General features: G+C 70.4%; 25 protein-coding genes and 1 tRNA gene (1 of these 26 running past the window's edge). 9 read left to right on the forward strand and 17 right to left on the reverse strand.

The annotated features are described in order from the left end of the window. On the reverse strand, nt 1-2,166 hold the 5' portion of the coding sequence (locus ACTZWW_RS04935) for a PD-(D/E)XK nuclease family protein (RefSeq protein ID WP_444779829.1). The gene continues 480 nt to the left of window position 1, outside the view; 2,166 of the gene's 2,646 nt are visible here — the first part of the coding sequence; its start codon is at nt 2,164-2,166; its stop codon lies off the left edge, out of view. A gap of 150 nt (nt 2,167-2,316) precedes the next feature. Then, a complete protein-coding gene (locus ACTZWW_RS04940) occupies nt 2,317-2,931 on the reverse strand; it encodes a recombinase family protein (RefSeq protein WP_444779830.1) in 615 nt (204 codons plus the stop codon). A 236-nt stretch (nt 2,932-3,167) separates the two neighbouring features. Between ACTZWW_RS04940 and ACTZWW_RS04945 the strand changes: the two genes are divergently transcribed. The 8 genes from ACTZWW_RS04945 to ACTZWW_RS04980 all read left to right on the forward strand — a co-directional run bounded on the left by ACTZWW_RS04945 (nt 3,168) and on the right by ACTZWW_RS04980 (nt 23,903). Further along, entirely contained in the window at nt 3,168-5,099 is a 1,932-nt protein-coding gene (locus ACTZWW_RS04945; protein WP_444779831.1) for an ADP-ribosylglycohydrolase family protein, read from the forward strand. 208 nt (nt 5,100-5,307) lie between these two features. Beyond that, nucleotides 5,308-12,849 (forward strand): sacsin N-terminal ATP-binding-like domain-containing protein, encoded by a 7,542-nt coding sequence (locus tag ACTZWW_RS04950; protein WP_444779832.1) that lies wholly within the window; start codon nt 5,308-5,310, stop codon nt 12,847-12,849. Beyond that, a complete protein-coding gene (locus ACTZWW_RS04955; protein WP_444779833.1) occupies nt 12,846-15,521 on the forward strand; it encodes a DEAD/DEAH box helicase in 2,676 nt (891 codons plus the stop codon). Before ACTZWW_RS04950 ends, ACTZWW_RS04955 begins: the two co-directional genes overlap by 4 nt. A gap of 82 nt (nt 15,522-15,603) precedes the next feature. Next, on the forward strand, nt 15,604-17,730 hold the full coding sequence (gene zorA / locus ACTZWW_RS04960; RefSeq protein ID WP_444779834.1) for an anti-phage ZorAB system protein ZorA: 2,127 nt from the start codon (nt 15,604-15,606) through the stop codon (nt 17,728-17,730). 12 nt (nt 17,731-17,742) lie between these two features. Beyond that, nucleotides 17,743-18,606 (forward strand): OmpA/MotB family protein, encoded by an 864-nt coding sequence (locus tag ACTZWW_RS04965; protein WP_444779835.1) that lies wholly within the window; start codon nt 17,743-17,745, stop codon nt 18,604-18,606. Continuing rightward, nucleotides 18,603-19,985 carry an EH signature domain-containing protein gene (locus ACTZWW_RS04970; protein ID WP_444779836.1) on the forward strand — a complete coding sequence of 461 codons (1,383 nt, stop codon included), beginning with the start codon at nt 18,603-18,605 and terminating at the stop codon, nt 19,983-19,985. Before ACTZWW_RS04965 ends, ACTZWW_RS04970 begins: the two co-directional genes overlap by 4 nt. A gap of 4 nt (nt 19,986-19,989) precedes the next feature. Further along, nucleotides 19,990-22,950, forward strand: a complete 2,961-nt coding sequence (locus ACTZWW_RS04975) for a DEAD/DEAH box helicase (RefSeq protein WP_444779837.1) — start codon at nt 19,990-19,992, stop codon at nt 22,948-22,950. 35 nt (nt 22,951-22,985) lie between these two features. Then, complete coding sequence (locus ACTZWW_RS04980; RefSeq protein WP_444779838.1) at nt 22,986-23,903, forward strand: hypothetical protein; 918 nt, start codon at nt 22,986-22,988, stop codon at nt 23,901-23,903. An 18-nt stretch (nt 23,904-23,921) separates the two neighbouring features. On the opposite strand, the gene ACTZWW_RS04985 is transcribed toward ACTZWW_RS04980, so the two are convergent. The 13 genes from ACTZWW_RS04985 to ACTZWW_RS05045 form a co-directional block, all read right to left on the reverse strand. Further along, nucleotides 23,922-26,039, reverse strand: coding sequence for a UvrD-helicase domain-containing protein (locus tag ACTZWW_RS04985; RefSeq protein WP_444779839.1), 2,118 nt, complete (start codon nt 26,037-26,039; stop codon nt 23,922-23,924). A gap of 36 nt (nt 26,040-26,075) precedes the next feature. Continuing rightward, nucleotides 26,076-28,175 carry a UvrD-helicase domain-containing protein gene (locus ACTZWW_RS04990; protein ID WP_444779840.1) on the reverse strand — a complete coding sequence of 700 codons (2,100 nt, stop codon included), beginning with the start codon at nt 28,173-28,175 and terminating at the stop codon, nt 26,076-26,078. 1 nt (nt 28,176) lies between these two features. Beyond that, nucleotides 28,177-29,040: a phospholipase D family protein gene (locus ACTZWW_RS04995; RefSeq protein WP_444779841.1), complete on the reverse strand. Its 864-nt coding sequence runs from the start codon at nt 29,038-29,040 to the stop codon at nt 28,177-28,179. A gap of 10 nt (nt 29,041-29,050) precedes the next feature. Continuing rightward, a complete protein-coding gene (locus ACTZWW_RS05000; RefSeq protein ID WP_444779842.1) occupies nt 29,051-32,035 on the reverse strand; it encodes a site-specific DNA-methyltransferase in 2,985 nt (994 codons plus the stop codon). Between the two features lie 5 nt (nt 32,036-32,040). Continuing rightward, nucleotides 32,041-32,916 (reverse strand): hypothetical protein, encoded by an 876-nt coding sequence (locus ACTZWW_RS05005; RefSeq protein ID WP_444779843.1) that lies wholly within the window; start codon nt 32,914-32,916, stop codon nt 32,041-32,043. A 35-nt stretch (nt 32,917-32,951) separates the two neighbouring features. Next, a complete protein-coding gene (locus ACTZWW_RS05010) occupies nt 32,952-35,996 on the reverse strand; it encodes a BPTD_3080 family restriction endonuclease (RefSeq protein WP_444779844.1) in 3,045 nt (1,014 codons plus the stop codon). A 504-nt stretch (nt 35,997-36,500) separates the two neighbouring features. Then, on the reverse strand, nt 36,501-36,962 hold the full coding sequence (locus ACTZWW_RS05015; protein WP_444779845.1) for a hypothetical protein: 462 nt from the start codon (nt 36,960-36,962) through the stop codon (nt 36,501-36,503). A gap of 401 nt (nt 36,963-37,363) precedes the next feature. Continuing rightward, nucleotides 37,364-39,283 (reverse strand): M50 family metallopeptidase, encoded by a 1,920-nt coding sequence (locus ACTZWW_RS05020; RefSeq protein WP_444779846.1) that lies wholly within the window; start codon nt 39,281-39,283, stop codon nt 37,364-37,366. 13 nt (nt 39,284-39,296) lie between these two features. Beyond that, nucleotides 39,297-40,121: a hypothetical protein gene (locus ACTZWW_RS05025; RefSeq protein WP_444779847.1), complete on the reverse strand. Its 825-nt coding sequence runs from the start codon at nt 40,119-40,121 to the stop codon at nt 39,297-39,299. Between the two features lie 189 nt (nt 40,122-40,310). Further along, nucleotides 40,311-40,637, reverse strand: coding sequence for a hypothetical protein (locus ACTZWW_RS05030; RefSeq protein ID WP_444779848.1), 327 nt, complete (start codon nt 40,635-40,637; stop codon nt 40,311-40,313). A gap of 342 nt (nt 40,638-40,979) precedes the next feature. Then, complete coding sequence (locus ACTZWW_RS05035) at nt 40,980-41,948, reverse strand: hypothetical protein (protein WP_444779849.1); 969 nt, start codon at nt 41,946-41,948, stop codon at nt 40,980-40,982. A gap of 372 nt (nt 41,949-42,320) precedes the next feature. Beyond that, nucleotides 42,321-44,507, reverse strand: coding sequence for a hypothetical protein (locus ACTZWW_RS05040; protein WP_444779850.1), 2,187 nt, complete (start codon nt 44,505-44,507; stop codon nt 42,321-42,323). A 124-nt stretch (nt 44,508-44,631) separates the two neighbouring features. Further along, a tRNA-Met gene (locus tag ACTZWW_RS05045) sits at nt 44,632-44,708 on the reverse strand. A gap of 276 nt (nt 44,709-44,984) precedes the next feature. Here ACTZWW_RS05045 and ACTZWW_RS05050 point away from each other — a divergent pair. Continuing rightward, nucleotides 44,985-46,679: a methyl-accepting chemotaxis protein gene (locus tag ACTZWW_RS05050; RefSeq protein ID WP_444779851.1), complete on the forward strand. Its 1,695-nt coding sequence runs from the start codon at nt 44,985-44,987 to the stop codon at nt 46,677-46,679. 9 nt (nt 46,680-46,688) lie between these two features. Here the strand turns inward: ACTZWW_RS05050 and ACTZWW_RS05055 are convergent, their stop codons facing one another. After that, nucleotides 46,689-47,327, reverse strand: a complete 639-nt coding sequence (locus tag ACTZWW_RS05055) for a class I SAM-dependent methyltransferase (protein WP_444779852.1) — start codon at nt 47,325-47,327, stop codon at nt 46,689-46,691. Between the two features lie 35 nt (nt 47,328-47,362). Next, nucleotides 47,363-48,568 carry a tRNA 2-thiouridine(34) synthase MnmA gene (gene mnmA / locus ACTZWW_RS05060; RefSeq protein ID WP_444779853.1) on the reverse strand — a complete coding sequence of 402 codons (1,206 nt, stop codon included), beginning with the start codon at nt 48,566-48,568 and terminating at the stop codon, nt 47,363-47,365. Nucleotides 48,569-49,626 lie beyond the last annotated feature (1,058 nt).

The following is a 49,626-nucleotide window of genomic DNA, read 5'->3' on the forward strand; positions in this document are numbered from 1 at the left end:
GGTGGCGACGACGCTCAGGTCGTTGTCGGCGAGGAGCGTCGCCAGCGTCGCCATGGCCTCCGGCAGGCGGCGGCGGGCGAAGGCGAGGTCGATCGCCGCCGCGGGATGGCGCAGCGGCGCGGCGAACACGTCGATCAGCGCGTCGAGCCGCGACCGCGTCGCCGCCGCGGCGGCGTCCGGCGCCGGGGGCGGGCCGGGCCGGAAGATCTCGACCGAGAGGGCATGGGCCAGATTGCCGATCAGCCGCTCCTCGTCGCCGATCGCCCGCGCCCGGCCGGGATAGAGCCCCGCCACGTGGCGCAGCGCCCAGGCGAGCGGGCAGGCCGCGAGCGTCTCGAAGGACGTGGCGGATTGCTTGCGCCCGGCGAGCCGGGCGGCGAAGTCGGCCGGCGTCGGCCAGAGCGCCCGTCCCGCTGGCGGCGCACTCGCCGGCGCGGGCATGCGGACGATCTCGCGGCCGCACAGATTCGTCGCGGGGGCGGCGAGCGCCTCCTCCAGCCGGGCGCGTGTGCCGAGCACCTTCAGCGCCGGCGCGATCCGGTGGGCGAGGGGATGCAGTGCGTCCTCGTCGTGCGCTTCGAGTCCGGGCGCGACGAGGAGGAGGCGCTCGCGGGCGCACAGAACGGCCCGCTCCCAGGCCGCGGCCGCCGCGGCGGCGGCGCGGGCGGGCGTGTCCGGGACGATCCCGACGGCTGCCAGCGCCTCGCGCTCGGCCTTCGTCCACGGGCTCGCCGCGGCGGCGTCTCCCGGCGCGAAGAAGTTCCACCAGACCACCGTATCGACCGGCCCCCAGACCGCGCCCGGATGCGCAACGCAGCGCCAGGGCGCCGCCTCGGCGACGGCCGCGGGATCGGGCTCGCCCGTGTCGAGCGCCTCGTCGACGATCCGCTCGATCAGGGTGCGCGGGTAGTGCGCGCGCCCGAGCGCGACGAGGGCGCGACGAACGTCGTCGGCCAGGCGCGCGGTGGCGAGGAAGAGCGGATCGTGCGTCGTGGCGTAGCGGGCGACGGCCCAGGAGGCCCCCCGGTCGCAGATCGCAAGCGCCTGCGCGATCGGCATGCCGGCGATCGGATCCGCGCAGTCCGGATCGGCCCAGGCGCGCCAGCGCTCGAGGCGGCGCGCCGCCCGGGCGGCGTCCCCCTCGGCGTCGGCGAGGGCGTCGGCCTCGATCTCCGCCCAGGCTTCCGCCCACTCGCGCCCCCCGCGGCCCGGCGCCTCCTCCAGCGCGCCGGCCAGACGCCTGGCGGCCCGGAGGCCGATCGGGCCGTCGGGGAAGGCGAGGAGCTGCATCAGCGCATGGGGGTCGAACGGCGCCCACGCCACGGCGAAACCGAGCTGGAGCACCTGGAGCGTCCCGCGGCGCGGCGAGCGCAGGCTCCGCCCTGCCCGCGGCTGGCCCGCAGCGGCGAGCCCGTGGTCGAGCAGCCGGCTGTCGCCGCCCTCGGCGACGAGGGTGGCGGTCGCCCCCGCGGGCGCGGTCTCGACCCATTGCCCGACGAGCTCGGCGGCGAGCGGCGCGCTGGCGCAGGCGGCCAGCGTGACGCTTCCGTCCGGCGCGCCGGCAGGAGTTTCACCGTCGCCGAGCCAGCGCTGGAGCCGCCCGAGCGCGGTCTCGGCGGGCGCGGCCGGGGCGAAGGCCGTCTCCTCGACGGCGACGCCCAGCGCCTCCAGCCGATCGACGAGCCGGCGCAGGCCCGGAGGCAGGTGGGCGCGACGATCGACCAGCCGCAGCCGGCCGAGGCGCGCGACGCAGTGCCTGTCGAGTTCGTCGAGCAGCCGCGCCATCCGGTCCGGCAGCCCCGGCGGGAGCCCTTCCGCCGCCCGCTCGGCGGCGGCAAGATCGGCGAGGCGCGGCGCGTCGAGGTCGTGCTCCGCCGCCCAGCCGGCCTCGACGAGCCCGTCGCGCCAGCGCAGCAGCACCCGCGCCGTCGCCCATGCGTCCGCCTCGAGCGAGCGCGACCAGAACCGCCCCGGCCCCGCCGCCTCCAGCGCCCGCTGCCACGCGGCGATACGGGTCACGGCGCTCGCCACGGGTGTCGAGAGGCCGCAGAACGTCTCCAGGCTGTCGACGAGCCCCAGCGGCCCGACGACCGGTGCGCCAAGCGCCCCCGCCGCCCCGCCGCAGCCGTCCGGCGCGCCGCCAGCGTCGAGGGAGAGGCCGACCATTATGTCCAGGCTTGGAATGGGCATGAGGCAAAAACCTGTTCCATAAGCCGCGTCGGAGGCGGGCGAATCGGGACGTTGCGCGGTGACCTGGGCGGAAGCCTACGAATGAGGTCGGCATGCCGCAACGTCGGGTGTGGCATCCCTCACAGGCTAGAACACGGATTCGAGGCCGAACCGGACCGCGACAGCCTTCGCATGCTCCCGGATGCGCGCGTCGTCGGAGGCCGCCCAGCAGGCGAGAAGGTCCGCGTAGGAGCCCGTCTGCTGCAACATCTTGCGGACCGTCTCCCCGGTCCAGGACCTCCCGGTCTTCGACCGCACGCCTTCGCGATTGAGAAGGTCGGCGATGGCCGCGTAGCGCCCGCGGGTCTGCACGATGCGCTCCGCGGCCTCGATCAGCTTCGCCTCGGCCCTCTTCGCGAACTCGGCGCGCTGCGCGGCGTCGAGCTCGCGCCAGTCCTCGAAGTGGCGGATCGGATCGAAGAGCGTTCCGTCGACGGCGACCGGCGTCGGCTCGATCGGGATGGGCTTGTAACCGAGCTCGCGCGCGATGCGATCGAGCTGCGGATGCCGGCGCCAATGGCTGGTGCCGTAATCGAACCGCACGTAGACGAGCAGCGGCTCCCGCGCGTTGCAGCGCGCCCGCGCCTTGGCCAGCGTCTCGCCGCAGGCGTCGGTGACGCAATCCGTGCGCAGATCGATGAACGGCACCTCGTCCACCAGCGCGACCGCATTCTCCCGCGCCCATGCGCGGACGCGCTCCATCTGTACCGAATCGTGCGGCTCGCCTTCGCCGCCTCCTCCGCATCGCGCGGGAGGCGCGTGAAGCCCGCCCAGTTCACCGGCCGCGTCCAGTAGAAGCCCACCGCCGCGTCCCGGCCTCTAGACTCCCGCCCATCCACGTCCCGCATCGCCCCCTCCGATTCCGGAAAAGTCCGGCGGCTTCTGCCGCCTCGCTTAGAGGAACGATAAACCGGGGCATGTCAGACGGAGGTATGGATATGACGGACAACCGAAACGACACGCTCCGCATCGCAGAGATCGCCTGGCCCGGCGCTCCGGGGTCTCCCTGCTCCGGCATGATCGGCGTGACCTTCGCCCCCGGCAAGACCCAATCTGGCGCGCGCTCCGGCTCCCACGCCCGCGACCTCGCGACGGATCTCGACGTGATCGCCGCCTGGAACGCCGCGGCCGTGGTGACGCTGGTCGAGCCCTTCGAGCTCGAGGCGCTGCGCATCCCGACCCTCGGCGAGGAGGTGCGCCGCCGCTTCATGGAATGGCATCACCACCCGATCGTCGACGGCGACGTCCCGGACGCCGCCTTCGAGGCGGGCTGGCCCGACCTGTCCGCGCGCCTGCGGCGCCTCCTCGATTGCGGCGGGCGCGTCCTCGTCCATTGCAAGGGCGGGCTCGGCCGCGCCGGATCCGTCGCCGCGCGGCTCCTGGTCGAAGCGGGCGTCGTGCCCGACCTGGCGATCGAGACGGTCCGCTCGGCGCGGCCCGGAGCCATCGAGACCCTTCCTCAGGAGCGTTGGGTTGCACGGCCCGTCGCGCCGGTCGCCGAGACGGCGAACGCGGACGAGCGCCGACGCGACCGGGCGATCGGCGCGCTCCTCGGTCTCGCGGTAGGCGACGCCGTGGGCGCGGCGATCGAGTTCTCGTCCCGGCCCGAGGTCGCCGTCCTCTCCGACATGGTCGGCGGCGGCCCGTTCGGCCTCGAGCCCGGGCAGTGGACCGACGACACGGCTATGGCGCTGACCCTTGCCGACAGCCTCCTCGCCAATCCCGACCTCGACCCCACCGACCTGATGACGCGCTTCGTCTCTTGGTGGCGCGAGGGGACCTATTCCTGCACGGGCGACTGCTTCGACATCGGCATCGCCACGCGCCGGGCGCTCGGCGCGTTCGAGCGTAGCGGCGACCCGATCGCCGGATCGACGCGCCCGGAGCACTCGGGCAACGGCGCGCTGATGCGGCTCTCGCCCGTCGCGATCCGCCATTGGCCCAACCCCGCGCGGCTCGCGCGAGTCGCGGCGCTCCAGACCCGCACCACCCACGGCTCTCCCGACACGATCGCCGCATCGGAAATCTACGCCGAGCTGATCGCCCGCGCCATCGCCGGCGCGCCGGCGCAGCAGGTGCTGACGACACCCGCGGCGAGCCGCGTCCAGGGCGGCTTCCTCGGCCTGCCGCGCGAGAAGGTTCGCGGGTCCGGCTGGGTGGTCCATTCCCTCCAGGCGGCGCTCTGGGCGGCGGCCCGCACGACGACCTTCCGCGACGCCGTGCTGCTCGCCGCCAATCTCGGCGAGGATGCCGACACCACCGCCGCCATCGCCGGCCAGCTCGCAGGTGCGCTCTACGGCGCCTCCGGCATCCCCGGCGCGTGGCTCGAGCGGCTCGCCTGGCGCGCGCGCATCGAGGAGACGGCCGCGGCGCTCTACGCGGATAGCCTCGGCGGACCCGCGACCCGGATCGACGACGACGAGGAGGAAAGCCTCGCGCATGCCCCGGTGAGCCCGATCGTCCTGACCTCCAACGAGCTGGAGGCCGCCAACCGTGCGGAAGCCACCGCGCTCCTCATCCGCGCCGGCTATCGGGTCTATCGGCCCGAGGCGGACTGCTACGGGGAGGATCTCGTGGTGCGCGCCCCGGACGGGGCGCTAAGACCGGTGCAGCTGAAGGGTCGCCCGACCGTGGACAAGAAGCGCTACGGCGGAGACGGCGGCATCTGGATGCTCTTCCCCGATCCCAACGGCGACGCCGGCAACGGACGGGAGTGGTACTTCGTGCCCCACGAGACGCTCTACGCCTGGATCGAGGCGCGGCACGGGCATGCGGCGGGCTGGAAGGTAGCCTGGGGCTATCCGCACATGTCGAAGGCGTTGCGAGAGTTCCTCGCGCCCTACGCCAGCGCGCGTTGGGCGGCGGGCTGAGGGCGCGGCGGCTCGGGTAGCCCCCGGATCACGTCGGCGCCGTCCTGCCACCCGGCAAAAGCTACCAGATTCCAACATCTCATAAGACAACATCCGAATCGGGATCAGCACCGATTTACTGACGCGTCCTTCTGAACAAGACTTGGTCCTCCATGCGACTCGATGCGCTTCGTCCGGCATCCGGCGCAGCTGCGAAAGCGACGATATCATGCCGGCTTACGAGCTCGATCACAGCGCCGCCATCAACGCGATCCGCAACGATCTGAAGGATCGCTACCGTACGCGTTTTACGATCTTAAAGGAGCTGATCCAGAATGCGGACGACGCGCAAGCCGGGAGGTTCACCCTGCATCTGCTCGCGCGCCTGGACGCCGAGGCCGAGAATGCTCTGCTGCGGGGGCCGGGGCTGCTCGTCGTCAACGACGGCGTCTTCGAGTCGAAGCACGCAAAAGGGATCAAGCACCTCTCAGCGAGCAGCAAAACGCAGGACGCCCGCAGCGCCGGGAAGTTCGGCCTGGGGCAGAAGGCGGTGTTCCACCTCTGCGACGCGTTCGTGGTCGCGCCGTTCGGGCATGCGGGAGACTCCGCCCCGTTCGTGGTAAATCCGTTCCTCGGCATCGAGGCGGCGGCGGCGACCACCGAAGCCTGGGACGACGTCGCGTCGGATCTGGCTCGGATAGAGCGCGCGACGCGGGCCCTCGGCTTTCCGGAGCGCGCCCTCGCACTGTGGCTGCCCCTGCGGCGCCGCGACCTGCGGCCCGGCGAGCGGCTGACCTTCGCCGAGCCGTGCTTCGACGCGCAGGAGGACCGGCAGCGCCTGATGGAGGATTTCCTCCGCGACCCGGGCGAGCTCGCGCTCATCCTCGCGGCGTCGCGCCATCTGGAGCGTCTCGAGATCGGCTGCGACGGCGCCCTGGCCCTGGCGCTCGACCGCGCCGGGGGGCGCCAGGCGGCGCTGGCAGAGGCGGACGGGCCCGATCTGAGCGCCCGCGAGAAGAGCCCAGATGTCCGCCGCGCGTTCTCGGGCGCGATCACGCGGACGTGGCGCGGCGCCGCCGTGGGCCTGCCCTTCGCCGGCCTGGAGCGTCTCGCCTACGCCGAGCCGAAATTGCGCGCCATCAAGTCGGGCGAGAGCTGGCCGAGCCGGCTGACCGCGGACGCAATGCCCGTACCCGAGAAGGCCGAGCCTCACGCCGCGACGATCCTCGTGCGCACGCCAGCGGATCGGCCGACGCTCGCGATCTCCTGGGGCGTCTTCCTGCCGATCGGCGAGACGGACGCGATCCCGCTCCCCGTCGAGGGGCCGGAGGCGAACACGGCCTATCGCCTGCTTCTGCACGGCTACTTCTTCGTCGACGCGGGACGTCGGGGCATCGACGGGTTCGAGGCGTCCGACGATGCGCCCGCGACCGTGCCGGTCATGTGGAACCGCGCCCTGCGGGATCGCCTCCTGCTCCCGCTCTTGCCGCGCGTCCTCCACGACGCGCTCGAGCAAGGGCTCGTTGGGCCGGCGGACCTGGCGCGGATCGTCGAGGCGCTCGTCTCGCACGCATGGGCCGAACGCCACGGGCGGGCCGTCTGCGCCGACGCCGTGCTGGCGGAGGTCTGGCGCGAGCCCGGCGGGCTCGCCTGGGACGTCCTCGCGCCCGACGCCCGCCTGCGTCCGCTGCCCGCGTCCCTGCTCGCCGGTCCCGATCTCGCGGCGCTGCTACCCGGCCTGGGAGCTTTCGTCGCCGACCGCGACATCGCTATCTGCGCCGCCGATCTACGGGGGCGAGCGCGGGCCCTCCTGCTTCCCGCGCCGGAATGGTCACCCGAGGAGCTGGCGGACCTCCTCGCGCTCGTGCCCCCCTCCGCGCTCAAGACGCCGCGGCTCGCCGGGGCGCTCGTGTCGCTGCTCGAGCTCGCGGGCGTCGCATCCGGAACGGACCCGGTCGGAGCGCGCCTGCGCGCGCTCGTGCGCCGCGCGATGGGCGAGGAGGGATCCTTCGCGCCTGCGGACGCGATGCGCATGATCGTTCGCCGCATTCCGTCCGGCTCCGTCGCCTACATCCCGGACCGGGCCGCGCATCGCGACATCCTCGCCGCCCTCGCGGCCGCCGCCGTCGACATCCTTGTGGCGCGTGAGGAGTGGCGCGCCGACGGCGCCGTGTCGCGCCTGGAGGACCGGGGTGCCCTCCTGCCGCTCCTGCAGGCCCTTGAGTCGTTCGTCGTCGACGAGCGCGACGCCGCCCGCGGGACGGACGCCATCGTCGCCGCCGGCCGACTGATCGAGGCGAGCGGACGCACGCTCGGCGCGCTCGCCAAAGATCCGGCATTTCGGGAGGTGCGCCTCGTTCCTGTGACGCGCCACGCCGACCAGCAGCGCGTCTCGTTGTCCCTCGCCGAACTCGACCGCGCTGCAGAGGTCGACTCAATCTACCTCGGCGTGCCTCCGACACAGACGAATGCGAAGCTGCTTCTCCCGGCGCTCCCGGGGCTCGAGCTCTACGTCGCCGCCGGCGCGCACGCCGACCTCCTGGCGACGCTGAGGAACCGCGATTGGCGCCTGACCACGGACGCGATGGTCGCCTGCGTCGACAGGGCCCGGCGGTTCGGCGAGCCGCCGGCGCGACGCGCGCTCCTGAAGGCGATCGCCACGGACGGCGCGCTCGGCCCGGACCGCTGGGGCGCCGTGCGGCGGCTCGCCGCCGGCATTGCCGAGGCCGGCGACCCTCATGCACGCGTCCACGTCGTCGAACCCGCGCTCGCCCCGCTGCTCGAGCGGGTGATCGTGTCCTCGCAGAACGTGTTCGCCGCGCCCCGCGACGTGGTCGGCGCCATCGACGAGCAAGATCGCCCGGCAATCGGACTCGCGCCGATCGATCCCGAGACGCTGGAGCGCATTCTCCTCGAGGCGCTGGAGGCTGGGCGGCTCGCTCTCTCTCCCGAAGACGCGACGGCGCTGCTGGAGGCGCCGCTCTCGGACACCGTCCTCACCGTCCTTCCCCTACACGAGACGGAAGCGGGCCGCTTCGTCGCGCTCGACGAGACGGTCTGCCGCGCCACGTCGCGCCGCGTGCCCGATGCGCTGAGACCCGTTCTCAAGCGCGTGCGGCCCGCGGCGAGTGCGCGCGCCCGCGCTCAGCAAGAGCGTGTCGTGCCGCCGCACGATGCGCGGGCGGAGCTGCGCGCGGCCCTCGTCGGCATCTCGAAAGGTCTCCTCGATGCCGACGCCTTGCGCGGCGTCGTCCTTGACGCGCTCTGTGATCTCGACGAGCCGCTCGACGGCCGACTGCGCGAGCCTCTGCGTCGGCTCGCCTGGTTGCGGCTGGGCGAGCGGCTCGTGCCGCCGCAGGACGTGCTGCACCTACCTCCGGCGGTCGACGAGGCCTGCCGCCGCCTGCTCGGCCGGGACGACGAGGCGAGCTTCCACGCGGCTGCGAGCTTGCCGGCGCACATGCGTGAGCATCCCGGCTTCGCCCGGCTCCAGCGCGACGTGCTTCCGAGCGAGGCAGCTTCGGTCGGCGCGCTGGCGCTCCAGATCGAGGCGCTCGGCGTGATCGGCCTCCCCGTGGCGTGGGAGGCCACCACCGCGCGCGACCTCGGCACGCTCGCCGCGCACGGCGTCGACCTGCACCTGCCCGGCTGGCCGTTGGCGCGCGCGCTCATGGACGGGCCGGAGGCGGTCGTCGACGGCCGAGCGGCGGTTCTGCAGAGCCTGCTTGCCGTCGAGACCTTTGAGGACCTCGACGCGGCCGCCGAGACCATGGCGGTGCTGACGCGCGCGGCGGCGCAGACGGGGCAGGCGGCCGAGGCGGCGCGGCGCTGTTATCGGCGTCTGTTCGACGCACTCGCCGGCCTGCCTGACGGGCAGCAACGGAGACTCTTCACGCACATCGATGTCCCGACCCGCGACGGATCCTGGCGCAGCGGCCGCGTCGTCGCCGCCAGAGGCCACGGGCTCGCGCCGTCCTGCATTCTGGACGAGGGCTTCGCCGGCGCGCTGGCCACGGCATCGGACGCGGCGGACCGGCCCGAGAGCGGCACCGACCGTGACCAGCCTGGGGTCGTCGATGCCCACGTCCACGGCAGCCTCGATCGGCGCTCGGCCGAGAGCTTCGCCAACTTTCTCGAGCGGCTGCGCGGACGCCTGCCACCGGAACTCGCGCTCACGCTCCTCGCGCTCGCCGGACGCTCCGAGCCGATGCGCGAGGCGATGCGGGCCTGGACCGGGCAGTCGATCTCCGGCGTCGACGATCATGTCGGCCGCATCGACACCGCCCTCGCGCCGGCGCTGTCGGGCTTTCGCCTCGATGAGGAGATCGCCGCGCGACGGATCGTGCTCGAGCCGGCGCTGGAGGCCGTCTCGCGCCAGATCGCGCTGTCCGGCGAGCTGTTCGACGCACCCATCGGGGACGACACGGCGCTCGTCGTCGGCGCCGGCCACGAGAAGGGCGCGCCCGTACGCGGTCCGGACGGCACCTGCCTGCGGCTGCACGTCGTGCAGGTTCAGGCGCGCGCGCTCGAAGGCCGCTCGGCGAAGGAGGTGATCGAGGCGGTGCGCGGGCTCGTGCGCGTCGTCGCCGACGAGTGCCTGGCGCTGCACATGGACGTGCAGCGCGCTGTGGTCGACAGGCTGCCCGGCATGCAGGGCGGCCCGTCGCAGGACCTCGTCGAGCATACGCAGGCGGCGCTGCGGGAGGCGTTGCCGACCCTGCTCCAGCAGATCAAGCCGAAGGCGGACGCGGTGATCGGCCCGCTCGTCGCGCGCTACGAGGCGGCGAAGAGGCGCCGGCTCCTGGCGTCGGGCAAGCCCGATCCGGGCGCTCGAAGCCGCAGCGAGCGTGAGCTCTGGGACGCGCTCGTCCAGCTGCCGGAGGCGCAGGCGAGCCTCCTCGCCCTCGTCCGCCACCGGCTCCAGGAATTCGGCTACGATCCGAGCCGCGCGGTCTTCGAGCTGTTCCAGAACGCCGACGACGCAACCCGCCAGCGCGACGGCGACGAGGCGCCCCGCACCTTTCGTCTGGAGGCGTCGGCGAGCGGATTCGAGGCCGTGCATTGGGGGCGGCCGATCAACGAGCGCGGCCGAGATCGAGAAGCCGGCGAGCGGCTGGGCCATCACCGCGACCTCGAGAACATGCTGATGCTCCACGGCTCCGACAAGCCCGGTGAGCGCAGCACGACCGGCAAGTACGGCCTCGGCTTCAAGGTCGTGCACGCGCTGGCGAGCGAGGTGCGGCTCGCCTCGGCCCTCGTCGGCGTCCGCATCGTGGGCGGCATGCTGCCGCTGCAATGGCCGGAGGGCGCGGCGGCCGCGGCGCGCCACAGGCGCGAAGACGCCGAGGCGACCCTCGTGCGGCTCGACTTCGACGCCGACGCGGTCGCGAACGGTCGGGAGGCGGTCGCCGACTTCGCGGGCGCGGCGCCTTGGCTGCCGCTCTTCGCAAAGGCGGTCCGGCGTGTCGAGATCGTGGAGGAGGAGCGGTCCGTGTCCTTCGAAAGGGCGGATGTCGAGCGGCCGCTCGCGGGCGTTCCCGGTGCGTGCGTCGTCTCGGTTACGGGGGATCGGGCCTACGACGCTTTGATGCTCGACCTGGAGGACGGCTTCCGCATGGCGGTGTCGCTCGGGGAGAGCGGGCCGGTTCGCTTTCCCGATGGTCCGCGCCTGTGGTGGACGGCGCCGCTGGAGCATGCGGTCGCGAGCGGCTGGATGATCGACGGCCCGTTCCGCCTCAGCCCGAACCGCACGGCTTTAGCCGACGATCCGGAGGATCGCGAGGAGGCGTTCGGACGGATGGGCCGGGCGCTCGGACGCCGGCTGACGGATCTCGTGCGCGCGACGTCGGACTGGACGAGCTTCTGCGCGCAGATCGGCCGCGACCCCGGCGAAACGACGCGAACGCGCTTCCTCGAGCGGCTGTGGGGCCTGTTCCGTGTCGATCTCGACGATCCGCTCGCGGAGTATCTGCACCGTGACGGACGCGGCCTCGCAGCCTTGGCGGCGGAGTTTCCCATCGCACCCACCGGCGTGCCGGCGCCGTTCGCGCAACACGTGCGCCTCGGCGACACGATGGTCGAGGCGGTCGGCGCCCTCGCCGACGGGGGCCTTCTGCGCACGCTCGCCGGGCTCGAGATCGCGGCCGGGCTGCCGCCGCTCGTCTCGCGCGCCGCCGCGCACGACCTGCGCGGGCTCGGCGCCGCGCTGCAGCCGCTCGGCATGGCGGGCCTGATCAATCGCGTGCTCGGCGCCGAGGCGCGGGTCTCCCCGGCCGTCGCCGCCGAGCTCGGCGCGCTGGTCGACCCGAGCGCTCTGATGAAGCCGCCGCTCCAGGTCGAGTACTCGGAAGTCCTCGCGGCCGCGCGCCGCGCTCATCTCCGCGACCGATCCGGCGGCTGGCGCCGCGCCGCAGACCTCGTCGCGCCGCGCTCGGGAGACGATGCGGAAAACCTGCGCGCGCGCTTCGCCCCGCCCGACCGCGTGCTGGACGACAGCTACGACCGGGACGCGCTCGGCTTCGTCCTGATCGCCCGTGCAGGCTACGGCCCGAACGGCGACACGCTACGCGGCTGGGCGAGCGCGGCGCAGAGCGCCGATGCGCGAGAGGCGGTGCTTGCCTATGCCGTCGACCACGACGACAGGGACGACTTCAAGAACGCCCTGCTCCGCGATCCGCCGCATTGGATGCGTCCGCTCGACGCGCTCGCGGATACGTCCCTCACGTCCCTATGGATGCGCGAGCGCCGCGACAAGCTGCGCGCCAAGCTGACGGACTATTCCCGAGCGCCCGCGGCCGCGCAGTTCGACGAGTTGATCGGCCCGTTCGAGAACGCCCCGGCCGCGTCGGCGGAGGAGTGTCTCGGCGCGATCTGGGACTGGTGGGAGGAGAACCGGGCGGCGCTCGTGCGGCGCTACGAGGAGCGCACCTATCCCCACGATCTCGCCCCCGCATCGCTTCCCCGCGTCGCCGGGCCGGCGAGCCTCGCCGAGCGGGAGCGCTGGTTCTCCTTCCTCGCGCTCGCCTGCTTCCAGGGCTTCGGCGGCGCGCAGGACGGTCAGCACGGTTCCTTTCTCCGGCTCGCCGCCCGCGAGGGCTGGTGGAGCGAAATCGGACACGCCGATGCGCCGGAGGACCCGACCGTGTGGCACCGCCGCCTGCGCGCGTGGTCGGGCACGGAGGAGGTCGATTTGTCTCACTGGCGCTGGCGCCGCACGCTAATCGACCTCTACAAGATCGGCCGCTGGCTGCCGACCTACGCCTGGATCGCCACCGTCTTCCCGCGTGCGGTCCGGTCGACGGGGCCCGTGAGCCTGTCGAACGTGCTGACGCCTTCCTACTCGCCGATTTTCCGCGAAGCCGGCATCGAGGCCGCGCCGCTGGTGCGGACTTTGGGGCTCGGCGCGAACTGGATGTTCCGCGAGCTCGGGCGGACCGGGTTCTGGAGCGCCGAGGAGCGCGCGGCCGCGGCGCCCTACGGCTGGGCCGGCACGGCGCGGGTGCGCAAGCTCCTGAATCGGCTCGGCGCCCTGCTGGAGGATAAGGCGGACATGGATATGAGCCCCGCGATCTGGCAATTCGTGTCGCAGCGCCTCGGCGACCGTGCGGACGTCCTGCTCCGTGACGGAGACTTGCCCCTGCAGACCATCACCCGCAAGGAGTTCGAAGGCGACCTCGCAGGCTGCCTCCGAGGCGATCCCGACGACGAGCCGTGGGATTTCGTGATCGAGGACGACGAGGGCGAAGGCGTGGCCGAGGAGAGCCTGGCATGACCCCGACCTTCGACCCGGGCGCCGCCGTCCGTCACGATCGCCACGGCGAGGGCGTCGTCGTCGTCCAGACGGGCGATCTCGTCGTCGTCGAGTTCGAGAGCGCGATCCAGCGCGTCCCGGCGGGGGAGCTGAGGCCCGCCGCGAGCCTCGCCACGGCGCTGGCGGGCGGGGCGCCCGGCGATCCGGTCGAGGCGGTTCTGCGCGCGCAGGCGCTCGCGATCGGGTCGGTGAACGATCAATGGGGCGTGTTCTCGCGCTCGCGCGTGCAGATCCTGCCCCATCAGCTCTGGGTCTGCCGCAAGGTGACGAGCGCCTGGCCGTTCCGCTGGCTGGTCGCCGACGACGTCGGGCTCGGCAAGACGATCGAGGCCGGGCTCGTGCTGATGCCGCTCATCGCTTCGGGCCGGGTGCGCCGCCTGCTCGTGCTCGCGCCGGCGAAGCTCGTTCCGCAATGGCGATCGCGCCTGAAAACCATGTTCGACATCCGGCTCCAGCAATACGTCTCCGCCTCCGACAGCGCGCGCAGCAATTTCTGGGACACGGCGACCATGGCGGTCGCCTCCTTCCACACGTTGCGCTCCGACGGGCGCGGCGCGCGCGGTCGCCTGCTCGACGCCGAGGCGTGGGATCTCGTCATCGTGGACGAGGCGCACCACCTCAATCTCGACGAGCGCAGCGGCGATACGCTGGCCTACGGCCTGCTTCGCGAGCTGTGCGACCGCGGCAAGATCGAGAGCCTGATCCTGTTCACCGGGACGCCGCACCGCGGCAAGGACTGGGGCTTCTTCGGCCTCATGAACCTGCTGCGGCCGGACCTGTTCGATCCGCAGGCCGACCGCGCAGAGCAGCTTGCGCGCCTGTCGCAGGCGATGATCCGCAACAACAAGGCGACCGTGACGGACCTGCGCGGGCGTCGCCTGTTCGAGCCGGTGCGCACGCAGAGCCGCGACTACGGCTACTCGCCGCAGGAGCGCGAGTTCTACGATACGCTCAGCGCCTTCATCCTCGATGGCCGCGCCTATGCGACGAGCCTCGGCGGACGCGCGCAGACCGCGCGCATGCTCGTGCTCGTCACGCTCCAGAAGCTCGCCGCAAGCTCCGTCGCCGCGATCCTAAGGGCGCTCGGCAAAAGGCGGGCTAAGCTCGCGGCGATGCTCGCCGGCGCCCGCGCTGGCGGGCCGTCGCAGGCGGGAGGCCCCGAGGAGACCGACGACGAAGACGCCGCCGGCGACTTCGGGGAGCTCCTGCTCGCCGACGAGATCTCGCGCCTCGACGAGCTGCTGGCGTTCGGGCGCGCCATTCCGCGCGAGACCAAGATCGAGCGCATGCTCGGGCTTCTCGAGAACGAGATCGCGGCGGGCGAGCAGGTCCTGTTCTTCACGGAATACAAGGCGACGCAAGCCCTCGTCGTCAACGCCCTGCAGGAGCGTTTCGGCTTCGGCAGCGCCAGCTTCATCAACGGCGACGAACGTCTCGACGGCGTCGCGACCCCGCTCGGTCCGCGCACGCTCTCAGTCGGGCGCGAGGCCGCAGCCGACGACTTCAACGGCGGGGCGGTGCGCTTCCTCGTCTCGACGGAGGCGGGCGGGGAGGGGATCGACCTCCAGGAGCGCTGCTCGACCCTTGTGCACGTCGACATGCCCTGGAACCCGATGCGGCTGCACCAGCGTGTCGGCCGGCTCTCCCGCTTCGGGCAGACGAAGACGGTCGACGTGTTCCTGATGCGAAACCCCGACACCGTCGAGGCACGCATCTGGGACCTTCTGACGGAGAAGCTGCAACGCATCCAGGACGCGCTCTCGAACGCGATGGAGGAGCGCGAGGACATCACGCAGCTCGTCATCGGGATCGCTGGCGACGGCTTCTTCGATGAGCTCTATGCGGGTGCACAGGGCCGGTCTGGGGAGAGCCTCGCCGCCTGGTTCGACGGCGCCGCGAGCACCTTCGGCGGGCGCGACGTGATCGACACGGCGCGCGACCTGTTCGGCAACGTCGCTCGGTTCGATTTCCAGGCGGTCGGTCGCGACGTGCCGCAGGTCGATCTTCCGGCGCTCGAGCCCTTCTTCACCGGGATGCTTGCCCATCACGGGCGACGCGTCGCGCGTGCGGAGGACGGTTCCCTCGCCTTCAAGACGCCCGACGCGTGGCGCAGCCGCTCGTGGAGCGTCGACGAGCGCTACGAGGGGCTCGTCTTCGACCGGACGCTGAAGGGCGAGGGTGCCGCGACCCGCGTCCTCGGGGTGGGACACCAGCTCGTCAACCTCGCGCTCGACGACGCCCGCGCGCTGGAGGTCCGCTCCGCCCGTCTCGAGGGGCTCGACGCGCCGCTCCTCATTGCGTCTGTGCGGGATGCGGTGACCGGGCTCGGCGCGACGGCACGCCGTGTCGTGCTTGGCGCGGCCGAGCGCGACGGTGGCGAGGTCGAGATCTTGACCGACTGGGAGTTGCTTGTTCGTCTCAGCGAGATCGCGACCGGTGGACGCCGCCGCTCTTCCCGCCCCCACGCGGCACAGGGCGCCCCGAGCGATGCGGCGGCCGTGTCCGAACGCCTGCGCGTCGCGCTCGTGCGGAGCCTTCCGACCCGCGTGGGGCTGTTCGCCCGCCCGGAGGCGAACCCGGAGATGCTGCTGTTGCCCGCGAGCGCCTCGGCGACCGGCGAACCATCTGCGTGACCCTCCCGCAATTCAGCCTTTATGGTCGGTCGGAAAGCTCGTAGAGAGAGGCGTTGCAAGCAAAGCGAGCCTGCGTGTCCTCATGACCACATTCCTAGGGCGTTTGCTTTGGGCGGGATCGGTCCGTTCGATCCTCTTTCTCGGTATGGTGTGCGGCGTGTTCTACGGCGTGGCGCTCGTCTGGCCTGCGCTCGACACCCGCGTTCTCGTCGCCACAGTCGAGGCCGCGCTGTTTCGCGGCGAGGTCGACTCGATCAGCGACCGAACCTTCGTCTTCTCTCTGGCCGCGGCGATCGCGGCGGCCGCGGCGGGGCTCGCCGCCGCCTATCTGGCAATGCATGCGATTGTGCTGATGCTAGCGCTGCGCGCGGCGCGCGGGCCGATCGCGCGCTACCCGAATACGGTCGCCTTCGCCGAGGGCTTCTCGACGATTTCGCCGCGCCTGCGCCGCCATCCACTTCTCGGGCACGCCTGGTCGGAATTCGAGGAGACCCTCGTCCTGCCCGAAGAGCCGGGCGGCGTCGTCCGAAACACCATCAGGCCATCGGCCTTCTTTAACATGGCCCTCGCCCGCGAGCGGCTGTTCGGCCTCAAGATGATGGGGGCGATCCCGGGCTGGTTCGTCGGCCTGGGCCTTCTGCTGACCTTCGTCGGCCTCGTCCTCGCCCTGGCCAAGGCCGGTGCCGCGGCGAGCGCGGACGACGCGGATGCCATGCAGCGGGCAACCCGCGAGCTGCTTCAGGTTGCGACCTTCAAGTTCGCGACGTCGATCGCGGGCCTGGGTTGCTCGATCGCCCTCTCGGTGGTGTTCAGGATCTACACGATCTGGATGGAGGGGGCGTTCGATTCGTTCTGCCGTGCCGTCGAGAGCAAGCTCGACTACGCTGCGCCGCAGGCGCAGGCGGCGGAAATGACGCAGCTGATGCGCGACCAAGTCGCCGAGCTGAAGGCAATCAACTCGGAAGCCTTCTTCGCGCGCATGGGGGAAAGCCTCGCGCCGCGCATCGACAGCGCCTTCGCGAACGCCATGTCTCCGGTCGCCACGAGCATCGGCTCGGCGATGGAGCGCCTCGCCACGACGAGCGAGTCCGGCGTCTCCGACCTCGTCGAGAAGTTCACGCAAAGCGTCCAGGGCGGCGCCGGCGCGGAGTTGCGGGAACTCGCGGGCGCGCTCCAGGCGCTGCAGCGCTCGCTCGGCGAGGTCCAGCGCGCCATCGACGCGAGCGGCGCGGAATTCGAGACGCGCATGAACCAGGCCGCGGAGCGCTTGGACGGGCTCGTCTCCGCCGCCGGCGCGACGCTCGGCGAGAACGCACAGCAGAGCCGCGCGGCGTTCACGGCGGTCCTGGAGGACATCCGCAAGACCATGGAGGAGGCGGACACGCGCATCGGCGATGCGCTCGGCGGTGCCGCGGACGGTGCGTCGAGCCGGCTCGAGGAGGCGATGGCGCGGGTGCTCGCGCGGCTCGAAGCCGGCGCCGGTGCGTTCGGCGGCACGCTCGAGAGCTTCGGCGCGACCTTGTCCGGCCAGCTCGACGAGACGCGCGACAAGGCGGCCCAGGCGCAGGCGGCGGCCGCGGCTGCCGTCGCGCAGGCCTCCGCCGAGGCGGCAAAGGCCCTGCGGGACGGTCTCGCCGCCGCCATGGAGTCCATCAACGCGGAGGTCGAGCGCTTCGCGGCCGCGATCCGCGACGGCCACGGCGCGCTCGCCGAGCAGGTGCGCGCGTCGGGCGAGGTCGCCGCGCAGTCGCGCGCCGCGGCGTCCGCCTTCGGCTCGAGCGCCCGCGAGGTCGAGGCCGCGGCGGCGCCGTTCGCGCAGGCCGGCGAGCGGATCGCGGGGGCGAGCGAGCGTTTGGCGAGCGACGTCGCGCGCTCCGTCGCGACGCTGGAGGCCGGGCGACAGGCGGCTCAGGCCCTCGCCGAGGCGCTGACCCGGCACAACGAACAGCTCGCCCGCACCTGGTCGGACTACGCGACCCGGTTCGAGGGCGTCGACCGGTCGCTGGCGGAGGCGCTGCAGGCGATCTCGGAAGCGGGCGCGGTGCAGGGCGAGGTGATCGCCGGGCGGGTGAAGGAGATCGACGCGGCCTTCGCCGCCGCCATCGACAGGCTCGGACCCTCCCTCGAGGCGCTCGGCGAGAACGTCGACCGTCTCGGCGAGGACGTCGAGGCCCTTCGCGAGACGTTCGGCCGGCAGGCCGCCGAGTAGGAGTGAGCGCGCATGCTGGCCGAGGACGAATCCGGAGCCGCCTCCGAGGAAGGCGAGAACTACTTCGTGTCGATGACCGACATGATGATCGGCGTGCTGTTCGTCTTCCTGATCATGCTGATGGTCTTCGCGCTGGATTTCCGCACGCAGACGGATGTGCAGCAGGGCGCGCTGGAGGAGGCGCGCCGGCTCGCCGCAAGCGTACGCGACCTCCAGGCCGAGATCGCCGCCGAGATCGACGCTATCGACGCGGCGGCAGAGGCGCGCCGGGAGCTTCTCCTCGACATCAAGGAGAGTCTCGAGGCCCGTGACATCGACGTCACCGTCAGCCCCGGCAGCGACGTGCTGCGCATCGGCGAGCGGGCGGTGCGCTTCGCCTCGGGCGATCCCGTCCTGCGCGGCGAGGCGGCGGCAAACGTCGCGACCATCGCCGGCGTGCTGGAGACGGCGCTGGAGCCCTATGTCGCCTGCCGCGTGGAAAACGAGACGCCGGCCTGCCGGGAGACGGCCCTGCCGTCGATCGAAACGGTGTTCATCGAAGGCCACACCGATCGCACGGGCCTCGACCGCGCCAACTGGACGCTTTCGGCGGAGCGCGCCGCGAACACCTACCAGGAGATGGCGCGCGCCGCGGGCGGCCTTTCGGCCTATCTCAACCGGAGCGGCGAGCCCGTCCTGTCGATCTCGGGCTACGCCTCCTCACGCCCGATCGACCGCGGCGACGGCGAGACGGCCTTCGCGCAGAACCGCCGCATCGACCTGCGCTTCGTCATGGAGAACGACACGCGCGAGCGCGTCGAGGACCTTCAGCGCCGCACGGGCGAGCTGGAGGGCGAGATCGAGGCCCTGATCCGCGCCATCGAGAGCGAGCCGTGAGCGCCTTCTTGAAAGCCGCGATCCGCGCCGCCCGCGACCGCCCGCCGCCGCCCCGCTTCGCGCCGGTGGCGGCGACGGCGGCTGCCGCCGCGCGCTTGCCGGAGTCGGACGTTGTCGGAGCGCCGCCCGAGGCTGCGGACTACGACGCGCTCGCCCGCGACTTCCTCGCCCGGCTCTCCCGCAACGCCGCCCTCACGGCGCGCGAGCTGGCGAAGCTGCCCTGGTGCCTCTGGAGCACGCAGCCGGCGATCGCCGCGCATCCGGCCGCGCTGACCGCGGCGCTCGCCGCCATCGAGGCCGCGCCCCGTCCGCGACCCCTGCGGGCGCTCGCCGCCTCCTTCCTGATCAGCTTCGACCCCGAGCGTCCCGGCATGCGGGCGGTGGCGCACATGCTGGCGCGTCTGGTCGAGCGGCTCGGGCGGCCGTGGGAGGCGCTGCACGGCCTCTTCGCCCTGTTCGACCCCGGCGCCGGACCGCGCCGCATCGCAGCCGAGGCGCTGGCCCAGCGTCGTGCGCCGAGCGTGCTCCTGCGCGAGCGCGGGCTCGGCCCGCTCGTGGCGCGCTCCGCCTATGCCCGCGCCTGCGCCGGCGAGGCCCTGCGGCTTCTCGCCCGCGATATCACGGTCGCTCCCCAGGACCGGCTCGCGCTCGTGCGCGACCTCGCGCTCGACGAGCGCGGCAAGCTCGTGTTTGAGGACCAGGGCCCGGACGTCGCCGATGCCCTCACGCTGCCCTTCGCGACGAGCCCGCCCGACAAGCCGGTGCGCGACCGCTCCCTCGCGCTCCTCCTCGACCTGTTCAAGGACCCGCGCCTGCCCGATGGCCGCTGGGCGCGGATGCCGCAAGCGGCCGCAATCGTGCGCGGCTGGCTTATCGAGCAGACGCTGCGGCAGTTCCTGGACATCGTGGACCGGGTCAGCCGCGGCCAGGCGCATATGTGGGGGCCCCGGCGCAAGTTCTGGGAGGCAGTCTACCGGGCGGGGCTGATCTCGGAGGCCTGGGTCGTGTTCGAAACGGTTGGGGCGCAGCAGGCGCGCCGCGCCTATGGAAAAGACGTCGCTTTCGCCACCTTCTCGGGCGTTCAGTCCGGGCAGGCAGTCCTGCTCCTGCGGATCGGGCGTGGCGTCGTGGTCGAATGGAGCCACAGCGGCAAGTGCATCGTGCTGAGTGACGGGGAGGCGCGGGACGCGCCTCGGCTCTACCAGCCGGCCTATGTCGCAACGAACCTGAAGTGGCCGAGCGCGACCGACAGCCTCGACCGGGCCGTCTTCGCGGTGACGCACTGGCCTCACGAAGGCGCCGGCAGCTGGCAGCGCAAGGTCGCGCGCAAGCTCCACCAGATGACCGGCGTGCTCGTGCCCGCCTCCGAGTACGAGTGAGCCCATGGCGCGGTTCGTCGCGACGCCGACGCCGGAGGGCGTCCGGATCGAAGCCTCGGAACGGCGGCTGCTCGCACGCCGCCCGGTGCCTGTCGACGCCTGGCCCGGGCTGCCGGGCGCCCCGGGCGCCGCCGGTCGCCTGATCGCGGCGGCGCTTGAGGACGGCGCGGCGCGCCGGGACGCCGATCGCGTTGTCCTCGCGCATGCCGCCGCTGTCGCGCTCCCCGGCTCCCTCGCCGATGCGCTCGGCCTGCCGCCGCTCGCCGCGCTCTCCGCCACGCTCTCCTTCGACGGGCGCGTGGAGGAGCCGAAGGGGCGCATCCGCATCCGCTGGTACGACGCGAACCTGCGCGTCGTGCAGGCCACCCGCACCGGCGGGTTCATCACCCTCGCATCCGAGCCGAGCCGCCTCTCGGAGCCGGTTTTCGCGCTGGCCGAGGCGGTGGAGGGCTACAACGGGACGGTCGGCGCATCTCCGGAGGCGCGCATAGCCGCCTGGGCGCCGGTGCAGGAGGCACTCGCCCGCGCCACCGGCCGCGAGGTCCGCGCCGACGAGTATCTCGCGAGCCTCACCATCTACCAGGCGGGCGCCTTCGCGCTCGACGTGCGCGAGACGCGAAACGGCCCGGACTTCGTGCCCGTCCTGATGAGCCGCACCAAGGCGCCCTCGACCGAGGACGACGCGCCCGCCGCGGAGGCGGGCGAGGAGCCCGCGGGCGAGCTGCGCGACGCGCTTGCCGACGCGCTGCTGCCGCCGGAGCTGCAGAAACGCTTCGCCGAGGAACGCTTCGCCGCCGCCGGCGCCCGCGACGCCTACGTGCTCGGCCGCAACGTCTATTGCGTCGTCTCCCCCGAGCTGAAGGCTGCGCTCGACGTCGTGCGGCGCATGCGCGGCGCCGACGTCGCGACCCGGCGCGCCTTCGTACGCAACCCGCGCCCCGTCCTCGCGGAGGGGACGGGCCGCGAGGATGCGGGCGGGCTCTTCGTCGAGACGGAGCACTATTCCGAGCGCGTGCTCGGCCTCGGCCTCTGGACCCGGCCGGCGCTGCCGTGGCTGCAGGAGAAGGCGGGGCAATGGCTGCCGGAGGGCTTCCTTGTCGCCCTGGGCGGGCGGCGCTTCGTCGTGAGCGACGCGGAGCTGGACGGCGCGCGAACGGCCGTCGCCGCCGCTCGCGCCGAGGGCGAGGCGGCGGTCGTGGTCAGCGGGTCCGCCTACCCGATCGACGAGGTCGAGGCGGCGATCGAGGAGGCGACGCGCATCGATGCGCCGGAGCCGGCCGCGGAGAGGTCCGAAGACGGCCGAGAGACCCCGCCGGAACCGGCACCGGTGGCGGCCGGCAAAGAAGGTCTGATCATCGCCGACAACCTCGAGGACGTCGGCTATTCCGTCATCGGCCCGCCGCGGCCGGCCGTGATCGAAGCTTCCCTGCCGGGACCGCCCCTCGTCGAAACGCGCCCGAAGGCGCACCAGCGGGAGGGGTTCGATTGGCTGCTCGCAGCCTGGCGCGCCGGGCGTCCCGGCGTGCTCCTCGCCGACGACATGGGCCTCGGCAAGACCTTCCAGGCGCTCGCCTTCCTCGCCTGGGCGCGGGAGAACAGGCGCGCGGGGGCGGCCCGGCTCGCCCCGCGCCAGCGCGGGCCGGTGCTTGTCGTCGCGCCGACCGCGCTCCTGCAGAACTGGATCGCAGAGGCCGAGCGCCATCTCGGCCCCCACGCGCTCGGCGAGCGCGTCAACGCCTTCGGCTCGGGCCTGCGCCGGATCAAGCGCCCCAAGGATGCGGGCTGGACGCCCGAGACCGCGATCGACCTCGACGTGCTCGCCGCCGCCGACTGGGTGCTCACCACCTACGAGACGCTCGCCGACAACCACCGCGCCTTCGCCCGCATCGGCTGGTCGATCGCGGTGTTCGACGAGATGCAGAAGATCAAGGATCCGCGCACCATCAACACACACGCCGCCAAGGCGATGAACGCCGATTTCGTGCTCGGCCTCACCGGCACGCCGATCGAGAACCGGCTCGAGGACCTGTGGTGCATCATGGACCGGGTCGCGCCGGGCCTGCTCGGGGCGCTCAAGGAGTTCAGCCAGGCGTATTCGGAAGCGGATCCGCAGGCGCTCGCCGCCCTCAAGACGAAGCTCGACGCGTCGGCGCTCTCTTCGCCCGCGCCGATGCTTCGGCGGATGAAGGAGGATCATGTCGAGGGCCTGCCGCGGCGCACGGTGCGCCCCTACGAGACGCCGATGCCCGACGATCAGGCCCGCGCCTATCTCGAGGTCGTGCGCGCCGCGCGCGCCGGCGGGCGCGACCGCGGCGCCATGCTGAAGGCCATCCACGCCCTGCGCGGCGTCTCGCTGCACCCCCACGGCGCGGACGGGCTCGATCCCTACGACCCCGCCTCGGCCCGGGCCTGGGCCGCGCGCTCGGCCCGGCTCTCGCGCGCGCTCGCCGTGCTGCGGGAGATCGAGGGGCTCGACGAGAAGGCGATCGTCTTCGTCGAGGATCGCGCCGTGCAGAAGGCCTTCGCCGCCGCGGCCGCGACCCTGTTCGGCCTCGCGGCCGAGCCCGCGATCATCAACGGCGAGACGCCGGGGCCGAAGCGCCTCGCCATCGTCGACCGCTTCCAGGCCGGCGCGCCGGGATTCGACCTCCTGGTGCTCTCCCCCAAGGCGGCCGGCGTCGGCCTCACCATCACGGCGGCGAACCACGTCCTCCACCTCTCGCGCTGGTGGAACCCGGCGGTGGAGGACCAGTGCAACGACCGCTGCTACCGCATCGGCCAGGACAAGCCGGTGACCGTCCACTTGCCGCTCGCCATCCACCCCGCGCTGGGCGAGGCCTCCTTCGACGTGACGCTGGACCGGCTGCTGGCCCGCAAGCGCGCCCTCTCGCGGGGCATGCTCGCGCCGCCGGTGGCGGAGGGGGATGTTGATGCGTTGTTCGGGGGGAGCGTCGACGCCCCGTGAGCTTTCCCTACTCGCCAGACAAGAAGGAGAACCCGATGAAGGGCCTGACCATCCGCGATCCGTGGATCGACCTGATCCTCGACGGATTGAAAACCTGGGAGCTGCGCACGAGCGCGACGGCCAATCGCGGACCGATCGCGCTCGTGCGCAAGGGCTCGGGGCTGATCGAGGGGGTCGCGACACTCGTCGACGTGCTCCCGCCGCTGGACCGGCGCGGGCTCGCCGAGAGCGAGGAACTGCACCGCATCCCGCCCGAGGAGCAGGAGAACGCCATCGCCAACGGCTGGCTGACGCCGTGGGTGTTCGTCGATCCGATCCGCTTCGCGGAGCCGGTTCCGTATCTGCATCCGAACGGGGCGGTGATCTTCTTCGACTTGGCGGAGGAGGAGCGGGCGGGGGTGGAGCGGGCGCGGCGGCGGCCCGGGGCTCGCGGACCGCTTGCAATGCCAGCGGAGAAGGCGGAGCCAGCCGCCACCGCACGGGCGATACCCCGACCGGAGCCCGGCACCCTCCCGCCGCAATCTCGCGGGAAAGGAAAGTCTCCGCAGATTTCCCCCGAACTCGAGGCCCTGCTCGTCCGGGTCGCCCAAGCGGAGAGTTTCGACGTCAAGCCGCTCGAGAGCGCGCAGACGAAAATGCTCCGACTGTCCGTGCGGCGGGGAGGCACGACGCACTACGTATTCATCGATAGGATGCCTGCATCGGAACCCGAGTTCCGTGTTTTTCTCGAACCCTCGGTCGACACGCGGATCGAGAGCGCGCTTTCCGGCTTTTCGGCCGTCCGTCGTTTCGTGAACGCGCGCGGTGGTGGACATGCCTTCCGGCACAGCGCGTTCCGAGCCTTCGCCGAAATGGAGAACGGACAGGAGCCGGCGGCGCACGGTTGGATGGTCCGATCGCGGGAGGCGGGCTCGACGTTTCCGCTCATTCTCCGCGCCGTCGCCGGCACCTGACCGCCCACCCCGCCCCCCTCACCCCAACCCCGCCTCCCCCAAGAAGGGCGACGGGATCGCCGGCTCGTCGCCGATCCGCCCACTCAGCGTGAGCACGAGCCGGCGCTTGGCGCGGGTCATCGCCACGTAGAACAGGCGGCGCTCCGCCTCGCGGGCCTCGAGGCTCGCGGCGCGGCGCAGGGGCCAGACGCCGTCGACGACGTCGAGCATGACGACCGTGTCGAACTCCTTGCCCTTGGCGCGCAGCGCCGTCATCAGGTGGATCGGGCGCCGCCAGGTCTCGTCGGCATCGTCCTCCTCGCCGGGGAGCCGGGCCAGCGTCTCGCGGGCGGCTTCGAGGTCGTCGAGGAAGGTCTGGAAGTCGTCGCCGTAGCGCTCGGCGTATTCCGCCAGGTAGAGGAACGGCGGGTCGGCGTGGAAGATGTCCTCCTGGCTCTTGCCGTAATCCTGGTCGAGCCCGTCGAAGCCGGCGCCGAGCGCCACGATGGCGCCGCGCACGTCGGCCGCGGCGAAGAGCCGGCGAATGGCGTCGGCGAAGGACAGGCTCGCCCCGCAGTCCTCGTTCGCCACCCCCTTGAGCGGCCCACGATGGTCGGCGAGCGCATCGAGCGCCTCGGCGTAGCTCTTGGGCTTCGCGGCGCCGAGGTGGCGGCGCAGGCCGTCGCGCTCGGCCTTCTTGAGCGGCCAGCGCTTGACGAGGTCGCACAGGCCGAGCACGTCGTCGAGCAGCGTCGGCGAGCGGACGCCGAGGCGGGCGAAGGCGCAGGTCTGGAGCGCGTGTCGCAGCTTCTCGAAGCTGTGGCTGAGGAACACCTGCAGGTCTTCCGCGGCGCAGAAAGGGATGCCCTCGCGGGCCATCATCACCTGGTAGGGGATGAGCTGCGCGCGCTTGCGCGAGAGAATCGCGAGCCTCGCGCCGGGGCGCTGGGCGGCGACGAAGGTACGCACCTCCGCCATCACCGCATCGAGCGAGCCCGTGAAGGTCGGCGCGTTGAAGACGTCGATCTCGGCGTCGGCCGTCTGCATGGCGACGACGCGCTTGGGCTCCCGCCGCGTGTTGACGACGATGAGGCGCTGCGAGGCGGCGACGATGTTGCGCGGGCAACGATAATTGCGCTCGAGCACGTAGGTGTCGAAGGCGCGCTCGAAATGCTCGTGCGGCCGCAGGATGTAATGCGGGCTCGCGCCGCGCCATTCGAAGATCGCCTGGTCGTCGTCGCCGACGAGCGTGGCGTCCGCCCCGTGCAGCTCGACGATCGTGCGGGTGAGCGCGAGGTCGAGGGGGTTGATGTCCTGGAACTCGTCGACGAGCACCTGCCCGTAGCGCGAGCCGCCGGTGGGGCGGCGCCCCTCCGCGATCTGCCGGCGCACGTCGAGGAAGGCCACGTATTTCTGGTCCTCCATGGTGAACATCGCCTGATCGAGCATCGTGCGGCAAGCGTCCTTCCAGAACGGGATCACGCCTTCGAGAAACGTCTCGAGGCGCGTGTCCTCCAGGATCTTCAGCTCGTGCAGGCGATCGACGATCGCCTCCAGGCGGCCCAGCAGGCCGAGCCGGATCAGATCGTCGATGCGGTCGTTCGCCTGGCCGAAGCCCTCCGCCTCGTGGTCGAAGCCGAGGGATTTCAGGTCGTCGATGAGCCCCGAGAGCACCTTGTCGATCACGAAAGGCCGCGAGGCGATCGCCGCCGCGATGGCGGGATAGGCCTTCCAGACCGGCTGCAGCGTGTTCTGGACGAGCTGCCGGCGCTCGTATTCACCGGCGAGCAGGCGGGGGCTGTGGTGGTTGGCGCGCACGCGCCGCCAGCCCCAGCCATTGAGGGTGACGACGTCGACCGACGAGGCGAGCGCGCCGAAATCGTCCGCCTTCAGCCGCGCGCGCAGCTCGTCGCGGGCGGCGCGGGTGAAGGTGACGACGAGGAAGCGGCCCTTTCCGTCGGCGCGCCGCGAGAGCTCGGCGCAGCGCCACAGCAGCGATTGCGTCTTGCCGCTGCCCGCGGGTGCGAGCAGCCTGAGGCTGCCGGCGGGCGCCTCGACGAAGGCGCGCTGGAACGGGTCGAGCTGGCCGCGCCCGACATCGCTCACCTCGGGCATGAGGGCCGTCCCCGAGCCGTGTCCGTCGATCTCGTGCGTCATGGCGCTGTCCTCCATTTTTCTTCTTCGTCTTCGACGTCAGCCGCGCGCGGCCATGTCCGCCAGGAACTCCGATCCCGGCTCGACACCCGTCACGATCAGTCGATCCCGCGCCCGGGTGCACGCCACGTAGAGCAGGTGCCGCTCGGAGACGTACACTTCCTCCAGCTCGACCGCGTCCGCCACCGCTTCGAGCCGGGCGGCGAGCGGCAGCACCTCGTCGTCGCAGGCCATCACCGCCACCGCCTTGAACTCGAGGCCCTTGGCGTGGTGCATCACGCCGAGCGAGGCGCGCGCGCCCGCTTCCTCGCCGACCGCGGTGAGCTCGAGCGCCGGCACGTCGGCGGCGGCGAGCGCCGCGCGGGCGCGGGGGAGTTGCGCCTCGTCGCGGACGAAGATTCCGATCTCGGCGGGTGTGATCCCGTCCGCTATCGCCCCGCGCAAGAACGCCCCCACGGCCTCGATCTCCGCCGCCTCGTCGGCGAGTAGCGCCACCTCCGGCGCCGGTCCCTCGAACACCGAGACCGTGCCGGCGCGGGCGTCGGCGAGGCCGTCGGCGTCGGTGACGGCATCGGGCAGGAGCCGGTCCGCCGTCGAGCGGATCTGGCGGGAGGTGCGGTAGCAGACCTTGAGGGTCGCCGAGCGGCCGCGGACGTCGATGCCGAGCCCCTTCCAGGAGAACGGCTGCTGGAAGATGCGCTGGCCGATGTCGCCGGCGAGGAAGAGCGCGTTCTCGCCCTCTCCCACGAGCGCGGCGAGGAAGCGCAGCTCCGGCGGGCCGCAATCCTGCGCCTCGTCGACGATCACGTGGGCGAAGGGCTTGTCCGCCCGCGCCGCGAGCCAGTCCGTCGCCACGGCGAAGACCTCGGCGCGGGTGACGAGCGCCTGGCGGGCGAGGATGGCGCGCGCCTCGGCGAAGGCCGGCCAGAGCCGCTCGCGCTGCTTCGACCCGAGGCGCGCCTTTCGGCCGAGCCGCGGGACGGTGGCGTAGGCCTCGGCGTCGGGCAGGCGCCAGGCATCGACGATGTGGGTCCATTCCGAGACGAGGAAACGCTCGGACGCCTCGACGCCGAGCCGCTCGGCGGCCTTGAGGAGCGCATCGCGCACCTGCTCGGGGCGCGCGACCCGTGGGCGCCGGCCTTCCGCCAGCTCGTAGTACTCCTCCGCGAGCGCCGCGAGCGTCGTCACGCGCGTGCGCGGCACGATGCCGGGGCGCGCGCCGGCCAGCACGTCGAGCTTCGCGGCGAGGGCTTTCGCGAGCGCCGGGGCGAAGGTCGCGAGCAGCACCCGGCCGTCGCCCGGCGCGGAGGCGAGGCGGGCTGCGCGGTGGAGGGCGACCACGGTCTTGCCGGTGCCGGCGGAGCCGAGCACGCGGGCGGGGCCGGCGAAGTCGCGCGCGACCACGGCTTCCTGGGAGGGGTGCAGGAACACCGCCCAGCGCTCCCAGGGCGCGGCGAGCGCCGCCTCCAGCGCCTCCGTGCTGTCGATGTCCACGAACCGGCGGCGGGCGTCGGGGTGCGCGTATCCGGCGGCTTCGACGGGGACCGGCGCGGGCGCGGCGAGGCGGCCAGTGGCGGCGTATTCGAGGAGCGCTTCCGCGGCCTCGGCCGGGAGATGCGGCGCGAGCGCGAGGAAGCCGTCCTCGTCGGCGGCGCGGATGTCGGCGATCCAGTCCTCCGGGACGCCCACAGTGAGAAGCGCGTCGGGGTCGAGGGCGGCGAAGAGGGGTTTTCGCACGGGCGCCGGCGCCGGGGCGGGGGCCTCCGGCTGGAAGAGATCGTGCTGGCGGGGCGGCGCGATCTCCTCCACCCGCTCGCGGATCTCGACGATCTGGATCGCGCCCGTCTTCGGATGCGCCTCGATCCGCCGCCGCGCCGCCCAGGCATAGGCGGCATCGTGGTGATCGACGTAAGCCAGAAGCAGCGCGCCCTCGGTCCTGTGCACCACGAGCCGAATGTCCCGGCTCGCCCGCGCCGACCAAAAGTTCGGGTCCTTCGCCGCATCGATGCGGTGGAGCGACAGGCCGGGGCGGGTGGGGTCGGTCTGGAGATCGAACGCGGCCGTCTTCACCGCCTTCTGCTCGTCCGCGGTGAGGCGGGCGAGGGCGGCGGTGAAGGTGTCGGCGATGCGGAAGATCATGTCAGATCAGCACCCAAAGCCGTCCTGTTCTGCGGAATGGATTATTCCTGGTAGCAAGCAATTCTTCTAGCTCCGGATACTCCCGGTCAGTGGGCTTGACGAGCTTGTATGAATAATCCCGCGCCCCGTGCTTTTTAAAGCGGAGGATGTCCCCAACGGTCGCGCCAGGTATTTCTATTGTGTAGTTGTGGTCATGCGCAACAACTGGGCGAGTAACTTGGACGCCGTTTGCCTCGTCGGTAAGATTTAACCGAGGGCTCGCGTTGAGCAGCTGTCGTCTGAACCCAAAGAAGTTTTCCCACGCAGGAACTGGCGGCTGTACTTGACTGTTTCGGTAAACGCCTTGCTCCAGCGTGACTTCCATCACCATAAGGTTGAATGGCTTAGAAGGACGATATGTTTTGATCTTCTTTGGTGGTTGATAATAGCTAATCAACTCTTGCATATCATGATCGGTAAGCGCTTGGCCTGAGGCAGCAAGCTCAACAATCCATTTCCTGACATCGTGGATCATCTCAGGATCTGATGTCCGGACGACCGCTTCAGTAAGATGATCGCGGGACGATTTCGACACGTTTGCAGAACCAACATACGCGATTTGGTCGAAGGCGTACGTTTTTGCGTGTAACTGCTCATGTGAAAATATGCTGATTCCCGACTTCATTGCGGTCAGTAGAGCAAGGGGCGATGTAGCACCGGCGGCAACACTTAATTTTGTTGCATTAACAACCAAAATAGATTCCCTTGGAAGCGGTAGAATATCATTGTCATGGTCAGTATAGTAAGCGACTGCTGCCTGACATGCCGAAGTTGCAGCTTTTGCATCAGCAGTGATGCGAGACCAGACTGAACCAGCGATGAACATTTTTGGCACCTCATACCTGAAGGATTCTCATCACCTCGTCCCCGAAGTGATTGATCACTTTTACCGCTATTCGCCCGGTCTTCGGCCTGGCGAAATCGCGTGAGACCGCGGAATACAACGTCCCCCAGGCCTCCTCGTCAACTTCGGATTTCAACGCACTCTTGAGAGCCTTAAAGGGATCTTGCGCCCCGAGGAAATACGCCTGGCGCACGAAGAAGCTCTCCTCGTCGTAGTCGTCGTCGACGAACCAGGCCGCCACGCCCTCCACGCCGTCGGACCGGATCTGCCCCGTGTTCGGGTCGAACACGTCCACCCCGTGGACGCGCACGCGGATCAGCCCCTCGCCCGCGTCCTCCACCTCCACGTCCGGCTCGCCGAAGACGACGAAGAGGTTGCCCTTGCCGGTGTTCTTGAGGTCCTCGGCCATGTGCAGGTCGGGGTTCATGCGCGCTTGCAGCACCGGCATCGGGCCCATGCGCTGCACCTCGGCCGCGTGGGCGTCGAAGGCGAAGGCGCAGACGATGAGCACGTCGAAGCGCGCGTCCGTGGCCTCGCGGGCAGCGGCGACGATGGCGGCGCGGGTGACGGTGCCGAATTCCGGGCCGATGAAGATCGCCGCCCGCCGCTCCGCCGCACCCTCGGCGAAGGTGCCCGCCGCGCCGATCCACTCGCCCGGCCAGCCCTGGAGGGAGGTGAAGCGGATCGTGTCCGACTTCGCATGCTGGTGGACGCCGGCCGTGCGCAGGTGCTCGATCACCATGGTGGCGAACTCGGTCGGCGGCGTCCCGCCGGTGCGCTTCACGCGCCGGCCCGCCTCCGCGTCGATCTCGTCGATCAGCTCGTCGTCGAGATCGTCCGCGGGCGCGACCCGGTGGGGCGACAGGCTCTCCACCGTGAAGGGGCCGGCGACGCGCACACGGCCCTTGTCCTCGTAGGGGCGATCGTAGAGCAGCTCAAGCTCCGACGTCTCCGCGACCACCGCATCCATCTCGCCCTTTCGTGCCCGCAGGGCCTCTTGCAGAGCAATCAGCGTATGGATTGCCTCTTCGGACCACGACTGAAGGGCGCGAGCTGGGACTTCCCACTCTTCGAAAGAGGAGCCCGTCTTCTCGTTCAACACAATTAATAGTTCATCGATCTTGTCGTGCCATCTCTCCCAAATCACGTCGATCTTTGCGTTATTGGCGATCGACCCCGATGTCTGCCAGCGCGCGCGCTCATAGACAAACCCGAGCTTGACATCGTGCCGGTGACTTCCACCGCCAATCGAACCACCGAGCTCGAGCTCCTTTCGGGCGCCTTCTGCGCTGTCCTTCAGGATAAAGAATGGAAAACTGGCGCTCATCAGGCGGGCTCGCGTCAGCGCGAGTGCGACACGCGACGTATCGATCGTGATCCACCTCCTCCCCCAATGCTCAGCCACGTATGCGGTGGTACCTGAGCCACAGGTCGGGTCGAGTACGATATCGCCGGGATCGGTCGTCATCAGAATGCAGCGCTTAACCAGCTCAGTATTTGTTTGTACGACGTAGACCGGGTTGGACGCCCCCCCCAGACTATCCCACCAGTTCGAAATTCTAGAGATCGGCGGCTCCGGCGCGTAGCGCACGAAACGAACGTCGTTCTTCAGCGGGTAGAGGCGACCCGATCGCTCCAGCCTCGTCATTCCCGGAGTTTCACCGTCGTCGGCGATTACCGTGTGCTTCCAGCACTGTCCATCGCCGATCGGAAAAACCCTCCCGTGCATTTTGAAAGGGTGCGACTGCCTACGACGGAAACCTCCGCTTTTCATTGGGTTTAAGGCAAATAGACGTGAGCCGGGGTAACGTTCTTTAAGAAGTGCGTAATTGGACGCGTAGTCCGTTCCATCGCGCTCCGACAGCTCGCGAACTGACAGGCGCTCCCCAGCTTCGAGTTCAACCATATTGTACGTCTCGAAGATTTCTTCGTTCTCGCGAACGTTGAAGAGAGGCCTAAATTTTACGCGTCCGGAATTTTTATCTGATTTTGAATACCAGATAATATGGTCGTTGACAGCTTCGAGTAGATTGCTGATCTGGCTGCCCTTTTTCTTTACGACGATGTTTACGACAAAGCACTCCTCCCCGAACACCTCATCCATCACCGCCCGCACCCGGTGGACGTTCTCGTCCCCGATCTGCACGAAGATCGACCCGCTCTCCGTCAGCAGCTCCCGCGCCACGGTTAGCCGGTCGCGCAGATAGGTGAGGTAGGAGTGGATGCCGTCCTTCCAGGTGTCGCGGAAGGCCTTCACCTGCTCGGGCTCGCGGGTGATGTCGGTGGCCTTGCCGTCCTTGACGTCGCGCGAGAGGGTGGAGACCTGCCAATTGGAGTTGAACTTGATGCCGTAGGGCGGGTCGAAATAGATCGCCTGCACCTTGCCCTTCAGCGCCTCGCGCTGGGCGAGCGAGGCCATGACCTGGAGGCTGTCGCCCAGGATCATTCGGTTCGTCCAGTGCTGCTCGTGCTGGTAGAACTCGAGCCGCGCCTCCGGGTCCGGCAGGCCGTTGAAGTCGGCGAAGAGATCGGGCGCGTCGGTCTTGGCCTCGGCGCCCGCCTTCGAGCGGCGCATCAGGTCCTGGATGATGGCCTTGGGGTGGATCTTCTCCTGGATGTACAGCGGCGGCGCCTCGACCACGAGGTCGGACCAGTCCTGCGCGTCCTTCCCCCGCCAGACGAGCTGTGCGTCCCCGATCGCGACCTCGCCGGTCTTCACCAGCGCCTCGATCTGCGCCTTCGAGAGCCGGATCCGCGCTCCGTTCCAGACGATCTGCGGATCGCGATCCCCGTCCCGCTCCCGCGTCTCGCCCGGCGCCAGCGGCCGCGCCCGCTCGAACCGCGCCGGCTCGACGGGGTTTTGCGCCTCCTGCGCCAGCGCGAAGCTCTGATGCTCGGCGGTGGGAATGTTCGTCCGCCGCTCGCCCTCGTGGGCGAGGGTCTCGACGCGGGTCGGGCCTTTGGGGGTGCGGGCCATTGGTATCAGTCCTGTCCGTAGATCTCGACAACGGCGGCGGCGACGCGCGCCACCTCGTCGCGCAGCCAGTCCGCCATGACGGGCCAGCTGTCCTCGTTCGTCGTATCGATGCGTAGCCGCTGCGAGAAGGCGAATTCGGGCCGGGCGCCGAGCGGCGCCCCTATCCGCGCCTCGAACGCCTCCTGGCGTGCGACGAGCCGCGAGGTCACGGCGTCGGCATCGGCGCCACGTGGCCCGCGCACGAAGACGCCGACGCGGTCAACCGCAAGGAAGTAGGAAACGACCAGCCCCGCCTCGGGCACGTGCCGCCAGCGATTGGACGCCCGGTCCGGCGCGCCGTCCGCCCGCATCTCGGGATGGCGATTGACCAGATACGTCCAAAAGGCGAGACGGCGCGCGCCGATTTCGGGATCGCGGCGCGCGGCCCGTGTCTCGACGGCGACCTCGCGATCCCAGTCATTCGGCTTCTCCAATACCTCGAACAGGGGCGCCAGGGGCGAGTCGCCGATCCGCACCACGGAGACCTGAACGGCGAAGAAGGCGAAGGGCTCAATCGTATGCTCGTTCAGCCAGCGCACGGCGGAGAGATGCTCGTCGCGGAAGCGCGGCGCGATCCAGACGATGCGCTGCGCGCCGAGGCCGGTGAGGTAGGTGAGGATTTGGCCGAGATGGCCGTGGTCGCTCGGATCGAGCTGGTTCTCGATCAGCACGACCGTGTCCTCGCGAGTCTCGCGTGCGACGATGTCGGCGCGGTAGGGGCCGACCGGCACCTCGGTCGCGTCGATCGCCAGCTCGAGCCCGAGCGCGTCGCCCAGGCGATCCAGGTTGTCGGCGAGCCACGGTGTGAAGGAGGCAGCTTCGTTCGCCCAGGCGGTGCGCACCTCGACGCTCTCGAGCCGCCCCAGTGTCGGGATCGTCATGCCGGTTCCGTCTTGGTCTTCGACGCGTGGAGCGCCAGCTGCTCGTCCACCAGCCGCCCGAAGGCGGCCTCGATTTCGTAGACGTCGCGGAATTCCGCGAAGTCCCAGCGGCCCCACAGGCCGACATTGTTCACGCCCGGCACCCAGAGCGTCTTCATCGTCTCGGCCTTGAGCTGGGCGTCGAGCCCGCGATAGCCTTTGGTCTCCAGCACGAGGTTCAGCTCCTCGCCCTCACCGAGGTCGAGCCGCACGACGAAGTCCGGAACGTAGCGCCGCACGACGCCGCCGTCGCGGTAGGGCACCTCGAAGCCGAGGCCCTGGTTCTTGACGTAGGCGATCACCCGCGGATGGGCTTCCAGCACGCGGGCGAGCTCCGCCTCCCAGTCGCTGTCGCAGACCACGTAGTTGACGTGGCACTTCTCCGGATCGGTCTTCCACAGCAGCGCCTTCGAGGTGGTGAAGCCGACGAAGCGCGAGGAGCCGCGGGGATTGTAGGGGTCCGGCACCGCCTTGATGCGGCTCTCGCCAGGGGCGGAGCGCTGGCAGGCGAGGTAGATCAGCTCGCAGGCCTTGTCGGCGAGCTCGAGATACATGACAGCCGCGCGCGGCACGCCGCCCTTGGTGACGAGATATCCCTCGTCGAGCCAGCGGCCGACGATGCGCTTGGCGTCGTTGAAGAGGTGATAGGGCGTGTCCGCGCCGGGCTCGGTGAGCTTCGTCTCGACAAAGCGCTTGGCGAGGTGGAACACGATCGTGCTCGGCCGCACCGCCTCGAGCACGGTCGGCGTGATCTCGACGTTCTCGCCCACGATCCCCGCCATCAGCACCGTGCAGGGCCCCACCTCCTCCGGCGTGAGGGTGAGCCGGCTGTCCTCGCTGAAGGTCGCCTTCAGCCGCTCCGCCGGCAAGTCCCTACGATAGCCCTCGACGCGTGGGTAGAATATCTCCAGCCGCTCGCGCTCGCGCATGGCCTGCACCCGCGTCGTCGGCTTGGGCGGCGTGGGGGCGGCGACGACCTGCTTGCCGGTGAAGTCGAAGGGGATGCCGAAGATGTCGGCATATTCCGCGTCGAAATGGCCGACATCGTTGAGCGCGTAGGATTGCCGGCGCAGCGCGCGCCCCACCACCTGCTCGCAGAGCAGCTGCGTCCCGAAGGCGCGCACGCCGAGAATGTGCGTGACGGTGTTGGCGTCCCACCCCTCGGTGAGCATCGAGACCGAGACGACGCAGCGGATGTCGGCGCCGAGCCGGCCCGCCTTGCCGACCGTGTTCATCACCTCGCGCAAGAGATCGGCGTCCGACAGCGTGTCGGAGACCGAGCCCGCGCCCTCGCGGATCGCCTTTTCGCGCTTGAACGCCTCGATTTCCGGCGCGGCGATGTCGCGGAACGCGGCATCGAGCGCCTCGCCGCTCTCGAGCTGCGCGGAATCGATCAGCAGCGTGCGCGGGCGCGCGAGGCGCTGGCCGTATTGATCGTAATTGCGGAACAGCTCGAGGTGGCCCTGGTGGACGTTGAGGAGTTCACCGTCCTCGTTCGGCCGGTCCCAGCCCGAGATCCACTCGTAGACGAGCTTCGAGATGGCGGTGTTCTGGCACACGACGATGAAGACGGGCGGCGTCTCGATCACGCCGTCCCAGAGCTTGAAGGTCTTTTCGTAGTGGCTGTAGAGGAGATTGAGCGCGGTGAGCAGCTTGTTGGGCAGCTTCAACGGGTCGAGATCGCCCGCCTTGCCGGCGCCCTTTCGCGGCAGGTCCTTGCCGATATGCTCCCACAGGTTCCGGAACGTGGGCGTATCCCCCGACACGGAATTGTCCGCCACGGGGACGCGCGGCAGCTTGACGATGCCGCATTCGATCGCGTCCATCAGCGAGAAATCGGAGACGACCCAGGGAAACAGCGTCCCCTCGCGATAACCCGATCCCCGCAGGAAGAACGGCGTCGCGGAGAGATCGTAGACCGCGCGCAGCTTGCCCTTGCGGGCGAGCGCCTCCAGGCCGGAGATCCACAGCCGCGCGGCCTCGTTGTTCTGCTTGGCCTCCTCCTTGTCCTCGGCGGTGAGGTCCTCATCCGGCGTCGGCTTTTCGCGGTAGCAATGGTGCGCTTCGTCGTTGAGGACAACGACGTTCTTGAGCGCGAGGAGATCGCCGCAGACCCGGTGCAGCATCTCGCCTTCGCTCTCGGTGGTCTCGATCGGCGCGCCCGAGCGCCCCTCGAGCAGCGCGCGCCCGACCTTGGAGATGTCCATCGTCTTGCGGCGCTGGAAGGCGTGGTAATTGGTGATGACGATCTTCGCCTTGGCGATGTCCGGCAGCATGTCCGGCGGCACGATCTCGCGCGAGGCGTAATATGCGTTCTCGTCGGCGGGCACGAGCACCCGCAGGCGATCGCGGATCGTGATGCCCGGCGCCACGATCAGGAAGCCGCGGGCGTAGAGCGGCGAGCCGGGCGTGCGCGCGGCGTTCGCCGCCTGCCAGGCGATCAGCATGGCCATGACCGTGGTCTTGCCGGCGCCGGTGGCGAGTTTGAGCGCGATGCGCAGGAGATCGGGGTTCGACGCCTCGTTGGCGCCTTTCAGATGGTCCCAGTAGCGCTGATAGCGCTTCTCGCGCCGGGCGACTTCGGCGAGCCAGATCGCGGTCTCGACCGCCTCGATCTGACAGAAGAAGGGGCGCGCGCCCTGGAATTCGTGGCTGCGCCAGTGCTGGAGAAGCCGCGCGGTGGTGGGGGTGACGCCCCAATCGGCGGGGTTCTTCAGCGCACGCCAGGAGGCGACATGGCCGCGAATTTCGTTGATGATCGGGGTGGGGTTGTATTCCTGCCCCTCCTCGGAGAACCCCTCCGCGTCGCCCAGCGACAATTCCGCCTGCTTTCCGCGAGCCTTCTTCTTGCGCGAGGGCGGCACCGGGGTGAGGAGCTTGGAGGGACGCCGGCCCGGCTGCGGCGGCAGGTCGAGCGGCTGCCCGGTCTCGTCGAGCGCGTGGTGCCGGGAGGGCTCCTTGTAGGGGGAGTTGAGGATGGGGTTCTCGAAGAACGACGTCACGCGGGCACCGGCAGGACAGGGTCGAATCGCGATCAGGAGTGTAGCCGCGCATACCGCCACGTTCCAGTACGTCCCGATTCAGACGGAGTCCGTGTGGATCGGCGCGCCATCGGACTTGCTACAAGCTCCCGACGAACGGATAAAACCTCAGAGCTGAATTGGCATTCGCACCCCATTGGGGACAGTTACGAAATTCAGTACTCTGCCCGCCGCGTGCCCAAGAAGGGGCATGTCATGGGAACGCACGCGCTGCAGGCCGGTAGCCCGGACTAGAGCCGCTGCCCCGGACACGTTCAACGAGGTGCGGAGGTACGCTCAGCTTTGGACGCTCGCCCCAGCCCGAGCGGCTCTTCGCATAGCTGCGGGACGGCGTCTTGATGCTCGCTTGCCCTGCGAGAGCAGCGACGATCTCAAGTGCGTAGTGACGCTTGGCGGTGGCAATGGCCTGGTGGCGCAGCGTATAAAGGCATATCGTTTGAATGCCTATACTCTTGCAGGCGCGGGTCAACGCCTTCGCGAGCCGCGCGTAAAGGCATTCCCACGATCCCGCGGACTCAGTTCGGCCCGAAGGCGCCCGATTAGGCGCGTGGCCGCAACTATTAGATTGTTATCTTCAAGCCGAACCCGGCGCACGCGAGCGATCGCGCGCCCATTGGACCGTTTGCCGCACATCACGAAAAGATGACCGTGCTTTACACGAGCGCGTCGCCATTCCGACGGCCGGATCGGGATGATCGAGGACAGTCCGACGAGACCCGCGAGCAAGCGCTTTGCGGTGGTTTTTCCGGCTGCGAGGTGCATGACGAGCTGCGAGCGCTCTTCTTGGCTGATGCTGCGCCGTTTGCGCGCGCTCGCGAGCTTCGGCGCGTTTTTGGCCTTCGGCGTGGGACCGGCGGTGGTGGTGGTGACCACATGGCTCATCGTAAACGTGTCAATGGAGTCTGCTGCTGCGAGATCCTCGGCCATCTGGCGAACGCTCGCCCGCATGACGCCTATCGTAGCCGACGTCCATCTTCCATGGGCTCCTTGGAAATATGCGGCGACCGCTAGGATGCGGTCGCTGGCGGACAGACGGCGTTCGGGGTCGACGCGGTTGCAAAGGCGAGCAGCCTCTTTTCGGTACCTCGCGATTGTACCAGCTGAGCGCGTCGGCTTTGCGCCAGTCGCATCGACAACCGGTATCGTGAACGTGTTCGAGGTGTTGCTGCTCATGATCCGCTGTCCTCGTTAGTCCGACATTTTGGCCATAAGCAGCAGCAAGCGACTACGCGCCTCGTGCGAGCTGTCCCGCGCAGCCGAACCACGGTCGAGATCACCGGCGGCGACCTCGACCGCCGAACCGTGAGCCGGTGGACACCCGATCAGCTTCACCTCTTCGGCATGGGCGTGCGGACGGATCCGCTTGCTTTCCTGCTCGCGCGATCGCTTTGCCTCCGCACGCGTTGGAAGAGCCGTCGCGCCTCATCGCCAGAGACGACGCGCTTGCGCAGAAGCGCTCGCGCCAGCGCCTCGACGGCGGCGCGCTCTTGGTCGATGACGTCCCTTGCGACCGCCCACAAGCGTGCGAGGTCGCGTTCAACGGACGCGCGCAGCGTCGGATCGAGGAGAAGCGACTGGCGTGCGTCCGGCACGGCAAGGAGCGACGCCCCGAGCCCCATGCGCGCATGCGCCTCGGTGAGGAGTTGGGTGGCCCCCTCCAGATCGCTCGCAGCGTTGCCGAGCGGCACGCCCCCGAAAGCCACGTCGGCCGCCCGTCCGGCGAGGAGTACGAGCACGGCCCGCTCCACAGCGTCGCGCGACACGATCTGGGCCATGCCTATCGTCGCGCGTCCGCCCGTGACCGCGTCGCCGACGATCGAGACGGCCTCGAGGCGCTGCCCGACGGCAATTGCGGCGATCGCGTGCCCCGCCTCGTGGAGCGCGACCGTGAGGAGGGTCGCGGGATCGCGATCGTCGCGCGGGAGGAGCGCCGCCGACAGGTCCTCGATTCGCAGGGGCCGGGCGCAATCGCGGGCGTGGGCGCGCGCGTCCCGGACCGCGCGTGCGATGTCGGCGCCCGTCGACCCGATCGCGAGCCGGGCCAGCGGGCGGAGGTCCGCCTGCGGCAGGTCCGCGTCGAGATGCGTGCGAAGGACGACCGCGAGTCCCTCGGCGTCGGGCGGCTCGATCCGGATCACGCGATCCATGCGGCCCGGTCGCTTCAGCGCGCCGTCAACCAGATCTTCATGATTGCAGGCGCCGATCAGGATCAAGCCGGGACTCGTGGTCGCGCCGTCGATCGCCGCCAGCAGCGCCGAGCGGAATGCCTGGAACCAGTTGTCGAGATCCCGCCGCGGGTCCACGAGCCCATCAGTCTCGTCGACGAACAGGATGCTCGGAACGCGAGCTTGCGCGGCGGCGAAGCTCGTCTGCATTGCCGTGATGCAAGCGCCGAGGTGCCCGGGCGCCATCCACTCACCGATACTGGTCGCCGTGATCGGCAAGCTGGCCTCGGCGGCGATGCTCTGCGCAAGCAGTGTCTTGCCGGTCCCGGGCGGGCCGGCGAGCAGGGCGCCGCGCGGGAGGGCCGCGAGGCCGATCTCGCCGCGCGCGACCCGCGACGCCTCACGGACGAGCTGCTCGGCCCAGGCGCGTGCCTCTGCGCCGAGCCCGAGCTGCTCGAGACGCGGTGGCACATCGGCCCGGGCGCGACTGGTGGCCTCTTGGGCGCGGCGAAGTCGGTCGACGCACGCGCTGGCGCTCGAGCCCTGGCGGATGGCCGCGGAGACCTCCTCCGGCGAGAGCGCCGCTCCGCCGAACGTTAGCCGGAGCGTTTCCTCCCCGGTAACCGCGGCGATGGCGGCCTCCAGGTGTCGCGCTTCGACGCGGCCGAGATCGAGGCGCAGGTCGGCGCTCGCGACGATGAGACGGGGCAGCAAGATTTCGGGCGTCGGAGCGATCGCGATCAAGGACCGCCCGTCCGCCAGCGTCTCCGCCACATGCACCGCATCTGTCTTGCTCACGCGGTCGCTCGGTTCGCGAACGAACCACGAGATATCGTTCGCCGCCGCGAGACGCCGGCGTAGTGCAGCCTTGACGCTGGTGGTCCAGCCCGGACCGGGTGGCGCGATCAGGATGCAAAGCGGGTCCGTCCCGCCCAGTCGCTCGACGGTACCGGGCGGCAGCGCCTCCTCCAGGAGAAGGTCCGCGACAATCTGGTCGGCACGCTTGAACGGCTCCACGAGTTCGCGGTCGTCGCCATCATAGAAGTCGGGTTCCTCGGCGTCAGTGTCGAACTTGGTGTTCATGCTGGCACTCTCCTTACATCCGATGACGGCGAGCCGACTTCCGCCAGAGTCCACCGGGCCCGCGGTGGGTGAAAACAAAGGTTGTGCAGCCTCCAAGGGTATTTCGGGCGACATCACGCGTGAGTAGAAGCTTGTCCGGTCCCTCGGGACGGAGCATTCCGGCGTAGACCAGCTCGTCGCGGGCGACCTGGACGGGTCGGTAGGCCGAGACGCAGGCGCTCATGCGTACGAAGCTGCCGGCGCGAACCGCCCAGCCCGAGCCGTGCTGGTAGGCGAAGGCGCGCAGGCCACACGCCTCGACCTCGAGCAGCGCGGGCGCGATCGGAGTTTCGTGGATGGGGATCACGTCGGGTGGCCCCGGCCACGGGCAGGCGATAACCGGCGCGAGCGGCTCCAGGAGCGGCAGCGCACGCGCCCAGATCGCCTGCAGCTCGGAGTACCGTTCGGAGCCTCGGGGGCTGCCGTATGCGAGCGGGAGGCTCGACGCGACCGGCACACGCTGGCCCACGGCGTGTGCCGCGATGCGCTCTAGCGCCAGCGCATCGTCCGCCTCGAAGCCGCCGCCCTCGACGGCGCACAGCGCGACGATCGCGTCCGGGATGCCGCGATTGTGCCAGGGGTGGTCGCGCAGGCGCTTGGGTAGCGAGCCGGTGCCTCCAACGTAGACCGCAGGATCGTCTCGCCACAGACCGATGTAGGTCGCGGCCACGCCCCTCTCGACCCGTGCCTTGACGACAGCGGCCGGCGAGCTTGCGACGATAAGCCGGACCCCGCCAGCGATATCGCCGACGATCTCAAGCCGGTCGCGGCTACGACCGAAAAAGTCGAAGATGCGCATGATAGTTGTCTCCACGAATCGGCAAGCGCTAGTGGGCGCGCCAGGCTCATCGTCATCATGTGCGAGCGGACGTCCTTCTCCGGCGCGCGGATCGCGCGCCGGAGCATTGAGCATTGAGCGGATGGGACGTGTTTGGGGACCGCGTCGCGGCATGTGGGAGCTGCCGGGATCGCGCCGACCGGGCCCGCGTCAGATCCGAGTGACCTGGATCATGGCGTCGAACGGTGCGGCAGCGTCGAAGACGACGACACCGGCGTCAGCTAGCGCGAGGATGGCGGAGATGGGGCGCGCGCTCGCCGGGATCGCGAGCGCGAGATCGCCGAGCGTACGGGTCCCGCCCTCCTCCTCGAGGGCCGCTATGATCGCGACGAACTCGTCCGGCGTCACCTCTTCAGGGAGGGCGAACGGCAACTGAAGGGGATTCGTCGGAGGAGGTACTGAGGCGGGTGTGGACCGGGCCGACGGCGCCGGGGCCTTGCGCGAGGGCGCGCGGCTGGTATCGATGGAGACAACCATCGTTAACTCCTCTGAGACAGGAGCGAATCGGTGGCCAGGCTGCCGGGCGGGGGTCGGATCCCGCGCGGCGGCCGCCCCTGACGGGACGAACGCCGTGTCGATTGCCAGGCCGGCTATGCGGGCGGATGCCCACATCATTGCATGTAGCGCGGCGCAGTAGTGACGCAAGAGGGAATGAATATTTTGGTTAAAAAAGCGGATCGATGACCAGTTTTATCATCATGCGCAAACAAGAGCGGCAATATTCCGGAACCGCCTTACATTCCGGAAGGATCCGAATTCCGGAATGCGGACTCGGCTGAAGACGCCGCAATTCCGGAATTCGAGAGAGTGGGCGAAGGACTAGGCGCTCGGCGCGGCGCCCTGCTCCGCCGCGCGGTGCGAGATCTGTAGTGCGAGACCCATCGTGGCCTCCATGAGCGCGTCCAGGCGCGCGAGGCGCTCGCGATCGGCCGCCAGCATTGCCTGCAGCTGCTCGCTCCGCTCCTCAGCGACTGCGCGCGCCTTGCGAGCCGCCTCCAGCTCGCCCGCGAGTGCGCCGATCTGTTGCGACAGGTCGTGGACGCGCTCGTGCATGTCTCGCGCTTTCTGCTCCTTCGCGGCCGCGATGCCGCGAGCTTCCTGCGACGCGGCGCGCTCGGCGTCGATGGTGCGCTCGAGCTCGGCGACGGCCTCGCTAAGGTGGTCCCGTTCCGCCGTCGTCTCCGCGAGCTCTTCGGACAATACATAGTTGCGCCGCTGGAGGTCCGCTGCGACGGCCGCAGTCTCGTCGGCGTCCGCGATGCAGACTTCGGCGAGGTCCTGCGCCTCCTTGCGCTCGGCATCGAGCAGAGCGATCCGCCCCTCGTAGTCAGCGCGGATACGATCCACCTCCTCCCTGTGGAAACGGTCGCGTGCGCGCCGCTCCACCTCGAGAGCCTCGTGGACCGCGACCGTGATCCTCTCGAGCGTCGTCCGTGCTTCCGAAAGGAGCATTTCGATGCTCGTCGGCAGAGCCCCGCAGCCAGCGCTGGCGGCCGCCGCGGACATGGTCTGCCCGTCCCCCGCCGGCGCACGCCGTTGCCGGTCGAGGGTCATGTGGCGATGGATAGTTCCCATCGACGAGGTGATGCCGAGGGCGGCCGCAGCAGCGAGCGCCTGTTCGGCGGTGGGTCCGGCGCCCAGGTGATCCTGAAGAGCACGCAACAGGGCCTGGATCGAGATGGTCAGCTGCCGGTGCTTTCCGAGCGGCTGAGGGGACCGACCGACGGTCTCCTCGACGGCGGTGTCGACGCAGCCGCGCAGGGTTTCGAGCGTGTGTTGATCGAACATGCGACCTCCACTCCGGAACGCGTGCGCGTTCCAGTTTTCCGGAATGCTTTCCGGAACCGTTGAAGCTCGCCGGACGGCGAGCCTAGAGCGGCGACCTCCGTGACGCGCTGCGCTACGGAGGCTCCCTCTCTTCGCTCGGCAGAAGTCTGGTGCGACGGTGAGAGGCGCGGCTGCGCTCGCCGGGGCCACCGGCGGCAACAGCGGCGCACTCGCCGCAAGCGTCGAGCGAAGCCGGTCGACGCAGGACGCGCTCGAACGGAGAGCCGCTCGACGCGCAGGGTTGATGGCGCGTGCAGGGCCGACCCGCGAGCGATGTGCTCAGCGGCGAGCGGTCGCGCACGCGAAAATCGATGTGGCGGGAAGGTGCGGCAGTCACGCGGACGCCTTTCGGCGGCGGACGTTCGAGCTGTCGACCGTGATCAGACGCAACTCACCGGCCTCAGCTTTCTGCAGCGCACCCATGAGGATCTCGCGCATCCGACCCACGACAGGAGGCTCAATCGCGGCGATGATCCGAGCCTCGGCGGGCGCTAACGCCCCCTTGCGCCCGTAGCGCTTCTTCGGCTCCGAGAGAGCATGGCCGAGGATACGGTCGCGGGAGCGCTCAGCGATGCCGCTTTCGTCGAGCCAGGCAGCCATGAGGTGGCGCGTCCCGTAGAGGGCGAGGTCGGCGCGTCTCACGCGAAGCTTCTTCGCGCGGATATACTGCCAGCTCTTTGTAATCGGATAGGCCCATCGCTCCTCGTCGGTCCTCTTGGTATAGGGTGCCCAATCGGGGAAGAGCTTTGTCTCGCCACGCTTGCGCAGGGCGTCCGCCCGCTCGATAAGCCCCAGGTCGACCAGCAGCGGATGGATCGGCACGATGCGAGCCGATTGGCGCGTCTTCAGACGCAAATGCTCACCGATGGGGACCCGTCCCTCCGCCGGATCGAAGGGGCGCAAGTCGATATACCAGAACTCGCCGTCCGTGCGGATCTGGTCGAGACTGATCTGGCCGATCTCCCCGGGGCGCATCCCTGTGAGAATCAACATGAGGTAACCCCAATAGAGCTTGCCTTGCAGAAGGAGCGTGCCGGGGCTCCAGATCCGGGCGCGGCTGTGCGAGCCCGTAAACAAAGGCAGACTGACGAGGCGGATCAACTCGTCGTCGCTGAAGGCGTCACGCGGGAGCTCGGACATCAGCTCGGGGCTGATGAAAGAGAAGGTCGGTCGATCACCGACGAGAAGCTGCTTTTCTTTGAGCCAGCCGAAGTACTTGTGTAGCCCCGAATGGTAGCGATGCAGCACAGTGTTTTCCGTTGCCCTGCGCAACTTGCTCCAGCCATGCTCCTTCGCGTAATTGTAGCGCTCGAAGAGAGACATCTGCCTGCACCGCGGAAAACCGCTCGGATACGGAATGTCGACGAGGGCCTCGTCCACGCGACGACGCTGGCCGGCGGTGAGCTCGTTGAGGCGTACGTCGCCGATGAGAGAGATCATGAAGCGACAGACGGGCTCGGTGTCCGCATTGGCGCGACCGTCGTTGTACTTGGCGCGCATCGCCTCGAGAAATGCGTCGAGCCCTTCCGACAAGGTGATCGGCTTCGATTTCGGGACGATCCGCTCGGAGTCGATGCCGTGCTCCGCCAGCAGGATGTCCAGCTTCGTCGGCGCTGCAGTGACCACTTCTGGGCCTGACGGCAGCCGCGGCGATTCGCCGGCCGACGCACCGGCATGCGCGGTGGTGGCGTCGTCCAGGAGAGCCGGTTGCGTCGGGAGCGTTGCAGAAACGCGTTCCAAGCTCCCGAGGTCCCGTTCCTCCCTGTAGCCACCACGTGCACCGGGGTTGCTCCGGGCCGGCGCGGTCGGCGCCACGATCTCATCTCCCACCGGCGTTCCGGCCGAGATTGCGCAACCCTCGACGTAGCCGCCGATGTCGCGCGGCCGCCGCGACGTCGCGAGGTCGCCGGTCGCGCTCGCCGCCTCGAACCTGCGGATCGCCGCGCGCGCGTCCTCTTGTACCTCGGGCCGCGCTGGAGCGCGGGCGGCGCGGCGCGGGGTGTTCACGACGATCGGCTCGCGCGTGGGCCGGATCAGCCCGTCGGCGACGGCGGCAAGCGCATCGGCGCGACCACGCTCGTAGCCCCGGCGCTCGATCTGCGTTTGGCCATGCGCCTCGATTTCGATGTTCTGCGCGACGAAGCGATCCCACAAGATCGGGAGTTCCGGATCGATCGCAACCGGCGACACGCCCCGCTCGCACAGCGCGCGCATCAGCCTACGTGCGATATCCTCGAAGATGAGGCGGACGGCGAGCGTGTCGGAATCCGGGAGCGGCGCGGCCAAATAGGTCCGCAATTGGCCGAGCACGACCCGGCCGGTCTCGTGCAGGTCGGGTGCATGGACGACTTCTGTAGCCCACCCCGTCGCCATCGCCAGTCTCCGCCTCGCGGTTCGCGAATCTCCTGTTGCCAAGGATACACGAAGCACGCGCAAGCCGAGAATCGGCACGGCTCGCTTGCCGACCCGCATCTGGAGGAGATAGCGCCCGTCGCGGCGGGCGAGGTAGCTCGGACGCATGACGACCCCTGTCGGCGGGGGTCGGCGGAGGCGGGACGTCTGCGTGAGACATCCCCCATCGACCGAAGCCCCCGATAGGCTTCAAGTCGTTGATCCGTCAGAGCTTTCAGGCGATCGGCGGAAGTGGTAGCGGAGGAGGGACTCGAACCCCCGACACGAGGATTATGATTCCTCTGCTCTAACCAGCTGAGCTACTCCGCCCCGGGCCGTCGGCGCGCGGGGCGCCGCGTCGGTTGGCGGGGTATACGGAGGGTGCGGGGGGCTGTCAAGGCGGTCTGCGCGTGGATCTGGTATCGGGTGCGAGGCACGGCTCGGGCATCGATCGGCACACCGAGCCGCAACCGAGGCGGGATCTTCACATTCTCATGCTGCCCTCAGAACGGTATGTTCGTCAATAGAAGGACGTTGGTGTTAGCTAAGAATTTAATCCGATGCCGTTCATACGCAAAAGGACTTACGCGTTTTGGACGGATCGACATGCGAACGCAGCGGAAGATGACGAAATTCACGGTTGGGGGGCGGTTCTACGCCATCGTGGCACTCGCATGTGCGGCCCTCGTCGCGCTCGCTCTCATCGGCTCGGCCAAGATCGCCGACCTCCTGCGGACGCAGAAGGAGGCCTCGCTCGTCGAGCTCACGGACTCCATGGTCTCGATCATCGACGCGTACCGGATGCGGGCCGAGCGCGGGGAGCTCGACGTCGCGGAGGCGCAGGCGCGCGCGACGGACGCGATACGCGCCGTGCGCTACGCCGGCGAGGAATACTTCTTCATCTTCACCCTCGACGGCTTCGGGGTGATGCACCCACTCAGCCCGCAGCTCCAGGGCGCCGACCAGTCCGGCCTGCGGGACGCGTCCGGTCGTGCCCTCATCTCCGACATGGCGGCGATCGCGCGCGCCGGAGGCGGGCACTACGAATACGAGTGGAAGAACGCCAACGAGACCGAGCCGCGGTGGAAGGTCTCCTACGTCGCGCCGATCGACGGCTGGAACTGGTTCGTCGGCACCGGGGTCTATTTCGACAACCTCGCGGTGCTGACGGCCGAGAGCCGTGCGCAGTTCCTCTGGTTCGCCGGCCTCGTGACGGTGCTCCTCGCCGGCATCGGCTTCGCCCTCGGCCGGACGGTGACCGTCCCGATCGGGCGGCTCGCGCAGCGCATGACCGCCCTCGCGGACGGGGACCTCGACACGGAGATTCCGGCGACGGACCGGCGCGACGAGATCGGCGCCATGGCCCGCACCGTCGGCGTCTTCGCCGACGCGCTGCGCGCCAAGCGCGCGACCGAGCAGGAGGCCTCCGAGGAGGCCGCCGCCAAGGAGCGGCGCGCAGAGACGCTCGGCCAGCTGATGCGCGGCTTCGAGGAGACGATCGCCGGGCTCACCCGTGGCCTCGCCGACGCGGCGGGGCGCATGCAGGCCACCGCCCAGGGCATGACCACGACGGCGGACGCCGGCAACAGCCGCTCGGCGTCCCTCGCCGCGGCCGCCGCGCAGACCTCGTCCAACGTCCAGGCGGTCGCCTCCGCCGCCGAGCAGATGAGCGCGTCGGTCCAGGAGATCGGCCGGCAGGTGACGAAATCCGCCGAGATCTCGAGCGCCGCCGTCGCCGACGTCGAGCGCACGGACCACGTGGCGCGCTCGCTCGCCACCTCCGCGCAGAAGATCGAGGAGATCGTCTCGCTCATCAACGGCATCGCCGGGCAGACGAACCTGCTCGCGCTCAACGCCACGATCGAGGCGGCCCGGGCGGGCGAGGCCGGCAAGGGCTTCGCGGTCGTGGCCGCCGAGGTCAAGGGGCTCGCCGAGCAGACGGGCAGGGCCACCGAGGAGATCGCCGCGCACGTCACCCAGATCCAGGGCGTCGCCGACGAGATGGTGAAGGCCATCGCCGGCATCGGCGGGACGGTCGCCGAGATGAGCCGCATCGCGACCGGCATCGCCGCCGCGATGGAGCAGCAGGGCGTCGCCACGAGCGAGATCGCCCGCAACGTCCAGGAGGCCGCGCGCGGCACGGACGAGGTCTCGGGCTCCGTCGTCGAGCTCAAGGACGGCGCCTCGGCCACCCGCAAGGCGGCCGACGACGTGCTTTCCGCCGCCCGTGCGCTGAGCGAGCAGGCGAACGGCCTCTCGCAGGAGGTCGGCGGCTTCCTGAAGCAGGTGAAGGCGGCGTGAGCCGCCTCCTCAAGCGGCGGGCTTCCTCACGCGCATCAGCTTGAAGAAGCCCGCCGGGAACAGCGGCGCGACCTCCTCCACCGCGAGGCCGCGCCGCTCGGCCCATGTCGCGATGCGGCTGATCTTGAAGGCCGACGACCAGCCGACCTTCGCCATCAGCGGCGCCACCGCGTCCTCCACCGCAGCGATCGGCCCCCTGTCGCGCCCGAGCTTCGAGGCGACGACGATCTCGCCGCCGGGCTTGAGCACGCGGGCGCACTCGTCGAGCGCGCCCTCCGGATCCGGCACGAGGGTGATGACGAAGGGCACGGCGACGGCGTCGAAGCTCGCGTCGGCGAAGCCGAGCCGGCAGGCGTCCATGGCGGCGACGAGCTTCACCTGCGGCAGGCCGGCGAGCACCTTCTCGCGGGCCTTGGCGAGCATGTGGATCGACAGGTCGACTCCGCACACCCGCGCGTCGCGCGGGTAGTAGGGCAGGACGAGCCCGGTCCCAACCCCGATCTCGAGGATGTCCGGCCCGCACGCAGCCGCAGCCTGCGCGGTCTTGCGGTGCGCGTCCGAGAGGAACTTGTGGTAGACGCGGTCGTAGATCGGCGCCCAGCGCTCGTAGACACGGCGCTGGCCTTCGAGGTCGTACTGGACGGCCATTCTCGGTCCTCTCGGGAGTGGGGGTCGGCCGTCCGTCAGGCCGAGGCGGCGGTGGTGGCGGCGCGGGTGGCGTCGCTGCGCCGGCCGCCCGCGTGCCCGTCGATGCGCCTGGCGATGACGCCGCCGCCGAGCACGCGGGCGCGCGGATCCTCGCTCTCGTAGAGCACGCAGGCCTGGCCCGGGGAGACGCCGTCCTCAGGCGAGACGAGCGAGACCTCGATCTCCGGCCCCGCCTCTCCGGCGACACGACGCAGAAGCGCCGGCCTGGGCGCGCGGGTCGAGCGCACGCGGGCCGCGACCTCGAGCCCCGCATCGAGGCGCTCGATCGGTCCGTCGCCGATCCAGCTCACGTCGCGCAGGCGGATGCGCCGTGTGGCGAGCGCCTCGCGCGGCCCGACGACGACCCGCGCGGCCTCCGCGTCGAGCGCCACCACGTAGAGCGGCTCGCCCACCGAGAGGCCGAGCCCGCGGCGCTGGCCCACGGTGTAGTGGATGATGCCCTCGTGACGGCCGAGCACCCGCCCGTCGAGATGCACGATCTCCCCCGGCGCGGCCGCGTGGGGCTTGAGACGGGTGATCACGTCGGAGTAGCGGCCCTGAGGCACGAAGCAGATGTCCTGGCTGTCCGCCTTGTCCGCGACCTCGAGGCCGAGCGCGCGGGCGAGCGCGCGGGTCTCGCCCTTGTCGGCGAGCTCACCCAGCGGGAAGCGCAGGAGCTCCAGCTGGGCGGGCGTCGTGGCGTAGAGGAAGTAGGACTGGTCCCGATCGGGGTCGGCGGCGCGGAACAGGCCGCGCCCACCGCCGGCGAGCGGGCGGCTGGCCACGTAATGGCCGGTGGCGAGCACGTCCGCGCCGAGGTCGCGGGCGGTCTCGAGCAGGTCCCGGAACTTGATCGAGCGGTTGCACTCGACGCAGGGGATCGGCGTCTCGCCGGAGAGGTAGCTGTCGGCGAACCGCTCGATCACCGCCTCGCGGAAGCGGCTCTCGTAGTCGAGGACGTAATGGGGGATGCCGATCGTCTCGGCGACGCGGCGGGCGTCGTGGATGTCCCGTCCCGCGCAGCAGGCGCCGGCGCGGTGGACCGCCGCACCGTGGTCGTAGAGCTGGAGCGTGACGCCGACGACGTCGTAGCCCTCCCGCTTCAGGAGCGCGGCGACGACCGAGGAATCGACGCCGCCCGACATGGCGACGACGACGCGCGTCGCCGACGGTGCCTTGGCGATGTCGAGGCTGTTCGTCATGCCGCTCCAGATCCTTTCCGCGCCCGGCTCGCGCGCGCGCGCCTGACGGGGCATCGGCCCCGTCCCAGGCCCCTTCTATAGCGATGCGGGACGGCTCTTTCCAGCGCGGCCCGGCAGTTTCTGCCGTGCCGCCGGGTCGATCCTGCCGGGCGGCGCGCGTCCCCCGGCCTGGCGGCTTCGGGCGCACGAGGGGCGAGACGCCTTGCGCGGCACGGCTTCGCGGCCGGGCGCAGCAACCCGGCGCGGCGAACGCGGGCTGGCCCGGCTCTTGCGGCGTCGTACCCGGAGCCCGGGGCGCGAGCGCACCCGCGCCCGCGTCACCGGTACGAGGACACGATGCGTCTCGACCTCCTTCCCGCCGACTCCGCTCGGCGGCCAGATGCCCGCCCCGACCCGCGCACCTCGCGGCCGCGCGAGGACGCGCCCGCGTTCCGCGTCGACGCGGACGAGCCGCCGGGGCGGCCCGAGCCGCGTTCCGAGACGCGCCGGCGTGACGAGGCAATCCGGGCGCGGGAGGCAGAGCCGCTGGCGCGCGACGACGTCGCCCGCGACGGGCCCGATCGCGCGCGGCGGTCCCGCGAGGCGCGCGACGGGGAGAACCGCGACGACGTCGATGCCGCGAGGCAGCCGCCGGAGGCGCGCGCGACGGACGAGCGACCGCGCACGGAGGAGGCTCCCGCCGACACCGCGCGCGAAGACCGCGCGGCCGCGCCGCCCTCGACGCGGCCGGAGGCGGACGCGCCCGCGTCCTCGCCCGCGGACGCATCACAGAAGCCGACATCGGCCGGAGCGACCGGCGAAGCCGCCGCACCGGCGGAGACGACGGCTGCGGAGGACGCGGCCGCCGACGGCACGCCGGTGCCGGGCGCCGGAAACCCCGGCCACGCCGCCGTCGCCCTCGCGAACGCGCCCGGTCAGGTGACGGGCGGTCCTCCGGCGACGCCGCCCGGGGCGGCGATCGCCGCTGCCGCGCGGACGACCTCGGCAGCCGGCTCGGGTGCAGCCTCGGGCGCGCGCGGCGCGACGGCCGGCGGCCGAGCGGGTGCGGGGTCCGGCAC

The sequence above is a fragment of the Salinarimonas sp. NSM genome (genome assembly GCF_052380005.1).
Classification (GTDB): domain Bacteria; phylum Pseudomonadota; class Alphaproteobacteria; order Rhizobiales; family Beijerinckiaceae; genus Salinarimonas.

What these genes read in the sequence shown, in the direction of transcription:
- ACTZWW_RS05000 (WP_444779842.1), bottom strand. Translation starts at nt 32,035, where the DNA reads ATGGCCCGCACCCCCAAAGGCCCGACCCGCGTCGAGACCCTCGCCCAC.
- mnmA (WP_444779853.1), bottom strand. Translation starts at nt 48,568, where the DNA reads ATGACGAACAGCCTCGACATCGCCAAGGCACCGTCGGCGACGCGCGTC.
- ACTZWW_RS04965 (WP_444779835.1), top strand. Translation starts at nt 17,743, where the DNA reads ATGCTGGCCGAGGACGAATCCGGAGCCGCCTCCGAGGAAGGCGAGAAC.
- zorA (WP_444779834.1), top strand. Translation starts at nt 15,604, where the DNA reads ATGACCACATTCCTAGGGCGTTTGCTTTGGGCGGGATCGGTCCGTTCG.
- ACTZWW_RS04995 (WP_444779841.1), bottom strand. Translation starts at nt 29,040, where the DNA reads ATGTTCATCGCTGGTTCAGTCTGGTCTCGCATCACTGCTGATGCAAAA.
- ACTZWW_RS04955 (WP_444779833.1), top strand. Translation starts at nt 12,846, where the DNA reads ATGACCCCGACCTTCGACCCGGGCGCCGCCGTCCGTCACGATCGCCAC.
- ACTZWW_RS04940 (WP_444779830.1), bottom strand. Translation starts at nt 2,931, where the DNA reads ATGGAGCGCGTCCGCGCATGGGCGCGGGAGAATGCGGTCGCGCTGGTG.
- ACTZWW_RS05030 (WP_444779848.1), bottom strand. Translation starts at nt 40,637, where the DNA reads ATGGTTGTCTCCATCGATACCAGCCGCGCGCCCTCGCGCAAGGCCCCG.
- ACTZWW_RS05025 (WP_444779847.1), bottom strand. Translation starts at nt 40,121, where the DNA reads ATGCGCATCTTCGACTTTTTCGGTCGTAGCCGCGACCGGCTTGAGATC.
- ACTZWW_RS05015 (WP_444779845.1), bottom strand. Translation starts at nt 36,962, where the DNA reads ATGGCCGAGGATCTCGCAGCAGCAGACTCCATTGACACGTTTACGATG.
- ACTZWW_RS04975 (WP_444779837.1), top strand. Translation starts at nt 19,990, where the DNA reads ATGGCGCGGTTCGTCGCGACGCCGACGCCGGAGGGCGTCCGGATCGAA.
- ACTZWW_RS05035 (WP_444779849.1), bottom strand. Translation starts at nt 41,948, where the DNA reads ATGTTCGATCAACACACGCTCGAAACCCTGCGCGGCTGCGTCGACACC.
- ACTZWW_RS04985 (WP_444779839.1), bottom strand. Translation starts at nt 26,039, where the DNA reads ATGACGCACGAGATCGACGGACACGGCTCGGGGACGGCCCTCATGCCC.
- ACTZWW_RS05040 (WP_444779850.1), bottom strand. Translation starts at nt 44,507, where the DNA reads ATGCGTCCGAGCTACCTCGCCCGCCGCGACGGGCGCTATCTCCTCCAG.
- ACTZWW_RS04990 (WP_444779840.1), bottom strand. Translation starts at nt 28,175, where the DNA reads ATGATCTTCCGCATCGCCGACACCTTCACCGCCGCCCTCGCCCGCCTC.
- ACTZWW_RS04950 (WP_444779832.1), top strand. Translation starts at nt 5,308, where the DNA reads ATGCCGGCTTACGAGCTCGATCACAGCGCCGCCATCAACGCGATCCGC.
- ACTZWW_RS05055 (WP_444779852.1), bottom strand. Translation starts at nt 47,327, where the DNA reads ATGGCCGTCCAGTACGACCTCGAAGGCCAGCGCCGTGTCTACGAGCGC.
- ACTZWW_RS05050 (WP_444779851.1), top strand. Translation starts at nt 44,985, where the DNA reads ATGCGAACGCAGCGGAAGATGACGAAATTCACGGTTGGGGGGCGGTTC.
- ACTZWW_RS04980 (WP_444779838.1), top strand. Translation starts at nt 22,986, where the DNA reads ATGAAGGGCCTGACCATCCGCGATCCGTGGATCGACCTGATCCTCGAC.
- ACTZWW_RS05020 (WP_444779846.1), bottom strand. Translation starts at nt 39,283, where the DNA reads ATGAACACCAAGTTCGACACTGACGCCGAGGAACCCGACTTCTATGAT.
- ACTZWW_RS04945 (WP_444779831.1), top strand. Translation starts at nt 3,168, where the DNA reads ATGACGGACAACCGAAACGACACGCTCCGCATCGCAGAGATCGCCTGG.